The sequence below is a fragment of the Rubripirellula tenax genome (genome assembly GCF_007860125.1).
Lineage (GTDB): Bacteria > Planctomycetota > Planctomycetia > Pirellulales > Pirellulaceae > Rubripirellula > Rubripirellula tenax.
This window is the reverse complement of sequence record NZ_SJPW01000003.1, coordinates 57,672-115,342: the sequence shown is the minus strand read 5'-3', so window position 1 is coordinate 115,342 and position 57,671 is coordinate 57,672. Positions and strand designations below refer to the sequence as shown.

Annotated in this window: 37 protein-coding genes and 1 tRNA gene (2 of these 38 cut by a window edge); 22 read left to right on the top strand and 16 right to left on the bottom strand. The window is 55.4% G+C overall.

From position 1 onward, the window contains the following. A protein-coding gene (locus Poly51_RS11365; protein ID WP_146457537.1) for a protein kinase domain-containing protein crosses the window boundary here: on the bottom strand, positions 1–1,827 show its 5' portion. Its footprint begins 48 nt before the window's first position; 1,827 of the gene's 1,875 nt are visible here — the first part of the coding sequence; its start codon is at positions 1,825–1,827; its stop codon lies beyond the left edge, outside the window. Further along, positions 1,827–2,414, bottom strand: coding sequence for an RNA polymerase sigma factor (locus Poly51_RS11360; protein WP_146457535.1), 588 nt, complete (start codon positions 2,412–2,414; stop codon positions 1,827–1,829). Before Poly51_RS11360 ends, Poly51_RS11365 begins: the two co-directional genes overlap by 1 nt. A 195-nt stretch (positions 2,415–2,609) precedes the next feature. Between Poly51_RS11360 and Poly51_RS11355 the strand changes: the two genes are divergently transcribed. From Poly51_RS11355 to Poly51_RS31765, 18 genes are all read left to right on the top strand, one after another. Then, entirely contained in the window at positions 2,610–3,314 is a 705-nt protein-coding gene (locus Poly51_RS11355; RefSeq protein WP_186775486.1) for a LuxR family transcriptional regulator, read from the top strand. Positions 3,315–3,458: 144 nt separating this feature from the next. Continuing rightward, positions 3,459–3,878, top strand: coding sequence for an efflux RND transporter permease subunit (locus tag Poly51_RS11350; RefSeq protein WP_146458472.1), 420 nt, complete (start codon positions 3,459–3,461; stop codon positions 3,876–3,878). Positions 3,879–4,648: 770 nt separating this feature from the next. Continuing rightward, a complete protein-coding gene (locus tag Poly51_RS11345) occupies positions 4,649–5,167 on the top strand; it encodes a sigma-70 family RNA polymerase sigma factor (protein ID WP_146457531.1) in 519 nt (172 codons plus the stop codon). Beyond that, positions 5,164–6,681 carry a LamG-like jellyroll fold domain-containing protein gene (locus tag Poly51_RS11340; protein ID WP_146457530.1) on the top strand — a complete coding sequence of 506 codons (1,518 nt, stop codon included), beginning with the start codon at positions 5,164–5,166 and terminating at the stop codon, positions 6,679–6,681. The genes Poly51_RS11345 and Poly51_RS11340 overlap by 4 nt, the downstream gene beginning before the upstream one ends. A 14-nt stretch (positions 6,682–6,695) precedes the next feature. Continuing rightward, positions 6,696–8,468 carry a sulfatase family protein gene (locus tag Poly51_RS11335; RefSeq protein ID WP_222435837.1) on the top strand — a complete coding sequence of 591 codons (1,773 nt, stop codon included), beginning with the start codon at positions 6,696–6,698 and terminating at the stop codon, positions 8,466–8,468. 356 nt (positions 8,469–8,824) lie between these two features. Next, positions 8,825–10,294, top strand: coding sequence for a sulfatase-like hydrolase/transferase (locus tag Poly51_RS11330; protein WP_146457526.1), 1,470 nt, complete (start codon positions 8,825–8,827; stop codon positions 10,292–10,294). A 132-nt stretch (positions 10,295–10,426) separates the two neighbouring features. Continuing rightward, positions 10,427–12,001 (top strand): sulfatase, encoded by a 1,575-nt coding sequence (locus tag Poly51_RS11325; protein ID WP_315853670.1) that lies wholly within the window; start codon positions 10,427–10,429, stop codon positions 11,999–12,001. A gap of 730 nt (positions 12,002–12,731) precedes the next feature. Then, positions 12,732–13,292 (top strand): RNA polymerase sigma factor, encoded by a 561-nt coding sequence (locus Poly51_RS11320; protein ID WP_146457520.1) that lies wholly within the window; start codon positions 12,732–12,734, stop codon positions 13,290–13,292. Further along, positions 13,285–14,859 carry a LamG-like jellyroll fold domain-containing protein gene (locus Poly51_RS11315; RefSeq protein ID WP_146457518.1) on the top strand — a complete coding sequence of 525 codons (1,575 nt, stop codon included), beginning with the start codon at positions 13,285–13,287 and terminating at the stop codon, positions 14,857–14,859. Before Poly51_RS11320 ends, Poly51_RS11315 begins: the two co-directional genes overlap by 8 nt. 226 nt (positions 14,860–15,085) lie before the next feature. After that, complete coding sequence (locus Poly51_RS11310) at positions 15,086–16,603, top strand: sulfatase-like hydrolase/transferase (protein WP_246114500.1); 1,518 nt, start codon at positions 15,086–15,088, stop codon at positions 16,601–16,603. A 127-nt stretch (positions 16,604–16,730) separates the two neighbouring features. Beyond that, positions 16,731–18,347 (top strand): arylsulfatase, encoded by a 1,617-nt coding sequence (locus Poly51_RS11305; RefSeq protein ID WP_146457516.1) that lies wholly within the window; start codon positions 16,731–16,733, stop codon positions 18,345–18,347. After that, positions 18,344–19,282 carry a sulfatase-like hydrolase/transferase gene (locus tag Poly51_RS30995; RefSeq protein WP_222435836.1) on the top strand — a complete coding sequence of 313 codons (939 nt, stop codon included), beginning with the start codon at positions 18,344–18,346 and terminating at the stop codon, positions 19,280–19,282. Before Poly51_RS11305 ends, Poly51_RS30995 begins: the two co-directional genes overlap by 4 nt. After that, complete coding sequence (locus Poly51_RS31580; protein WP_261344119.1) at positions 19,180–19,890, top strand: sulfatase-like hydrolase/transferase; 711 nt, start codon at positions 19,180–19,182, stop codon at positions 19,888–19,890. Before Poly51_RS30995 ends, Poly51_RS31580 begins: the two co-directional genes overlap by 103 nt. Positions 19,891–19,989: 99 nt before the next feature. After that, positions 19,990–22,389, top strand: a complete 2,400-nt coding sequence (locus Poly51_RS11295) for a hypothetical protein (protein ID WP_146457514.1) — start codon at positions 19,990–19,992, stop codon at positions 22,387–22,389. A gap of 298 nt (positions 22,390–22,687) precedes the next feature. After that, on the top strand, positions 22,688–24,163 hold the full coding sequence (locus Poly51_RS11290; RefSeq protein ID WP_315853665.1) for an arylsulfatase: 1,476 nt from the start codon (positions 22,688–22,690) through the stop codon (positions 24,161–24,163). Between the two features lie 91 nt (positions 24,164–24,254). After that, positions 24,255–25,493: a hypothetical protein gene (locus Poly51_RS11285; RefSeq protein ID WP_146457512.1), complete on the top strand. Its 1,239-nt coding sequence runs from the start codon at positions 24,255–24,257 to the stop codon at positions 25,491–25,493. A 522-nt stretch (positions 25,494–26,015) separates the two neighbouring features. Next, the gene (locus tag Poly51_RS11280) at positions 26,016–26,462 is read left to right on the top strand and encodes a transposase (protein ID WP_146457510.1); all 447 of its coding nucleotides are present in this window, start codon (positions 26,016–26,018) and stop codon (positions 26,460–26,462) included. Next, positions 26,456–26,854: a transposase gene (locus Poly51_RS31765; RefSeq protein ID WP_390621776.1), complete on the top strand. Its 399-nt coding sequence runs from the start codon at positions 26,456–26,458 to the stop codon at positions 26,852–26,854. Before Poly51_RS11280 ends, Poly51_RS31765 begins: the two co-directional genes overlap by 7 nt. A 617-nt stretch (positions 26,855–27,471) precedes the next feature. Here the strand turns inward: Poly51_RS31765 and Poly51_RS11270 are convergent. The 4 genes from Poly51_RS11270 to Poly51_RS11255 all read right to left on the bottom strand — a co-directional run bounded on the left by Poly51_RS11270 (position 27,472) and on the right by Poly51_RS11255 (position 32,563). Beyond that, positions 27,472–27,544, bottom strand: a tRNA-Ala gene (locus Poly51_RS11270). Positions 27,545–27,651: 107 nt separating this feature from the next. Further along, the gene (locus Poly51_RS11265) at positions 27,652–29,634 is read right to left on the bottom strand and encodes a RecQ family ATP-dependent DNA helicase (protein WP_146457505.1); all 1,983 of its coding nucleotides are present in this window, start codon (positions 29,632–29,634) and stop codon (positions 27,652–27,654) included. A gap of 130 nt (positions 29,635–29,764) precedes the next feature. Then, positions 29,765–30,187 carry an SseB family protein gene (locus tag Poly51_RS11260; protein WP_146457502.1) on the bottom strand — a complete coding sequence of 141 codons (423 nt, stop codon included), beginning with the start codon at positions 30,185–30,187 and terminating at the stop codon, positions 29,765–29,767. A gap of 105 nt (positions 30,188–30,292) precedes the next feature. Then, the gene (locus tag Poly51_RS11255) at positions 30,293–32,563 is read right to left on the bottom strand and encodes a glutamine amidotransferase (protein WP_146457500.1); all 2,271 of its coding nucleotides are present in this window, start codon (positions 32,561–32,563) and stop codon (positions 30,293–30,295) included. Between the two features lie 281 nt (positions 32,564–32,844). Here Poly51_RS11255 and Poly51_RS11250 point away from each other — a divergent pair, with 281 nt between their 5' ends. Next, entirely contained in the window at positions 32,845–34,407 is a 1,563-nt protein-coding gene (locus Poly51_RS11250) for an outer membrane protein assembly factor BamB family protein (RefSeq protein WP_146457497.1), read from the top strand. Positions 34,408–34,478: 71 nt separating this feature from the next. On the opposite strand, the gene Poly51_RS11245 is transcribed toward Poly51_RS11250, so the two are convergent. Together Poly51_RS11245 and Poly51_RS11240 are read right to left on the bottom strand one after the other, a co-directional pair. Continuing rightward, positions 34,479–35,426, bottom strand: coding sequence for a universal stress protein (locus tag Poly51_RS11245; RefSeq protein WP_146457495.1), 948 nt, complete (start codon positions 35,424–35,426; stop codon positions 34,479–34,481). 75 nt (positions 35,427–35,501) lie between these two features. Next, complete coding sequence (locus Poly51_RS11240; protein ID WP_246114427.1) at positions 35,502–36,893, bottom strand: ArsB/NhaD family transporter; 1,392 nt, start codon at positions 36,891–36,893, stop codon at positions 35,502–35,504. 391 nt (positions 36,894–37,284) lie between these two features. On the opposite strand from Poly51_RS11240, the gene Poly51_RS11235 reads away from it, so the two are divergent. Beyond that, positions 37,285–38,208, top strand: a complete 924-nt coding sequence (locus tag Poly51_RS11235; RefSeq protein ID WP_146457493.1) for a PEP-CTERM sorting domain-containing protein — start codon at positions 37,285–37,287, stop codon at positions 38,206–38,208. Between the two features lie 300 nt (positions 38,209–38,508). Here the strand turns inward: Poly51_RS11235 and Poly51_RS11230 are convergent, their stop codons facing one another. The 7 genes from Poly51_RS11230 to Poly51_RS11200 all read right to left on the bottom strand — a co-directional run bounded on the left by Poly51_RS11230 (position 38,509) and on the right by Poly51_RS11200 (position 48,537). Continuing rightward, positions 38,509–38,790 carry a hypothetical protein gene (locus tag Poly51_RS11230; protein ID WP_146457491.1) on the bottom strand — a complete coding sequence of 94 codons (282 nt, stop codon included), beginning with the start codon at positions 38,788–38,790 and terminating at the stop codon, positions 38,509–38,511. Positions 38,791–38,908: 118 nt separating this feature from the next. Beyond that, complete coding sequence (locus Poly51_RS11225; RefSeq protein ID WP_146457488.1) at positions 38,909–39,499, bottom strand: dockerin type I domain-containing protein; 591 nt, start codon at positions 39,497–39,499, stop codon at positions 38,909–38,911. A gap of 44 nt (positions 39,500–39,543) precedes the next feature. Next, positions 39,544–43,734 (bottom strand): CotH kinase family protein, encoded by a 4,191-nt coding sequence (locus Poly51_RS11220; protein ID WP_146457486.1) that lies wholly within the window; start codon positions 43,732–43,734, stop codon positions 39,544–39,546. Positions 43,735–43,740: 6 nt separating this feature from the next. Continuing rightward, positions 43,741–44,790: a lamin tail domain-containing protein gene (locus Poly51_RS11215; protein WP_146457484.1), complete on the bottom strand. Its 1,050-nt coding sequence runs from the start codon at positions 44,788–44,790 to the stop codon at positions 43,741–43,743. Positions 44,791–45,088: 298 nt separating this feature from the next. Beyond that, positions 45,089–46,708, bottom strand: coding sequence for a PIG-L family deacetylase (locus Poly51_RS11210; RefSeq protein ID WP_146457482.1), 1,620 nt, complete (start codon positions 46,706–46,708; stop codon positions 45,089–45,091). A 123-nt stretch (positions 46,709–46,831) separates the two neighbouring features. After that, positions 46,832–47,800 (bottom strand): deoxyhypusine synthase family protein, encoded by a 969-nt coding sequence (locus Poly51_RS11205; RefSeq protein WP_146457480.1) that lies wholly within the window; start codon positions 47,798–47,800, stop codon positions 46,832–46,834. A gap of 371 nt (positions 47,801–48,171) precedes the next feature. After that, a complete protein-coding gene (locus Poly51_RS11200; RefSeq protein WP_222435834.1) occupies positions 48,172–48,537 on the bottom strand; it encodes a hypothetical protein in 366 nt (121 codons plus the stop codon). A gap of 41 nt (positions 48,538–48,578) precedes the next feature. Here Poly51_RS11200 and rpoB point away from each other — a divergent pair, with 41 nt between their 5' ends. After that, positions 48,579–52,304, top strand: coding sequence for a DNA-directed RNA polymerase subunit beta (gene rpoB, locus Poly51_RS11195; protein ID WP_146457476.1), 3,726 nt, complete (start codon positions 48,579–48,581; stop codon positions 52,302–52,304). Positions 52,305–52,474: 170 nt separating this feature from the next. Next, positions 52,475–56,836: a DNA-directed RNA polymerase subunit beta' gene (gene rpoC, locus Poly51_RS11190; protein WP_146457474.1), complete on the top strand. Its 4,362-nt coding sequence runs from the start codon at positions 52,475–52,477 to the stop codon at positions 56,834–56,836. A gap of 198 nt (positions 56,837–57,034) precedes the next feature. On the opposite strand, the gene Poly51_RS11185 is transcribed toward rpoC, so the two are convergent. Further along, positions 57,035–57,671, bottom strand: partial view of a GspE/PulE family protein gene (locus Poly51_RS11185; RefSeq protein ID WP_146457472.1) — the 3' portion only. The gene runs 620 nt beyond the window's last position; only the last 637 of its 1,257 coding nucleotides appear in the window; its start codon lies off the right edge, out of view; its stop codon occupies positions 57,035–57,037.

The window sequence follows — 57,671 nt, the reverse complement described above, 5'->3', positions numbered from 1 at the left end:
TTGTACGGGACTCAGCCTGATGGCGACCGGAAACTCCGCTCCGGACTTGTGCAACCCGATCAGCCCGTCGCGATCTGCCATCTTTTGAACCGAAGGCTGTCGCATGTAGTTCGCTACATGTTGGGGATGCGATTGACGAAATCGCTCGGGCAGCAGTATTTCTATTTTCTGGCCAAGCAGCTCTTCTTCGCGGTAGCCAAACAACTCGATCATCTGCTGGTTGACCATTCGGATCACTCGATCGCCGTCGACCACGAGTGTGGCATCGGGCGCAGAATTCAGCAACGACTCGTAGTCGGCCGATCTTTGCCTTTGATCGTGGATATCGCGACCAATCGCGCAAATCGACTGTTCACCTGCGATTGGTGTGGCCGTCCATGAAAACCAGCGATAAGAACCATCCCGCGCTTGAGTGCGTCGCTCGATACCGGACGCGGTCTCGCCTCGCTCAAGTTTCTCGTAAACCTCGTCATCGGCATTGACATCGTCAGGATGCACCAGCGAGTTCGGCAGCGTGCCGATAAGGGAGTCGGGATCCCAACCGAGCACACTCTCCCAAGCTGCATTCGCCCATATCACTTTTGGCGTTCCATCAAAAATGAGCATGATGTCATCGGACAGCTCAAACAGCTTTTGTCGCGCGGCCGTCGATTGCTGTTGCACCGCATGGGCGTTCAACCACTTCTCGACTGAATCGGCCAATTCTTTCGCGGTGGTCGTTCGTAGCGTTTTGTCTTTGTGCAGCGCGGACGCACATAGCTCGCAAAGCCCCATGGGTAAGCTCGGGAACGACAGGTTCAAGCGTGGAATCGGTTGATGGACAACCGCCCGGATTACTTGCTCCGGCGTTGAACCGTAGAACGGTGGTGCCCCGGATAGAATCTCGTACAGCATCGCGCCGAGGCCCCAAACATCCGTTTGTTCATCAATGGATGCATTCTCACCAAGCGCTTGTTCGGGCGCCATGAAGCAGGGCGTCCCCAATCGAATTCCCGGCCGAGTGGCCAACGGAGAATTCTGCGCGGGCAGTGTTGGTTCGATAGCTTCCGATTCCTCGTCGCGCGCGTCCATTCGCTTCGCTAGGCCCCAATCGATCACGGTGACCTGCCCGTATTCCCCGACGATCACATTTTCACTCTTTATGTCTCGATGCAAAACACTCTTGGTGTGCGCGTAGGCAATCGTTCGGGCAACCATGATCCAGTGGCGCACGAGCTGCGACATCGATGAATCGAATTCTTTGCTTGCGGGTTGCTCGCGGTGTGCTCGCTGAATCAACTCGGCCAAAGACTTCCCCTGCACCAATGTCATCACATAAAAACTATCGGGACCGTCGTCCACCAAGTCCATCACCGTGACCGTTCCCGGATGGTTGATCTGTGCCGTGATTCGCGCTTCGGTGAGGAACCGCCGTTGGATGGAAGGGATTCCTGCTGTTTCTTGCTTTAGCTTTTTCAACGCGACGGTACGACCAAGGAGCAGATCGAGCGCAACCCAGACTTCACCGATTCCGCCCGATGCGAGCAGCAACTCCGGCTGCCAACGTGCCGAGCTGGAAAGTGAGCGTCGCTCTGCAGCCGCTGAGTCGCCCGACTCGTGAGCAAACTGTGTCAGAAAACCAGCCGACACGGTATCGCTTGCAGCCGATGCCGACACTCGAAGAACGTCGACGAATGGATCGATTTCAATTTCCAGGTCGTCGATCAGCAGGGCGCAATCATCACATGTCTGGAGATGCCTCTCGACAAGTTCCTCATCGGCTTCGGCAAGTTCTTGACGAACCCACCGCTGCAACTGTTCCTGAGTGAGATGAGTTTCAACGTTCATCAATCGATCAACTCACCAGCCGTTTGCCGCAACACCTTTAGGATGCGATGCTGGGCAACTCGCACGGCGCCCAGTGACATGCCAAGATCATCGGCAACCGCCTGTGCCGATTCTCCACCGATGGTGATCCGTCGAAACGCGACAACGTGCGTTTCGGGGAAGCTGCCTGCGATGGAATTCAGCATCCTGTTCAGAACAAACTGGTTGTGTTCTTGATCCCAAACGACGCTCATGCGGCTGGTGTCATCGGCAAGCTGTTCAGCGATTGAGGAAAAATTGACGGGGGAGAGCCTTTTTTGTTCGCGCGACTTCTTTTCCCATTTCCGATTCAAGCGGTTGGCCACGATCAGACGCAGCCAGCGGCGGAATGCACCCGTCCGTCCGTTGTGGTCGAATTTGGGTAACTCTGTGACAACTGTCGCCATGACTTCCTGTCGAAGATCGTCGATGTCGGCATGCTGCAGTTCCTCTTTCAGCAGCCAACGTTCGATCAACTGTTCGTAAATGCCGCAGAAATCCCGCCACGCTGGTTCAGAACCAGCGTTTTTCAATTCGTCGAGCAGGCTGAGGCGAGTTTTTTGAGTCATTTGAGCGATATTTTGCGTTTGGGGACAATTGTCCCCCACAGACTCGGTGCTTGCAACTAATCGTGAACCATTTCTGGCGCCGTCGAATCGATTTCAATCAAATTTGTTGAATCGTGTAATTGCCTTGCCTGTTCCTGGGCTTCTTTATTGACGGCATTTGGAATGAGGAAACAAGCAACGCAAACCTGCACTGCAATGAACCATCGACTTGACACCCCTGACGTGAATCTTTTCAGGCCTCCCTATTTTTTTTTCGCCTACGATCGCGCATCGCGTTTGCAATTCGTTAGTCCCTCCATCGAACCGATTCTCGGCTATTCAGCTGCAAACTTAGTCGGGCAACTCTACGGTGATTTTCTTGACCAAGAGCATGAACTGAATAGGGACGTGGCCGAGTGTCACGTCCGAAGGTTCTCTGAAACCGCAGCTCACAGTGTTACTCGCGCGGTAAGGACGCGAGAAGGCAAAATCCGCGTCATCTCGATGCAAACGATCGGAGTGGCGGACGGGTCGGGTGAAGTCTTTTGCTGCCAAGGTTTAGCCGTAGACCAAACCGCGGAATATTCGCGGCAAGCATTGTTGCGAGAGAAGCAGAAACAGTTGGAGGCCGCAAGAAGCAAACTCACGCTGCGAGAAGCTGCTGTGTTGAATCTAGTCATGGAAGGAAAACTGAACAAACAAATGGCGACTGAGCTTTCCGTTTCGCTGCGAACGGTAGAAAGCAGGAGAAGCAGTCTCATTCAGAAACTGAACTGCGAGAACATCGCGGAAATCGTCGCGATGGAGTCAGAACGGAGGATGCTGACGACGATCCTTGATCCAGCTCACCTAGAGATTCCGAGACATCACGCGGTAAACCGCACAAATCCGGCTACATCTGAAATGCAAGACTTCCGATAACTACCCAACATCAAAACAAGGCTTCTTAGGGGCACGAAGCCTTCTTTGGCCGCCGATTCGCATGGGGCAACCTGCACGCAGGATGCGATCGGCGGCCTTTTCCTCAAATTGCCACCGCTAACGGTATTCACCTGCATCGAACAGATGCTCCTGCGCCCCGTCCTCTGGGGACACGTCATCGTTGGCATCGACATGACCATGCCCAGCGCACTGGGATTCGCATCACTCGCGGGAATCGTTGTCAACGATTCGATCTTGCTGGTCCTGTTCCTCAAAGAGCGTCGTCTTCAAGATCAAGATGTCCTCACTGCTGCGGCGTCTGCTAGTCGCGAACGTTTCCGAGCCATCGTGTTAACTTCACTCACAACCGTCGCTGGCTTGCTGCCATTGATCTTCGAGACCAACCTGCAGGCGCAAGTCCTGATTCCAATGGCCGTCAGCATCGCGTTCGGCATCATGACTTCCACGGTCTTGGTGCTGCTAGTCGTGCCCAGTATTTATGCCGTATTGGCTGATCTGCGACTTGTGTCGAACGTCGCCGCAACCGACCCACGGACCGAATAGTTTAGTTCTTGAAGTCGTGAGAATGGATGATGAGAAATTGGTAGAGAATGAACACGCTCATTGAATAAATGACACGCATCAGAAACGAATTGGTTCTTCATCGAATCAACGCGTTAGCGGTTTGATTGCCCGCACTCGCTGCGGTTCGGATGAGAGTTCGCGTTCAGGACTGAGTTGAGGCCCGAACCCACCAGAGATTTCTTGACATCCCAAATACAGAACCCTCGGCCACAAAAGGACTTGTGACCGAGGGTTTGTGGTTCGGATAGGTGACCAAACTTGGTCAAGCTCCCCGAGGCGGTCGCTATCCGAACCGGGGATTCGTTGAGCCAGGAGCCTTTCGTACCAACAGGTTACGTCGATTGCCTTACATCGAAATGTTCAAGTGGAACTCGATTTCAGGCCGAATTCGCGACGAATCCGAGTCAACAAAGCCGAAGCGTGATCGCATGCGGTTAGCTTTGAAGTATCAGGCGTTGTTGGATTCTGGCGTTGTTAAAACACGTGCCGAATTGGCTCGCTTTCTGAGAGTTAGCAGGGCAAGAGTCACTCAGGTCTTGAACCGGCTGAAAACTGAATAAGCAGGATTATGCGGTACTGGAACGGCAAAATCGACAAACTGATGTGTTTCGAGTACGCCTTCGAAAAGCATCAGATGTTGCAAACAGATCACTAAGCTTTTTTCAGGCGTTGAAAACAATCGATCAATTTGCGTAACCGCGACGCAACTTCGGCTATTTACTGTGCATGGAAGTCTACTGGAGGACTTGATGGCCGATTCGGAACTGGAATTTGTACAACTGCTGACGTCCCATCAGGGGCGATTGTTTGCCTACGTGCTATCGCTGGTCGGCGATCCGGAACAGGCTCGTGATGTGATGCAGGAAACGAACGCCGTCCTGTGGCAGAAGTCCGCCGACTTTCAGCTCGGGACGAACTTTTCGGCGTGGATGATCAAGACCGCCTTCTATCAGGTGATGGCTCATCGGAAGAGAATCTCGCGGGATCGTTTGATATTCGATGATCTGCTGACCGCCGACCTTGCACGCGCAGCCGAAGCGAGGAACGAAACGATTGAAGAACGACAGGACTTGCTTCGTGAGTGCCTCACGCAACTCGGCGATCGGCAGCGTGAGTTGATCTGCTCCCGATATCAGGACGGGTTTGAGCTCGCCGCGATCGCCAAGACAATGGACCGCACGACCAACGCCGTCAAACAGGCTCTGTTCCGTGCTCGTGCAGCCATCGTGGATTGTGTGAACCGCAAATTGCAGGAACGCCCCACATGAAGTCTCCACAACCTGCCGATGGCGAACTGCAGGAATTGCTCGCCGATCTCCTCGATGGCGAACTCAGCGAAGACGCTCGTCGGCGACTCAACGAGCGACTGAGTAGTGATCCGCAAGCGCAAGCACTGTATCTCGATTTCTGCGAAACACATGCGGCGCTGTCATGGGAACATGGGCTTGTGATTGCGGATCTCGAGCCGTCGACTCGGGACATCGTTCCGCCGAGGACGGATTCCATTAGCTGGACGCGCGCTTGGACGATCCTTGCAACGCTTGCAGCTACTTTTTTGGTCGCAGCCATTGCGTGGTACTCTGACAGCGATGAGGTTGTCGAGCCAACCGCTGGTGGCGCCGTAGTTGCTCAACTTGTGAGCCGCATCGATGCGGTCCTGACGGCCGACTCGCTGCCATGGGAGACGAATGAAATCCGTGTTGGAGGCTACGAAATCGAAAGAGGCCTCGTTCAACTTGAATTTGCGTCTGGAGTCTCTGTCTTGATCGAGGCACCTGCTCGCTTTGACGCGGTCAGTGCAGAGCGACTTGTTCTTCATGCAGGACGACTCTCCGCCAACGTGCCTCCCGAAGGGGTCGGTTTTACCGTGGAGACGCCCGAGGCAGATGTGGTCGATTTCGGCACCGAGTTCTCGGTTGAAGTCGGCGGCGAAGAGAGCGAAGTGCATGTCTTTAGCGGGCACGTGCAGGTGAAGCCAAAAACGGAAAGCGGAAGCGAGCAGGCCGATGCGATTGATTTGCGAACAGAGCAAGCGATTCGGATTTCTGAGGCGACGAGACAACCAGCCGGAATCGACTTGGCGACGGATCGGTTCATTCGCAGTATCAACGAGCCTCAAAAACAATACCCGATGTTGGTAAAGCAGCTTGGATTCGTGGCGTACTACCGAATGCCGATTCGAGGTGGTGGGTTGGCATGCAGTCCCAAAAAGTATGCCGGAGAAATGCTGATGGGCGAAGGCACTCGGCCTGCCTTTGCACCGGGGATCGTAGGGGCATCGCTGCGCGTCGGAGGACGTTCTGTCGGGCGTGGGGCACATATAGAGAATCCGCCTCGACTGACCAGCGGTCACTTCAGCCTGGTGGCATGGGTCTATGCCGATAGCCGACCACCGGGTGGCACAGTGGCTACGGACGTCTCCGATGGTGACGGTCGATTTGCTTTGTCGCTTGATCGCAACGGACGGTTGACCGGAACGGTCACGACGAATGAAGACAAGCAGGTGAGCGTCAGTGATTTAAGCTCCGTGCCGCTCAACTCGTGGCAATTTGTCGTGCTCACCTTAGATGGAAAACAACTGCGGATGTATCGGAACGGGGATCCGTTGGTATCGACACCTTGTCATTCAATGACGTCCCGCCAGCCGAGTACGCTCTGGATGGGAACTTCGGCGGAACCCCAACGTTTTTGGAATGGTCGAATCGATGAGCTAGCGCTTTTCGATCGAGCACTCGCTGCGGATGAAATCGCCAAACTCTATCAGGCTGCAGGAACAGAATGAGACACCTTCACTCAATGCAAAAAATTATGCCCCAAGTCTTCACAATCGCCTTACTGTCTCTCGTCTTCAATTGGCAGTCTGCGTTGGCCGACGAACGTCCTAACATCATCATGTTTCTGATCGACGATCAGAATCCATCGAGCATCGCCGCGTTTGGGGGCGATACGTACACACCCAATCTCGACCGCATGGCAGAGGAAGGAATGAAGTTCACTCGCGCCTACGTCAGCAGCTCGGTTTGTACTCCATCTCGATACACCTTCCTGACCGGTCGGTTTGCTGGTAACTCGCATAGCAAACTTTACGCGGAAGCGGTCGGCGGCAAAGAGAATCAGGGGCTTCCCAATTTCAATGTCGCACTGGAACGCGACAAAATGAACGTTGGAAATGTTCTCCGTGAAGCCGGATATACCACCGGATTCGTTGGGAAATTTCACCTCACTTCAGATTTGGATTTTCCGGAGTTCTACAAAGGCAAAAACAAATGGATCAACATTCCCAAAGACGCGAGTCCTGGGCCTGAAGCATCGGCTCAGTTCAAACACAACGAACGCTGGATGCGTCGTTACCTCCAAACGCTGGGCTTTTCCTGGGCGAAGAACGTCTACCCGGAAAACGTGCGGAAGCCCTATTCCACGCACAACCCAGAGTGGACGACGGTGGCAGCTCTGGAATTCATCGAAGAGAACAAGGACGGCCCCTTTTATCTTCATCTTTGCAGCACCCTGCTGCACGGGCCGGATAAGTCCTGGCGAAAATCCATGGATCAGCGGCTCATCACCGGAGAGGGGGAAGCCCGAAGTCTTCCAGAGGTCATGACACCTCGCGCAGAGCTTCTCAAAACAATCACTGAAAAAGGTTTCGATCCCGACAGCCATGTGGCTGGTGAAGCGTGGATCGACGATTCGCTCGGGGCGATTCTCCGGAAGCTTAAAGAACTCGGAATCGATGACAACACCCTGGTGATTTTCGCGCCGGATCACGGTCGCGACGGCAAGGCATCCGTCTTTTCACACGGTAGTTGTCAAGTGCCCATGATCATGCGTTGGCCAAAAGGAATTGCCGCAGGGCAGGCGTGTGAAGAACTCGTGCAGAATATCGACCTCGTACCGACTTTCTTCGACCTGGGTAAAGCGGAGAAACCGAAGTCTTACCGGATCGATGGACAGAGCCTCACTCCTCTTTTGAAAAACGGAAAAGCCAAGGATTGGCGGAATCATCTTTATCTCGAAATGGGAGCTGCGCGGGCAACGGTCACGAAAGACTGGTCCTACATTGCCGTTCGCTACACCAAAGAACAGATCGCTGCCATTAAGAGAGCCGCGCCACAAAACCTACCGAGAGCCATGTCCTACATTGGACGTTTGGGAATCGGAGTTAGAGGGGCAGATCGCCCCGGTTTCTTTGACGAAGATCAACTCTACCACCTGAAGAGGGATCCGAAAGAAATGAAAAACCTGGCTTATAACGAAGATCAGGCCACTCGCAGAAAAGAGATGCGATATCTCATGCAACAAGACCTCGAAGTTATTGGTCGCCCTTTTGGAGAGTTCATTCCCGGAGGGAACGCCGCTGAACCCAGCCAGATCGACAAGCAGATCGAAATCGTCAAACAACTCGAAATCAAGGGCAAAACAGTAACGGTGCCACAAGCGTTGAAGGAAGATCTGGGAGTTACCGATGAACCAAGTCCCGACGACAAAGCGAGAAAAAAAGCGAAACGCGAAGCGCGCAAAAAGGCTCGCGAGGAAGCCAAATCAAACGATCAGAAAAACTCGGATAGATAATCCGATGAAATTTCCTTTCACTCTGTTTCTTCTGAGCCTGTCCTGAAGTTGTTCGCATGACGCAAGACTATCGGTTCACGCAGTGGCAATCCTGGTCAGCGCCTTTTCGGTTCTCGCCCGGAATGCCCAGGCTCAGAGTAACACCAAGGGGCCAGTGATTCTAAGTGCTCGCTGCCTCACGATGGCTTGATTGATTCCTATTCCCGCCGCGAGATGCCTGGCGAGAACGACTTCGTAGCAATTGCGACGAACTCTTACAAATGGAACGTTACATCGCGAGTTTCTCCGCTATTTACAACAAGGGGAATGAGCCCCTTTGACACGATCCACACCGGCACATCTCGGATGATAGCAGAATGAAGAAACTATTTTTTCCCATCGTTCTGGCAACGATCGCATTTGTCTCTTCCGATTTCGCGAGGGCGGAAAGACCCAACATTGTCGTCATCCTCACTGACGATCAGGGCTATGCGGACATCAGCCTGAATTCGCTGCATCCGAAGGAAGTGTCGACGCCGCATATGGACGCCCTCGCCAAAGATGGCGTTGTGTTCTCGCAGGGCTACACCAGCGGACATGTTTGCTCACCGACTCGCGCCGGAATCATGATCGGCGGGTATCAGCAACGCGTCGGTGTATACAGCGCCGGTGACGGCGGTCGCGGCTTTGATCCCAGGAAGACGATCTTTCCGGGATTCTTGCCGGATGAGTATGTGACAACGGCGATCGGCAAGTGGCATCTGGGTCTGGACGATGACTATCCAGAACTGAAATGGCATGCGATGAGCCGCGGTTTCGATGAGTGCTACAAGTTCATGGGCCGTGGCGGACACAGCTATTTCAATTTGAGAAGTGACACGGATGGTAAGTTTTCCGGCGCGATCTATCGCAACAAAGAACGAATCAACGACGAAGGATATCTTACGAATCGGCTGAGCGAGGAAGCGGTGGCTTTCATTGACCGCAACAAGACCAACCCGTTCTTTCTGTACCTCGCATACAACGCAGTCCACGCTCCGGCCGAAGCACCGGAGGCCGATATCAAAGCCTATCAAGCCAGGTTTCCCGGCATCAGCAAAGAACGTGCGATCCTGATGGCGATGCTGAAACACCTTGATGATGGCGTGGGCAGGGTGGTGGGAAAACTGAAACAAGAAGGCATCTTCGACAACACACTGCTGTTTTTCTTGACGGACAATGGCGGCTCGAAGGCGATGAGTGCCGATAACTCGCCGCTGCGGGGATTCAAGCAATCGCTCGACGAAGGCGGTATTCGGACACCTTTCATCGTCAGTTGGCCCAAAAAGTTCGACGGTGGGCGAACGGTCGACACGCCCGTGATTTCGTTTGACATCCTGCCCACGGCACTTGATGCCATCGGAAACATCCCACCCGAAAACGACTTCGATGGCAAGAGTTTGTTGCCACTATTGACAGGGGCAACGAAAGCTCATCACGACACGCTGTACTGGAGCAAAGGACCAGACGATGAATGGGCGGTTCGACGCGGCGACTGGAAATTGCATCGGACGAAAGACACGGTGGAGCTGATCGACTTGGGCACGGATGAATCCGAAACGAAAAACCTTGCCGAGAGCGAACGCGAGAAAGTGCAAGAACTTAACGAGGCTTACGACAAGTGGATTGCGACGATGGCGGCACCGATCACCGGCGCATCTCAGGGGAAAGCGAAGCCGTCCGCTGCCAAGTTGGAATCCTCCGGATCGACTGAGCGTGAAATCGAGCGAGCAAAGATTCGCGAGCAACGACGGCAGGCAAGACTGAAGGCGAAGAAGGCAGCGACAGAGAAGAATGAACGCGAATAGCCCCTCTCACTCTCAGGGCGTCTGAGAGCCGCAAGGCGCTAGCCGCGGGTAAAACGCTTGGGAAAACCGGCGGCTAGCGCCTTGCCGCTTACATTCTCAGACGGTTCCGGACAAGCTGCTAGCCGGCTTTCGATGCGCGTATGCGTGTTCCTTGCCGCATGTTATCGCAAATCGAATTGCGAACACTTTTGCGAAAAACATACTCAACCTACAGGAAACCTGATGAACCTTCCGAATCGCATCCTCGTTGGGCTGGCTCTATTTTGCTCATCGCAACTGTCGGTCGCGCTTGGCAAACAGCCGAACGTCTTGTTCATCGTCTGCGATGACCTGAACACGCACGTTTCGACCTCGGGTTACCCGCATATTCAAACACCAGCATTCGATGAACTCGCTGCCGCGGGAATGACATTTCGCCGAGCTTATTGCCAGTACCCGGTCTGCGGACCGTCGCGGGCTTCATTCCTGCACGGACTGTACCCTCAGTCGACCGGCATCCTCGACAACAAGTCCGACATCCGCGAGGTGCGTCCGGGAACGATTTCGATGCCACAGCGATTCAAGGAATCCGGCTACTGGACGGGCGCGGTCGGCAAAGTCTTTCACAACGAGAAGGTCGACCCCGGCGAATTCGCATGGCATCAGATGCTTCGATTCGAAAATGACGAGATGCCAATGGTCACGCGCATTCGGAAAGAGTTTGAGGCAGAGCATGGTTCGATCGAATCAGGTAAGGCTCGAAAATTATGGCGCGAGTTCTATCCCACGATCGCTCCCCAAACTCGGGGTCAGCAACCGGGCTACGGTCCAACAGGCTTGCAGGATGAGCAGCACAAGGATGGCAAGAACGCAAGGCAAATCGGTGCCTGGCTGGAAAACAAGGTTCACGGTGACAAGCCGTTCTTCATGGCCTGCGGTATACAAAAACCACACGTTCCGTTCCTTGCGCCCGACCAGTATTTTGACATGTACCCAAAGGCAGAATTGCAGTTCACGCCCGCGTCACTGGAGTTCTGGAACACCGTCCCAAAAATCGCACAGACGAAACGCCATGAAGGATTCGGTTTTACGTTCGCCGAGGAGAACGATGCCCTGCGACGCGACTATATGCAGGCTTATCACGCCTGCATTTCATTCATCGACGCGCAGATCGGAATTGTTTTCGATGCACTTCAAGAAAGCGGCCACTGGGACGATACGATCGTTGTTCTGACTTCGGATCACGGCTATCTGCTCGGCGAGAAATTCATGTGGGGCAAGGTCATGTTGTTCGAGACCTGCGATCGAGTTCCATTGGTGATTCGTGTTCCCCAGTCAGTGACGAAAGTCGCGACAGATCCTGGATCGCAGACCGAAGGGTTGGTGGAGTTGATTGACTTATTCCCAACTCTTGCCGAACTCTGCGGCGTAGAGCCGCCGCCCGAACTCCAGGGGCAAAGCCTGTCGCAGCTGATTCGAGACCCGGCTGCGAGTGGCAAAGATTTTGCCTACACGGTGGTCACGCGCGGTCCCACACTCGGCAAAGCCATCCGAACGCAGCGGTATCGTTACACGAGGTGGCCGAGGGGAGAAGAATTATACGACCTGTCCGCTGATCCAGGAGAAGAGCGAAATCTAGCTAGCTCAGTTGGACATATTGCCACGCTCAATAGGATGCGAGCAGTTCTGGATCGTACTGAAATCAGAGCCAAGGAGGCGAGCAATTGACGATGACGGTTCCGGTTGGCCCAAAAAAATACAAACTGGCCGATCCCTTTGACGGAAACAGCCCCAAAGTACTGACGAATAGCGATTCGGTTCGGATAGCCGACCAGAAGCTCCCCGAGGCGGTCGCTATCCGAACCGGGGGTTTATCGAGCTAGGTGCCTTTCGTACCAAGAGGTTACGTCGATTGCCTTGCATCGAAATGTTCAAGTGGAACTCCATTTCGGACCAAATTCGGCAAGAAAACGAGTCCGCCAAACCGAAACGCAATCGCATGCGTTTAGCTCATCATTACCAGTCACTACTTGATTCAGGGCAAGTCGAAACTCGTGCCGATTTGGCTCGCTTTCTTAGAGTTAGCAGGGCAAGAGTCACTCAGGTTTTGAACCGGCTGAAAACTGAATAAGCAGGACTATGCGGTACTGGAACGGCAAAATCGACAAACTGATGTGGTTCGAGTACGCCTTCGAAAAGCATCAGAAGTTGCAAACAGGTCACTGATTGAAGAGAACACCGTGAACGGCCAAGACGGCTACGGTACCGAGCATATTCAGATCTTGAAAAGAGCCGAGAACTCGTTGCTTTTTCCACAATAAATGCGTCAGTCGTTCTTCACACGATGCGACTGAGCCTCAAGCCTGTGCGTGATTGAGCCGTCGAGCCCAACGCCGTATTAGTCTTTTCTGAAATTGATTGTGTCATTTGTTGATGCTGGGCACGGTACTCTTATAGCATGAACAATCTTCACCAAACTCGAGCAGCTCAGGACAACGATCTCGAAGTATTCGGGCTACTGGTGGAGGAACACCAAGCAGCGATTCGGGCTTTCTTGGTCTCGCGGATCAATGATCCGTTTGAGGCACACGACTTGGCCCAGAACGTCTTCCTGATCGCGTTTCGCAAGCTGGCGAAGATCGATGCCACCCGTCCCATTCGGCCCTGGCTACTTGGCATCGCGGCAAACGAGATTCGCAATCATCGCCGAAAACGCGGAGACATTCCGGTGGGAAGCCACGCAGAAATCGCTCAGCTCTTGGAGGCGGAAATTGAGTCTGGTAACGCCGACTGGGACGACGGAGCCGTCTTCGAGGCTCTCGATCGGTGCCTCACCAGGTTGGGAGATCGCGCCCGTGAGTTGCTGAGGTTGCGGTACGAAGAGGGAATGGACCTGGTGGAAATTCGATCGGCACTTGGCGGAAAACACTCGACCATCACGATGAAATTGCATCGTCTGCGCGAACAATTGCGGGCTTGCATCGAACGTCAATTGGAAAAGGAGGCAAGCCATGGATAAATCGCGGCGCGATCAGTTTCTCGCCGATTGGCTGGAGGGCAGTTTTGCCGGAGACGGGCCTTCGGAGCCTGAGCTCGCTGAGTTTCTGAATGAATTGAAAAACGATCCCGATTTCCGGAGGGCAGCCTCTCGCGGATTGCTTGTGCGACGCTTTTTGGGCCAGAAGCAGATCCCGTCCGGCGAATTCACTGACGAAGTCCTTGAATCACTTCGCGCCGATTCATCTGAGACTCTTACCAGCGCGGTGATTTCCAACTTGCAAGTGGCGCGACGAAAGCAACGGCGTCTTTTTTGGGGCAGCGTGGGATTGGCTACCACCGCCATGTTGGCTTTCGCCATGCTCTCGGCATTCGATTCCAGCCTTGGCAACCGCAACATCCAACGCCCCGGGATTCGCGTCATCGCGGCCGAAGGTGTGGGAACACTCGATACAGAAGCACTCCAGCAAGGCAAGCCGGTTCAGTTGCGCCGAGGTATTCTAGAACTCGATTTGGATGACAAGGCGCGCGTTGTGATCGAAGCGCCCGCGTCGTTCACAGTCGTTTCGCGGCTTCATGTTCGCCTGGATGAAGGACGTTGCTTTGCCGAAATGAAGAAGGGAACGTCCGGTTTGCGGATCGAAACGCCTTCGCGAGATGTGTTTGATCTTGGGACGAAGTTCGCAGTCGAAGTTTCATCCTCCAAAGACATGGAGGTTCATGTCTTTGACGGCACTGTCGAGGTTTCCGACGGCACGGACATAACACGGCTTACCGAAGGTCAGGGCCTTGTCGTTGGGGAATCCGGAGCCCTTTCTCGTTTGTCCGCGGACTCGTCGCGATTCGTTCCGCGGGTTCCTCGATCAGAGTTGAACACACAGCCGCTGCTTCATTGGTCGTTCGATGAAGGGACCGGGGACACGGTGAACGCTACGGGGCGTGATCCGAATCTTGAGCTTGCGACGGGCACCCTTATGACCACGTCTCGCGACGGAGGCGGACCAACGTGGATTTCTGGTGTTGTTGGGCAAGCGCTTTCTTTCGATGGAGAAAGCGGTTGGGTCAACACGCGTCATCCTGGCATTTCCGGAGATCAAGACCGAACGATTGCCTGTTGGGTCAAACTTCCCGATGAAAGACGATCGGCAGTTTCAACCATGATCGGTTGGGGTATGGGGAAAAGAAATCGGGGCATCGAAAAAGCGTGTTTCCTTGAGTCCGCACAATCTCGCCCCGAGCATCCTGGACACTACGGTCGCCTGCGATTGGTCGCCGGCAATCGGACGATGGGGACAACCAATTTGCGAGACGGAAGATGGCATCACGTTGCTGCGGTTGCAATGGCCGGGCAGGATGGCCCAACGATTTTGCTATACGTTGACGGCCAACTTGAGCACGCAGAACGAGATAGCGAGCCGACATCGCTCGACACGACGACCGATCATCGTCTTTCCGAGCCGATTCAATTCGGGCGACACCTATTTTTAGATCGCAGGTTGCTTCGCGGCGCAATCGATGAAGTCTACATATTCGGAGAAGCGCTCTCCGGTGATGAAATACGCCAGCTGATTCAGCCCCTCGCTGAATAGCCAAATCCGCCAACGAAGACGAAAGAAGAGAGCCAAATTGAAGACTCTAGATTTCCGAAACCCGATAAAGCTTGTCGCTGGTGCCTTCTTTGCATTGGCGTTGTCCACCACTTTGCTTCGGGCTGAAACGCCAACGACCCCGCCGGGATCAAAGGTGGCAATCGAAACCGCATCCGGCGCCGATGGCTTTCAAGAACGGTCGACAGCGCCGGCAACGGGTAGAAAAATCACGGCGAAGCGACCCAACATCTTGTACATCCTTGCCGATGACCAATCGCCCTTTGATCTAAAAATCTACGATCCAGAGTCGACGCTGGACACGCCGGTGCTGGACCGTCTGGCCGCGGAGGGTTTAGTGATCGAAGGGGCCCATCAGATGGGGGCCTGGTGTGGGGGCGTATGCACTCCATCACGCCACATGATCATGTCCGGCCGCACGCTTTGGCATGTTCCGGATAAATCAAAAAACGGTCGGAATCCGATCGCTTCGGATCCAGCTCATGTGCCACCCGACCTTGCCGAGCATACCATGGCGGCGGTTTTCAACGCTGCGGGGTATGACACAATGCGAACCTGCAAGCGGGGGAATAGTTACGCAGCTGCGAATGCGAAGTTTACGGTGGTTCATGACTCCACCAAGCGAAGAGCAAGGGATGAGTCCGGCAGCGGATGGCACGCGAAGCAGGTACTTACCTATCTGGACCAGCGCGCCGCTTCCAAAGTTCAAGATCCATTTCTGATCTATTACGGGTTTTCGCATCCTCACGATACGCGAGACGGGAAGTCCGAGTTGCTGGCTAAATATGGCGCGGTGAATCATCGGGACGAAAACAGTCTCCCGCAGTCCAATCCAAAGCAGCCGAAGCTTCCAGCAAACTACCTCCCCAAACACCCGTTCAACAACACGGATATGGAGGTGCGCGATGAGGTCAACGTCAGCGGAGTCTGGACCAATCGTGATGAGCGCACCATTCGCAATGAACTAGGCCGCGAGTTTGCCTGTAGCGAAAACATTGACATCCAGATCGGTGCCGTCTTAGACAAACTTAAGCAGATGGGCGAACTGGAGAATACCTATATCTTCTACACGTCCGACCACGGAATGGCGATCGGCAGGCATGGACTGCAAGGCAAACAGAACCTTTACGAACACACCTTCCGTGTCCCCTACATCGTGAAAGGTCCCGGCATCGAGGCGGGATCTCGTGTCGTGGGTAATATTTATCACTTCGACATACTCGCGACCCTGTGCGATCTCGCCGGGATCGAAGCGCCGAAGACCAGCGAAGGCATTAGCTTTCGACCGGTTCTTGAGGGCAAGAAGGATAGGGTGCGCGATGTGCTTTATGGGGCGTATTGCGGTGGTGCCAAACCCGGAATGCGCTGTGTCAAAAAGGGCGATTGGAAACTGATCCGCTATGAATCGACCCAAGACGGTGTCAATGAAACTCAACTCTTCAACCTGGCCGAGAACCCTGATGAACTGTTGGCTGAACACCACGATCCAAAGGTGATTGCATTAACCCAGTGCTCGCCGAATCCGAAGCAGACCAATCTGGCAGATGATCCGGCCTACGCTGAAAAGCTCAAGGAGATGGAGCAAATTCTACTCGACCAGATGCGAAATCACTTTGATCCCTATCGCTTCTCCAATCAGCCCGACGACCAGTTGCCGCCCGTGGCAGAGCCGAAAAGTATCGGTCGCAAAAGGAAGCCCAAGAAGCGGTCCAACAGAGGCAACTGAAATGGAACAGCGTCTCTTCGTTACGTCCATCGCCAGCAGCTGTTGAGCTTGCAGGGCATCGCAAGGGCTGTCTTCCAGCGGAAACGAGAGGCCCGATTACGACCGTGTTTCGCATGGAGATCAACCAATGAAAAGTCTTATCTGCCTTGTCCTGTTGTTAAGTTCTTCGGGCGTGCTCTTCGCCCAAGAGCGATCGAGCACAAAACCTAACATCATCTACATCATGACCGATGACCAGGGTTACCCTGTTGTCGGTGCGCATGGTCATCCATGGATACGGACGCCGCACTTGGACAAGATGTATGCTCAGTCGATCCGTTTTGACCGCTTTATGATGGGATCGACTTGTGCCCCGAGTCGGGCCGGTATTATGACCGGTGTGCATTCGATCAAGAACGGAGTCACGCATACGATCTATGAACGTGAGCGATTGAACCTGAAATCCGTCACGATCCCACAGGTATTGAAGCCGGCCGGTTACACGTCGGGCTATTTCGGAAAATGGCACCTGGGCGATGAGACGCCGTATCAGCCAGAGAACCGTGGGTTCGACGAGGTGTTTATTCACGGCGCTGGCGGCATTGGCCAAAAATACCCGGGTTCCTGCGCGGATGTGCCTGGCAACACCTATTTCGACCCGGTGATCAAACACAACGGTACCTTTGTGAAGACTCATGGCTACTGCACGGACGTCTTCTTCAAAGCGACCCTGGGCTGGATTCAGTCGGTCAAGGATTCCGGCAAGCCCTTTTTTGCCTATCTATCGACGAATGCTCCGCACAGCCCGTTCATCGCACCGCCTGAATATCAAAAGCATTTTGAGGATCTAGGTTTCAATAAATCTGCCGCAGGCTTCTATGGAATGGTCGAGCATGTCGACCACTCGATGGGGCAAATGTTTCAACAGCTGGACGCATGGGGCTTGCTGGACAACACGATCATCATCTTTACCTCCGACAACGGCACGACCACCAAGGGGTGCGGGCTGAGCGGTAAAGCGGGGCGCCCGCCGGTAAAACTCGGCACCGATGCTAAGGGCAATCGCATGATGTCCTACAACGCAGGGATGAAGGGTCTCAAGGGAACGGTGGAAGAAGGCGGTGTCCGGGTTCCATTCTTTGTCCGTTGGGATGGCGTGATTAAAGAAGGTCGCACGGTGGACGCGGCCGTTAGCTATCTCGACATTCTTCCGACTCTGGCGGATTTTGCGGGAGCAGAGCTTTCTTCCACTCAGCCATTTGAAGGTAGAAGCCTGAAACCGCTGATGCTGGAAGAAGATCCGGTTTGGGAGGATCGTTTTCTGTTTCAACACGTCACGCGTTGGAATCACGGGGACAGTCCTGACAATTGGAAGTGGAAGAACTACTCCGTGCGCAGCCAGCGTTTCCGGCTTGTCGTCGACGCGTTATACGACATGGAAAAAGATCCCGGGCAGCACAACGATGTGGCCGCAGAACACCCCAAGCTCGTGTCGGAAATGAAGAATGCCTACGAGCAATTCTGGGATGAAGCTCGCCCGTTGATGATTAACGATGGCGTGCCTCTGGCAAAGAAACGCCCATACCAAGTCGATTACAACGCTCAGAAAAAGAGCACCGGCATTCCTGACTGGGACGCCCCCGCCTTTCCGTGGGAAGAGTCTTACACCGGCGAGCCAACCGGAATCGGAAAATCAGAGTCACGAAACAATAGAGAAGAGAACAACAAATCGAAAAGACAGAAAAAGCGAGAACAGGATTCATGAAAACAGCAATGATCAGCAATGTCGCTACCAGTATATCCCTCGCATCAATTGCTCTTGCGATGTTTGCTTCGTTTGCGGTTGGCGCACCGACCAAACCCAATGTCATCTTCGTATTCGCTGATGACTTGGGCTACGGCGAAGTGCAGGCACTCAACCCACAGCGTGGGCTGATTCCTACGCCCCATCTGAATCAGTTGGCGGCGGAAGGCATGGTGTTTACGGACGCACATACCACATCCGCCGTATGCAGCCCGTCTCGATATGGATTACTGACCGGACGATACTGCTGGCGAACTCGATTGCAATTCGGCGTCGCTACAGGCGGCAAGCCGTGTCTGATCGCTCCGGATCGGATGACGTTGGGGCATCTTTTTCAAGATCAGGGATATCACACCGCGATCTTCGGGAAGTGGCACTTGGATTATCAATATGACACCTCGACCGCGCCCAAAGGAGCAACCGCTAGAAAGAAGTCAAAGACACTCTACCTTTCGGGTATCCCGATCGGTACGCGCGTCGTCGATGGTCCGTTGACGCGTGGATTTGATCACTTCTTCGGTTATCACCACGGTCGTTCGATGAGCAGCTTCGTTGAAGATGAAACGATCACGAGAGAAATTAAGATCATCGATGTGCTACCCGAACTCACGCAATCCGTGACAGATTACATTGACGCAAAGGCAGCGGATGCCAGAGCCGGGAAACCATTCTTTGTCTACTTTCCCATGAGTTCACCGCACGCCCCCGTGGTTCCGTCCAAGGAGTGGCAGGGGAAGAGCGGCCTGGGCGATCATGGAGATTTCGTGATGCAACCGACGCCTCGGTTGGTGCCATCATCCAGGCCCTGGAACGCAATGGACTTTCTCAAGACACGATCCTTGTCTTCAGTTCGGACAACGGAACCTCAGGGCCTGCGGCGAATATTGAGGACCTGAAAAGCAAGGGCCATTACTCAAGTGCTCACTTCCGCGGCGAGAAAACCGCGATCTGGGATGGCGGTCACCGAGTGCCGTTTATTCTGCGGTGGCCCGCTCAGGTGCAGCCAAAATCGCAGTTCACTCAGTTGATTTCGGTCTCCGATGTGATCGCGACGTTTGCTGAGTTGTTCGGAGTGGAACTCGATGACGACACGGCGGAGGACAGCATCAGTTTTCTTTCAGGCCTCAACGGCAAAGAGGTGCCGAACCCGCGTCAAGCGATCGTGCATCATTCGTCCAGTGGCCGGTTCGCGGTTCGCCAAGGCGACTGGAAACTCTTGCTCGCTCCGGGATCTGGCGGAGCAACCGCCCCGACCGATCCTCAGGCAACCAGCCAGGGACTGCCGGAAATGCAGCTGTACAACATGAAGGACGATGCCAGTGAGACGACGAATCTTGCCACGAAGTATCCGGAAAAAGTCGAAGCACTCGTCGCGTTGCTGAGGAAGTATGTCACCGAGGGCCGCAGCACAGCTGGCACGGCTCAGAAAAATGATACGGACATCGACATCATGAAAACGCATAGGAACCAAAAGAAGGCTCGCGGAAACAGGAATCGGCCATAACGATACCTGAACGCGAAAGAACAAAGCCAAATAGAAACTTTAGCCGTGTCTGGGTTTGCTCATGGAACCTGATCAGACACTCAATCCAGGGAAATGAATATGAAAATAACGAAACACACGATCTCAACTTCATCTCCGCTGTTGCTGTTGTTGGCTATGGCAGTGTCCGCACTGGGAGCCGAAGTCATCCCTTTGCGTCCGAATGATGTGACGACGATGGTCACCGGGCGGGCCACTCGCAATCTAGGAAGCTCAGGCAAGGCGACAAGGTTTACTCTGTCGTCAGACACTGTCACTTGGACCGTAAGTGCACCGCAGGCGGACGACTATGCCGTCAGTGTGATCTATATGGATCCACCGAAGCAGATGGTTGAAGTTCGTTGCGGGTCGTCGACTGTCACGGCTCCTGCTCTGGTTCGGACGTGGCCGGAGAAGCCGTTGTTTATGCGGCAGGAACTGCCCGGCGTGCTGCACCTGAAAAAGGGAGAGAATCAAATCCAGTTCCGACTGCCCGAGCTTGAGCCAGACAAGCCGGCTAAGGAATTTGTCCTCTGGTCCATCGAACTGGGCACGCCCGCCGCCCGCAAAGCGCAACTGGAGCGGGCGAAAGAGATTCGCGGTGACGCGTCGTGGATGATCGCAGGGAAATACGGACTGTTCGTGCATTGGTCATCGGCGGGCTATGCCTTGAACGGAAATCAACCGCGCAGCAAGTGGCACGAAAAAGCGGTCGATCTGTTCGACGTGAAGGTGTTTGCCGATGCCGTGGAGCGCACGGGGGCGGCGTGGGTGGTCTTCACCGCCATCCACGCTGGGACGGATTGGGCGGGACCCAACGAGGCTTTGGAGAAGATTCGACCGGGTAGCACCACGAAACGCGATCTCATCGGCGAAATCATTACGGAGCTCGATCAGCGTGGCATTCGCACCCTGCTCTATATGAACGCCGAATTTGCCAGGAAACCAGATCCGGCTAAATCCGGGAACATCGCGGTCGGTGTCACGACTCAATATGGCGACGACGTCGAAGCCGTTCTGCGCGATGCCAGTCTGCGCTACGGGAAGAAGCTCGCTGGTGTTGGTTACATTGATGGCGGCATGAAAAAAATCTACCCGCAAGATCCGCCGTGGGAACGTTGGGTGCGAGCCATCAAGGCTGGCAACCCAGATGCGGTTGCGGGATTCAGTTCCAACCGTGGCCCGATCGTCAGCCCGTTTAGCGAACTCGCCGTGACCGACGGAGGCCGCCAACTCTCGCAACCCGAACCGACGGCCATTGGCCCCGGTCGGCAGTTGGGCGATGTGACACCCACGTGGTGGTGTGCAATGGACAGTTGGATTGTCAAAGGGCCAATGAACGGGAAAATTGGCGATGGCCCCAAGTTCCCTGCAGAGCAATATGTGGATTATTTCAAGCAGATGGCGGCGGCGAAAATTCCGGTGACGATCAACCTGGCCATCACCGCCGACGTGACTGCGGACCATCCGATCTTTCATCCTGACTGCATGGCGATCATGGAAGACGTCCGCAAAGCCATTCGAGGAAAATCTGCCGATTCCAATACCCCTACCATTCAATCGTTTGTCGTTGAGGAGAGAATGCAAGGCGAAGCGGGCGTTGGGCAAGTAGTTCTTGAAGTCGATGTTCCCCAAGATACAAATTACCAAGTTCAATTCAAAATTGTTGAGGGCAAGGGGACTATCACATCTCATGGTAATTGGGCGGTCTTTACAGATGCTGGCCCTGGGCAATACGTCTTTGAAGCGATCGTAACTGATGCGCAAGGCGCGATTGCAACCGCCTCTGCTTCCTATGAGATTGTGGATGTCGATGCATCAAAGATGTATTTCGATAAGGCCACTTGGATAAAGGCTACCGGTAAAAAGACGTATAGTTTTGTAACGAGAGATCCATCGTTACCTGATGTCCTCATAATCGGAGATTCGATTTCAGTTGGCTACACTAGGGCCGTCCGAACATATCTCGATGGCATCGCAAATGTATATAGAATTCCAGAAAACGGGGGTGATACCCAGAAGGCATTAAACAGAATGCATAAGTGGCTGGCCGGGCATCCATGGGATGTCATTTCTTTTAATAGCGGTTTGCACGATCTTAAATACACTCTCGATGGAAAAATAAATAACAATGGTACGCAGGTAAGGTCTGTAACAGAATACAAAACGAATTTAGAGAAGGAGATTGAACTCTTGGTGCGATCAGGCGCCACTCTACTATGGACCAATACAACCATCGTGCCCGAAGGTGCAAAAGGGAGAATCGCGGGTGATGAAATAGTCTATAATGACGGCGCTCTAGAGGTGCTTGAAGACTATCCATCGATTGCGGTAAATGATCTCTATACAACATCAAGGAACAACCCCGAAGGTCAACAACCGGCCAATGTGCATTTCACACCGGAGGGGTATGAAATTCTGGGTCGTAAAACTGCTTCAAGTATTGAATCTCTGCTCAAAGCGAGTGATACAGGTCGTTAAAATTATCAAAGGAAAACAATGAACGGAATCAGACCACGTGTTCGAAAAAAGCGGCAATTTAAATGTCCGGCCGGGAACTCTGTGGGCTGGCTAGAAGTCTCCGTAGCGACGAGCACGATTGCACGAGACCGAATCTTGCCAGCGGATCCTGAGCTTGCAGTCACTCTGGGTCGTCAACCACGTAGAGCTTGATCTTGAAGCTGGCCAAGAGAGCTGAGCGAATGAGTTAAAGACAGACGGCAGCTCAGCAACGAGTACAAATACCTTAGCACATGCGACAATCACCAGGGATTCAACAATGATGTCATCGATTGTATTGAGCGTGCGGATCCTCCTTATGTTGCTCGGCTTAGCTGGCCTCGCGGAAGCACAGACCATCAAGGGCAGTCGCCCGAATATCGTGTTGGTCATGACCGACGATCAGGGGATGGGCGATCTTTCTTGTATGGGAAACATAGTCGTCAAGACTCCGCACATCGATCACTTCTATGCAAAGGCAACGCGTTTCACCGACTTTCAAGTCAGCCCGACATGCGCCCCAACCCGAGCCGCACTGATGAGCGGACGTGCTCCGTTTAAGAACGGTGTCACGCATACGATTATGCAACGGGAGCGGATGGCACTAAGTACTTATACGATGCCGCAGGCTTTGCAGAGTGCCGGTTACGAAACGGGGATCTTCGGCAAGTGGCACCTTGGTGACGAGGACGCGTATCTGCCCGGTAGGCGAGGCTTCGACGAAATCCTAATTCATGGCTCCGGAGGAATTGGACAGGTTGCGCTCGGCGATTTCCCGCCCAACAAAGAGAATGTGTACTTCGACAATGTGCTGCTGCACAACGACACGATTGTGCAGACCAGGGGCTTTTGCACTGATCTGTTTTTTCAATCCGCTTTGTCCTGGATCAAGGACCAACATGAATCGGGCAATCCCTACTTCGCTTACATCGCGTTGAACGCTCCGCACGCGCCGCTGGTTGCTCCAGAGAAATATACCGAGCGGTTTTTAGATCTTGGCTGGGACGAAGGAACGGCAGCCCGATACGGTATGATCGAAAACATCGACGACAATTTCGGTCGCTTGATGGAAAGCCTTGGCCAGTGGGACGCACTCAACAACACACTTGTCATTTTCATGACCGACAACGGGGCAACTCGTTTGAACGGCAAGTTGAACGGCAAGCGGGTCAAGCATTTCAACGCGAACCTGAAGGGCGGCAAGAATTCGCCCTACGAAGGTGGTTCGCACGTGCCAGCATTCTGGTATTGGAAAGGCGTGTTGGGTGAAGGGGGCGATGTCGACGCGCTGACCGCCCACATCGATTTGTACCCGACGTTTTGCGATCTGACTGGCGCAAAGTTGCCTGACGATGCACAGATGCTTGACGGGCGGTCGCTTGTCCCTTTGCTGAAAGATCCCAAGACAGCATGGGCCGATCGCGAGTTGTTCTTCCATTGTGGTCGTTGGCCGACGGGTGATCAGATTGAGTTCAAATTCCAAAAGTGTGCGGTGCGGACCGATCGGTGGCGCTTCGTTAATAATTCAGAGTTGTACGACATCGCCGCCGATCCAGGCGAGAGGACGAATGTCGTTGATTCGAATCCTGAAGTCGTTGGCAAATTGCGCAAGTCATACGACGCTTGGTGGGTGTCATTGACTCCGCTGTTGGTCAATGAAAACTTGCCCAAGGTCAAACCGGATGATCAGCCAATGGCGATCCGCTATCACAAGCAACTCGAAGAAAAGGGAATCCCTGAATGGTCACCTAAATGATTCTGAACGCCGTGCAGATCTTGAAAGGGCCGATGAACTTGGCAAGTACTGTGAACACGAGAGTACATTCGGAGTCAATGTTATGAGAACGATGCTAATTCATCTGTTTACAATTTCCATTTTCGCAACGCCATCTGTCTTTGCGGATTGTCCGAGCGAGGTCAGTCCGACTGCGGGGCAAAAGATCATCCTGACCGGCAAGGTGATGGATACTGACGGCAATTGGCTCAATGACGTGAATGTTTCGATGAGGCCGATCGATGTTCAAACCAGCACGGACCCCAATGGTGATTACGCAATCGAATTCTTGTGGGATGAGCAACTCAAACCGAACAAACGCGGCATAATCGCCGCACTAAAATTCGAGAAAGAAGGGCATCTTGATAAGACCATTCGAGTCAGGTCGATGGAGTTTTTCTCCAGTGCAAAACCACTCTTGGTCAAGCTTGAACCAAAACCCATCGAAAAGAATATCGCAGGATTCACCACGCCGATGAACACGTTCAACGCAGTGGGCAAAAAATCGAGCGGTGATGCCGAATTTCACGTCTATATTCCCGCGTCTGTGGACAAGGTGAGGGCTGCGTTTTATCTCTCTCGTCATGGTATCGGAAACATCACGCACCCCATTTTGCAGAAATTTGCGCAAGAGGAGAAGGTCGCTCTCGTCAGCATGTATGGGGATCCAGTGCAACGGGGCCTCAAGGATGTGAGCCTCACCGATACGCACTTGAAAAAGCTCGCGAAGCTGTCGGGACACCCTGAACTCGTGGATGCCCCGATACTCACATTTGGGCATTCCAATGGCACCGGATTTGCCGCTTGTTGGCCCGCACAGCGACCCGAACAATCGATTGGATGGATTTCCTTTCACCCTGGATTTACGGCGTACCTACAGTTGCCGAACACCGAAAAAGTCCCTTCCATGGTAATGCTGGGTACGGTCGATAAATATTTCCTCAACGGCCGTCAGGACGAGACCGTTAAAGAGATGCGTCAATTGCGTAACGCCGCGATGAGTACGATGATGGAGGCTGGTGTCGGGCATGGTCCAGTCGATGCAGATATCGTCTGGGAACTCGTCGTTGAGTTTTGCAAAGCAGCCATGCGAGTGCGACTTGGCAACGACGGAGAACTCAAGCCAATCAAGATCGAAGAGGGTTGGCTAGGCGCCACTTACAATATTGAAACTGGCGGACGACAACACTTGGAGATCGCTCCATACGCCGAATTCAAGGGCGATAGATCAACCGCGAATTGGCTGATGGACGAGGAGTTTGCGAAAGTGTGGCAGGCGTATGCTCGAACGGATCATCTTCAAAAGAGGTGAGCTCGCGGGGGGCAGAAAAAGGTCCATCTGGGTTTAGCACGGGTAGAGATCGAGTCCACCGCAGTAGAAGTAGATCGCGGTTTTGAAGATAATAGGCGAAGACACGAAGATCGATGAGCAGCACATGCTCGACCGGCTACGTCCCGCGGCGACATTTCTGCGACGGCCACGCGTCATCCGAGACGCAACCTGTCGATGCACTGATAGTCGTCTCTTTTGCAGCAGGTAATGCAATCCAGAGATTTTCGGTGGAGTTAAGACGCGATCCTCCTCATAGGTCTATCGGAATGCAATTCAGCTAGCCTCAGAGAATGCGCGACGTTTGGATTGCTGCCGCCTCAGGTCGTCATCGAAGGTCTTTCTACTTTTTCAATAACCACAACGCCCCTTGGTTTCCGCTTGTGGCTGAATTCGTCGAAGCACTCAGCAAAAAGTCATGGTGGCAACTCGCTAGAGGTAGTTTCAAAACCTGTTTGATTGGCATGTGATTTGTATTTGAGTGAGTGAGAAAGGAACACTCACATGCCCAAACTCCTGTCCCCAAAGGCGTCACGACGGCGACCAAACACCACAGGATCCAGGACGGCTCCGGTCCCTTTTATCACGAATTCCCAGTGGGAATTGATTCGTCATCTGTTTCCAAAACAGAAGATCACGCATGTTGGAGGTCGTCCGCAGGTTGATCATCGCGCCTGTCTGGAAGGTATCATCTGGGTGTTGAAAAATGGTGCACGATGGAAAGATTTACCAGAACGATATATGTCTTCTGCAACATGCTGGCGACGACGCAAGAAGTGGACTGAAGACGGAACCTTCCTCAAGGCATGGCAAATTCTGATTCGCAGGATGGATCGGCGAAAACTGCTGCACTGGTCGCAGGCGATGGGCGACGGTACGTTTTCGCCTGCAAAAAAAGGGGCCTTGAAGTTGGCAAAACCAAGCGTGGCAAGGGCACAAAAATCATGGTGATGTCTGATGCCAATGGAATTCCGACTGCTGCGCTCACGATTGAAGCGAACGTCTCAGAAGTTCATTGCATCGAAACTCTGGTGGATCTTCAGGTCGCCGGCCAACGTTCAAAACGATTGATCTACGACAAAGCTGCGGACGCCGACTGGTTGCGAGACAGCCTGCAAACTCGCAACGTCGACCTGATTACTCCGCACCGTCGCGGTCGCAAACGACTGGCCAGACAAGATGGTCGAAAGCTCCGCCGTTATCGGTCACGCTGGAAAATTGAACGCACGATCAGTTGGCTACAAAACAGCAGACGCCTCCTCGTCAGGCATGAACGATACGCACATCTGTTCGAAGGATTTCTACATCTCGCATGCTTGCTTATCCTGCTAAACAGGTTTTGAAACTACCTCTAGAAAGAAAAGGGAGGGCGGGGATTGGACGCCCTTTCTGATCGCGGACGGGATTGTAAAGGGCCTTCCAAGAGCCTTTCAAATGCCACGACAGAATCGGCATTACCTTGGGCAAAGCTATCCGAACGCAGCGGTATCGCTACACGAGGTGGCCGACGGGAGAAGAGTTATACGACCTGTCCGCTGATCCAGGAGAAGAGCGAAATCTCGCTAGCTCAGTTGGGCATATTGCGACGCTCAAAAGGATGCGAGCAGCTCTAGATCGTACTGAAATCAGAGCCAAGGAGGCGAGCAATTAATGACGACGGTTCCGGTTGCCCCCAGAAAAATACAAACTTGCCGATCCCTTTGACGAAACCGGCCCAAAAGCACTGATGATCAGCGATTCGGTTCGGATAACCGACCAATAGCTCCCCGAGGCGGACTCGAACCAAGCTGATACACGAGGCGAGGATAGTGGACAGTGAAACCCCGCAAGTCGTTGTTTGAAAACGACTTGCAAATTCATGCCCAAAATTGCACGAACTGATTGAACCCAGCGATTCACACCGAAAAGCCCACGAAAAAAGCCGCCGATCGCATTTGATCAGCGGCTTTTGTTTAGGAAGTGGAGGATAACGGACTTGAACCGATGACCTCTACAATGCCATTGTAGCGCTCTCCCAACTGAGCTAATCCCCCGGATTGGTCCGCCTTTGGGGGGCGGCCGGCTGAAGGGACGTGGGCCAAACTGCGTTGGTCCGCGATTCCTTCGAGATGCAGAAAGTAGCACGTTGATTTCGAGTGCGTCAAGTGGCGGTGGGGACGTTTTCGTCGTCAATTCCACCGACTTGGCTCAGAACCGTGGCGAAGGGGATTTGATCGCAGACCCCATAATTGGCGTGACGCGTCAATTTCGACCTCACGAAACCCGGCGACGATAGTCCGCACAAAAACCGGGCTCGGTCTCGTGACGTTGTGAAACGATCGGGGTATTGTTGAACCAAGTCATCCAGAATGCGTTTGACCGACGTTCCCAGCGGGCGAACGGCAAGTTTCGGGATCTTATGCGGGCCGTCGCCCAGGCACGCCGAGCAACGGCCACAGGGCTGGTCCAGCGTCTCGCCAAAGTGGGTCGACAATTGGTCGGCCATGCAGGACGACGCGGTCGCCAAATCGAATACGCCGTCCAGGCGGCCGACTTCCCCGGTTTCTCGCCGGGCCAGGCGATCGAATAAATCGTCGGCCAGGGTCTTCGCATCATCGGTTCGCCGAATCCAGCGATATCCGTGGACCAAGTCCGACACTTGGATCTCCAGCCATCCCTGTTCGCTCATGTACTCGATCGCCTTGACCACTCGCGTGCGATCGGCGTTAAGCTTCTTGGCCGCCAAAACGGTGTTGAGTAAGAACCATGTTCGGCCCTTCGTCAGCGATGACAAAACGCCGGCTGCGAACTCTCGTGGTTCGCCTTTGAAGTGGGCAAGGATCTGTTTCGATGTTACCAACGGCTTGATCTTGTACGTGTCGTAACGCGGCGACGTCGCTTTGAAATATCCGTCGAGTTCCAAGTAGGTCAGCAGTGTCCGCACCACGGAGATCCGAATGTCGGTCTCGAATGACAGCTTGTAATGCGAAATATGGAAGTGATCGGCTTGGCCGGCCAATAAATCGACCAGTCGACCGACGTTGTGACGCGACGGCGTGTCGCCGTAGGTGAAGTTTTCGAGCACCACTCGATCCTCGGGCAACAGCAGCACTTCGCAAATCGAGTCATCGCCGTCACGGCCGGCGCGACCAATCTCTTGAGCGTAGGATTCCAGCGACTTTGGCGGGTTGAAATGATAGACGTAGCGAATATTTGACTTATCGATACCCATCCCAAAAGCGATCGTGGCAACGACAATCCCGTCCGGTGAATTGATAAAGTCTTGTTGAATCCGCGTTCGATCCTCCGTTTCCATTCCGGCGTGGTATGCCGTCGCGGGTTGACCATCAGCAGTCAATTGCTCGGCGATTTCTTCGGCGGTTCGCTGTAGTGTGACGTAAACCAGCGTGGGCCCCTTGTCTCGCTCGGCAATCCGTTTTTTCAGCGTCGTGTAGTGGGTTGACGAATCGACAATGGTGCTTCGCAATTGAAGATTGGGGCGATAGAACTTCGTACGAATCGCGTCCTCGGGATCGATTCCGAATGCGTCGCGAATATCGGCGAGGACTTCGGGCGTAGCGGTTGCCGTCAACGCGAGGACTCGCTTGGCCGACAATTCTTTTGCCAGTTCGGCCAACTTCAAATAGTCGGGGCGAAAACTATGTCCCCATTGGCTGATGCAGTGCGCCTCGTCGATAGCAAACAACGAAACGTCAAGGGTGCCGATCGAGGCAAGAAATCGCTCGTTGAAAAATCGCTCCGGTGCAACGTATAGCATCTTGATCGAACCGTCGCGGATTCCTTGCATGGCCGATCGAAATTCGTCGGTGGACAGCGTCGAATCCAGCCGCGCCGCGTTGATCCCGCGAGTAGCCAGGGCGTCGCATTGGTCCTTCATCAGTGCGATCAGTGGCGAGACCACCACCGTCGTGCCGGGCAGCATCAGGCTGGGGAGTTGGTAACACAGGCTCTTGCCGCCGCCGGTGGGGAATACCGCGGCAACATTTTTGCCGCTGAGCAACCGTTCGATGACGGCCAATTGGCCATCGCGGAACTGATCCATCCCGAATCGATCGGCTAAGACTTGTTTGGGGTCCCCGGTCACGGAATTCTGTTCCCGATCCGCCACTGCTTTCACCGCCATGGTCACACTCCCTTTGTGCTAACACTGGAAACCGGTTTGGGGACGAGCCCCGAACCGGCAGAAAGTGTACGCATGATCAGGCGAGTGTCAAGAAAAAAGATTCTGATCGCGATCTTCGCGACGTATAAGGTTACTCGTCGTCTCCGTCATCGTTGGCCGAGTCATCGCCGAGCACTTCGATAACCAGGGCGGGGTCGACCACGCAGGCGTCGTCGAACTCGGGATCGACCAGCATTCCGAATCCTTCGGGTAGGTACTCGAGCAGTGCGTCGCCTTCGACGACGATGCCTTCGACTTCTTCGCCTTCGCCGAACAGGTCGGCTTGTTGGTTGACGAATTCACCGGCGATTTTTTCGGACGTGAAGACGACTAACGCCTCGAAACCATCGATTTCGGCCGTCAGGGCACCGTAGGACCCCTCTTCGCCGTCATCGTTTCCTTCGTCTTCTTCTTCGACGCTGATCAGCACGAATTCGCCGGCCAGGATCAGTTTTCGAATCGCTTCGGCATCGCGGGATTCGGTGAGCGCGGGGTAAGGAGATTTGCCAGACATATAAAACGGAGAGGGTTCAGGGTTCAGGCGGCCAGGGTTGAGTCACACGATTTGCCGAGTATACCCCTAGGATCGGTTCGCCCGTAGCGGTGCATTGCCGGGAGTCTAAGCTAGCCCCCAACGCCGTCGCAGCCACCATTCGGTTGACAGCGCCGTGGCAAACACCAAGAACAGCGGCCACCCGGTCATCGGACCGTCGCCCAGGCGCAGTTTTTCGACGACGGGAGTCTCTGCGGCCTTGCGTCGATCCAGAATGACCTTCACTAGGTCGTTCATCCGGTCGGCGCCGAACGCCGCGCCGCCATGATCGCTGGTCAGATCGGCTAACTGACGCAGGAAAACCGGATCCGCCATCGGGCCGGCCAACTCGCGACTCTGGTCCACAACCTGGAATGCAACCTCGGCTGGCAGCAGCTTCGAAGGATCCGCGGCCCGGACTCGCAGCCGGTAAATCCCAGCGGCCAAGGTCGGCAAGTTGCCTCGGATCGCCGACTCGTCGCGCGATGTGGCTCCTTCACCGGCGATTTGGTTGGACACTTTCAAAGGCGTCACCGTTTCGCGGCCTTGTTCATCGCGACCAACGATCTCGGCGGCCAATGAAGCGCCCTCGACATCGACGACGGCTTGAAACGCGGGTGACGATTCCGATGCGAAACGTCGCGAGTCGAGTCGAATTTGGATGCGGTCCTCCGCCGATTCTTCTCGCGAAAGCAACCACAGCATCAATTGTCGCCAGAACCGACGGTGCGATTCGTCGTAGCCGCTACGCCACCATCGCCACGTCGAATCAAACGCAATCGCGGCCGTTCGTCCCTTGCCGTACTGACCGACGATCAGCAACGGTTCCTCGCGAGGCGTTTGCAGTAGCACTTCGATACCGGGCGCGACTTTGGGCCCGTTCCAGCGACTGGCTCCCAATAGTGCCGGCAGGTCGCGCCACGTTTGGGCAGGATCGCGGCCGCCCAAATCGGTGATCGGATGATTGCGAGCCAACTGTACCACCACCGGTGCATCGAGTTGATTTTCGCTGGACCATACGCTTTCGATAGACCGGCGCCGCGCAGGGTCCATGCGTACGGGCATCACGTCGGCCAATTTAGACGATGCGTATCCGCCGACATCGTAAGTCTGGAAACCGCCCAGCGTGACCAGGCCCGCACCGGCGCCGACGGTTTCGGCGAGTTGTTGCAGTTGCCGTTCACCCAATGCGTCGGCGTCCAAGTCGCCGATCAGGTAGATATCGAACTTGCCCGGCGTGAACCAGTCCTGCAAGTCGACCGGCCACGACGATACGGTGTCCGTCGGGATCCAGCGAAACGTCATGTCGAGATCCGGAAAACGTCGAAGCGAACGCCGGATCAGCGATTGTTCTTGATCTAGATTACTGAACAAATACAGAATTCGGCCGCCGCCTTCGCGGACATCGACGAATGCGATCTGTGAATTGTTGCTCACGACCAATTCACCATCTTGGACGTCTGCCGAAACTTCTAGCTGATACGTTCCCGGCGGCGGCGACGTGACTGGGATCACGACGGCGGCGGTATCGATCGCTTTCTTGACGGCAATCTGTCGCGTGGCAGCGACAGTGCGTTGGCCCTGTTCGTCGATCCAGGTCAAGCGAACGGGAACGTCCGTGCCGGTCATCGCTCGTGATTGAACTTGGAACGTGATGTCAACTTGGTTGCCCGCGAACAGTTGATAACTTTCGGACAATGAATCGACGGCCACGTCACGCGATTGAGTCTCGGTTCGTGGCGGCCCGATTGGAACTGTCCAAAACGGAATGCCCAGAGAGTCCAGTGTTTCGACGACACGTGCGGCGCCGCCACCGGTGACTGGGCCCGTTTGAGCTCCGTCACCCATCAGCACGATGCCGGCAATCGGTTGGCCAGATGCCGCGCCGATCGCGGCTGTTGTGGCGGCTTGCAAATCGGTCAGCTCGCCGTCGGGGACGACATCGGCCAGCGTTTCGGTGGTCGCCATCGGACGTGTCGTTTCATCGTAGGCCAGCAGTTTGATGTCCAACGAGTGATCGCGTCCGACCAGCCCGCTTGCCAACGACTGCCAGGCGCCGACCTGTGTACTCCAGCGGTCACCGCCGTCACCATCGGGCAACGTCATGCTGCGTGACGTATCGACGGCGACGATCAACGCGGCATCGAGCGGGCGATTGTCGGTGCGGACGACGGTGGGGCGAACCAAAGCCAAAATCAAGACTGCCGCTGCCAGCATCCTCAAGCCCATCAGCCATCGCCGCTGGATCGGCACGGCCGTCGGCGGCGTCACCATGACGATCACCGCTACGGTCACCCCGATCGCGGCGATCGCCAAAACCAGCGATCCGTAAATCGGCTCGATCGCAAGGGACGTCATGAAGGGTGGTTTCCGTATTCGCGAGTTTGCCGGCCAACCGTATGGCGGTCGTTGATGTTGGCGATGTCCGTCTCGCAGCGACCGTCCCACATGGGACTGTGTTTACGATACCGGATCGGTTGTCCCGGTGGATAGGAGTTTCGATCGTCTTTCATGCGATCATATGGGGGCACCGTTCGAAGGAAACCGTTTTCGGATAAACTTTGTCCGAGCGTGTCCCATGAATTTTGGTGCCGACAAAGATCCGAGTTCTTCAACTTCTGTTCCAAAAGAGATCCGTCATGAAACCAAGACTATTGGCGACGTTCGCCTTGGCCGCGTTTACAACAACTGCCTACGCTGACGATTGGCCGTCGTTTCGCGGCGCCGACGGGTCCGGTGTCAGCCAAGACACCGAATCGCTGCCGACGCAGTGGTCCCCCAGTGCCAACATCGGCTGGAAAGTCGAATTGCCCGGCTCGGGCGTTTCCAGCCCGATCGTCGTCGGCAATCGAGTCTTTGTGACTTGCTATTCCGGCTACGGCCTCGAGCGTGAATCGCCTGGCGACATCAACGATTTGGTTCGCCACTTGGTTTGCTTTGACATCGCGACTGGTGCCAAGTTGTGGCAGAAAGACGTTGCCGCCACGTTGCCGGAAGATCCCTACTCGGGCATCGGCGTCACGGCGCACGGGTATGCGTCGCACACTCCCGTTTCGGACGGTGAACGGGTCTTTGCGTTCTTCGGAAAAGGTGGCGTGCACGCCTTCGATCTCGACGGCAATGCGTTGTGGAATGTCAACGTCGGCAGCGAGTCCGATCCGTGGAAATGGGGTTCGTCGTCCAGTCCCGTCGTACACGGTGACTTGGTGATTGTGACCGCTTCGGCGGAAAGCCAGTCCGTTGTCGGGCTGGATAAAGCGACCGGTCGCGAGCGATGGCGGCAAGAAGCGTCGGGGCTGGACGGAATGTGGGCGACGCCGACTCTGGTGCCAGTCGACGACTCGCGAACGGACTTGGTGATGGGCGTGGCCAAAGAACTCTGGGGCCTCGATCCCAGCGACGGCAAGCTGCGTTGGTACAGCGAAGCGACCGGCGCGGAACAGTCGCAATCCAGTTTGGTTGTCATCGACGGTGTGGCGTATTCATTCACCGGACGCGGTGGCGGCAGTGTCGCCGTCAAAGTCGGTGGCTCGGGCGACACCAGTGACGCCGCGGTGTTGTGGAGCGGCCAAGAAACGACTCGGTTTGCTTCGCCGGTCGGGTACAAGTCGCGAGTCTATTTGGTTGCCAACGGAGTCGTCACCACCGTGGACGCGAAATCGGGCGACAAGATCGGCCAAGCACGCCTGGAAGGCGTCGCTAGCACCGGTGGCGGATTCGGATCACTGGACTATCCGTCGCCCGTGATCGCGAACGAAAAAATGTACTACCTCAACGGGGCGGGCCAGATGTTCGTGTTCGAACTGGGCGACGAACCCAAGCAATTGAGCGTTAACTTGGTGACGACCGAGAAAGAAACGTTCGGCGGTACACCGGCGATCAGCGACGGCCGTATCCTTCTGCGCAGCAACAAGCATCTGTACTGCGTGATGGACGAAAACGAAACGGTCGATCCGGCCGACAACGTCATTGCGAAATCGGATGCACCCAGTGAGGGCGGCGGCCGAGGCGGATTCGGTGGTGGACGTCCTGGCGGAGACCGTGGTGGATTCGGTGGACGACCAGGCGGTGAAGGTGGCGGTTTCGGCGGACGACCGGGGGGAGACCGTGGTGGTCCCGGTGGAGGACGCGGCGGTTTCGGCCGCAACCAAGAAGATGATTCTCGTCCCAAACGCCCGCAACGTCCTGAAGTGGCCGGCTAAACGAACGGGGACGGAAAGCCAAGGCTGATTTTCGTTCGGGCGAAAATGGCTCCGTCGCATCCGGTTGTTGTTTAGCTGGGCACGTGCCCCGGCACGACCAACACCGGATGCGGGCTGCGCCGGATACGGTCTTGGACGAAGCCTTGTGAAAAGCGGTCGTCGACTTCGTCCGCCATCACCAACAGCATTTGCGATGACTCGTCGAGCGCGTTGGGCGGTGCAACTTCGCCGGCCTGCGGAAGCAGGCTGTACGTCATTCCGTTTGCCGCGGCCGTTTTCGCCATCGCGCCGTGGAGCGATTGATGCGTCTTGGTCATCGCATCGGAAAACTGTTCTAGGTCCATCGATAGCCCCGGTTGCATTGCTTCGACGATGGCGCGGACGTTTTCGTACTGTTCTTTTTCGATCACCAGATTCAGCGTCACCGTCGCGCCGTCACCTGCCAGACCGAACGCCCATCCCGCCGCACGTGTTTCGAAGTCGCATTCGCCGCTTAGAACCAAACGGACTTGATCGACGCATTGCCTTAGTCTTTGGTCGTCGCGGCGAATGATCAGCATCGGCACCGGGCATCGTGTCAGCATCACGTCGATTACCGTTCCGGCGCTGTCTGAACCGATTTTTTCGAACGATCGGCCGAACGGGCATGGCAACACGACCAAGTCGACTTCGTGCGCGTCGACTGCCGCCAAAATTTCATCGTACGAGTCGCCCTCGCCCCGCTTGATCGGCCGTGCGCCGATCACTTGGGCGGCGGCTTCGATCGCATGATCGGATGCGTTGCCTTCGATTCGTTCTTTCGCATCCAACACGATCGTTTCGACATTGAAAGTCTCGCGAAGATACGACGCCGCATCGATCGACGTCACGTCTTGTGGTGAACCGTCCAGCACCAACAACACTCGCGCCGGTTTGATCGGCGCGATCGCCGGCGCAGTACCAACTTTGGATTTTTCGAACATCCGCATCGACGCGTTGACATCACGGTCGATTTCGTTCGAATCAGATTCGTTTGTCATGGTGGAGATCGTTTTTCTATCGTCAGGGCAGGTGGAAGTGTCGCACGTGTTTCCGCATTGGGCATCCGCTTCGGGTCACGGGTGCGACAAGCTTGGGATCATGTTGTTTTGGTAAGCCAGCGTCACATAGAGGATCGCTCCAATGACTTGCAGCAACATGATCGTTCCGCCCAGCTTCAAGAACGTGCCCCAGCCGATGTGTTGATTTGCTTCTCGCTTGAGCGCGTAGATGGCGATCACACACGATATGGAACCGATCGGCGTTCCGTTGCCGCCCAAATTGCAACAAAGGATCAACGTCCACCATAGTGGTTCGGCCGGCACGTCGGGGCTGGTCGAGATGTCTTGGACGATGGGGATCAACGTCGCCGCAACAGGAATATTGTCGACGATCGAACTGGCGACGGCCGAAAAAACGCCCAGCAACGGAATCAACAATTCCATTCGATTTCCGGACAGATCGACGACCTGTTCGGCGACGAATGCAAGAGCACCGGTTTGTTTGACGCAGCCGATGATGATAAACAGCCCCATGAAAAACATGATCACCGTCCAGTTCACTTTCCCGATGGCATCCTCGACGCCTTTTCCGGCAAACATCAACGCCGCGGTGGCACCGACCATGGCGATGAAATCCATTCCAACGCCCAGTTGCTGTGCGAACACGAAGCCGACCACGGTGGCCATCAGGATCGAACCGCTGCGATAGAGCACCTTACGGTCTTCGACCATCGCCCAAGGATCGAATGTTTCGATCTGCAAACGTAGTTCTTCTTTTTCCTCGGCGGTTTGTTTCCACGGTAAGTCGTTGCGAAACAAGATTCGCAGCACCGCGATCGCGATCAATAAGCTGATCACGGCGTAGGGCAACGACACTTGCAAGAACTGCATGTAGGGGATCTCGGCCGCCGTTCCGACCATGATGTTGGGCAGTCCGCTTGCGAACGTCGCGATCGCGCCGCTGTTGGCACAGATTGCAACACTCAACATCAACGGCGCCGGCTTGTAACCGAGCGAGCGGCAGATCACCAGGACCAGAGAGCTAAGGATCAACATGGCTGGCACGATCGTCAGCACCGCCACGAACAAAAAGGTGACGATGCAAAGCGTTAAAAACAGCGTCGCCGCTCGACCGCCCGTCAACCGGACGATCCACATGCTGATGAAGTGGAACAACCCGCTCTTGCCGACCACATCCACCAAAATCCCGGTGCCGATGATGACACCAAAAATGTTCAGGTCTTCTTTCAGGAAGTCATAGACTTTCGGGAACTCGAACAGCCCGAGTAGCAGGCTGAGCGCAATCAAGACAATCGCGCCGCACAGCGCCGCGACAGTCTTGTGGTATCGTTCGACCGCGACGCCCACATAGGTCGCCATCATCACCGCGGCAAACAGCAACATGACGCCCGCCGATTGCGGCTCGATTGGCGTTTGTTCGATAGCGGAGGCAAGTAGATGCATCATGCAATGGTGGGTCGTTGGAAACGGACGGCGACGGCGCCTCTAGCCTAGCGCTTCACCGCTGCCCCTTCAATGCCCGAAATCGGATGGAAGGACGAGGGGATCGCATGTCCATTGCTCTGGTCGAATCGTTGAACAAGCTATGAAGTCACCGCAATTTTTGAGGCGGTTCCCGGCACATCATCACCGGGCTACGAGGTCACGAGTGCTCTCTCAATCGATTTCGGGTTCATTTTTGTCTGCAATGATCCGTTTCGCGTCTTACTGCCCCTAAGCATGGCGGTGTCGCATAAGATCATACCCGTTCGGGACGGATTGTTCCGTCTCTTGACTATCGAAACGACACATTTTCTTACTGGGGTGCGCTATGTGGGTTCGTACGTTTGTTGTCTTCATGTCAAGCATTATCGGCATGGCGCACGTGCATGGCGGCGTCATATTCAGCACCAGCTACACGGCGGCCGAAGGTTATTCGAATGCACCGCTAAGCAACAACGTGAACTGGGTTGGTGGTGGGCAAGTCGCAGTGCGCCCCAATACAACCGGATTCACAACCAAGGGAGGCGTTGTATCCGCGGACCCCACGTATCACGTGACGGGCGCATTGGATGGTTCGCCTGGCCGCTCGTTCGGCGTCGGTGATCGGATCTCGATTCAAACTCAATTGCAGTTCACGTTGCCCGGCGCCGCCTTTGCCCAAGAAGTGGCAAGGTTTGGATTCTCAGATTCAGCCGGTGGGGGCCTTCAATCCGGGTTTGGCGTCGTTTGGGATCGAGGGATAACCCAACCTGACAATGAAAGTGGGTTTGTGCGATTTTTTCCGGACTTCAATGACTACGTTTTGGTTGACGACGTTAGGCCGGTCAATCAAGCCAACTCGTTTTCGATTGAAGGACGCTACGTTGGCTTGGACGTGTTCGATACGCGGGGCAACGGGGCTGATCTGCGATCCAACCCTTTTGAGATCGACTATACGGCCGAGAAAACCGGGTCAAATGAATGGAGCGTCATTGACCTGACGATCAGAGATTTACAATCCAGGGCGACGTTTTTCTACGACCGCAACGTTCAACCCACGCAGACATTTTCGTTCGCCGGCAGCAACGCCTTTTTCGGCCAACGCATGGGTGTCCAAGGACGCGACGGTGCCGCTCTGAATCCGACAAGCGAATTTGTCACGTTCAGTCACACGAGTGCAGCGGTACCGGAACCCGGTACGATTTGGATCGTCGCGATCGGAATGATTGCCTACTTCATTCCGCGACGGTTGCGGCAGACTTACGGCGTCGAGTGCGGCAAAGGAATGCGAATCCTGTAACGGCGACGAAAGCAACCGCTGACGGTTCCGGTACCGCAGCGACCGAAAGATTGAACGTCGTGTTCACCTGGTCGATGCGGACGGGCAATCCGGTCTGAAGGTCGATCTGGTCCGTGTTGAAACCGGGAGTGCTGGGGGCCAGCGAGATGGCGTAGTCGCCGATCGCAAGCGAGGATGCGTCGATCGTCAACTCGAACCATCGCTGAGGCGATGCGCCGAGGGTCTGGACACTGGTCAGTTCTTGGTTGACAAAAACTTCGATGGAGTCGCCCTATGGAAAAGCCGAGACGGTCGAGTTGCTCAGGTTGGTGTCGGCAAAGAAACCGCGGTCATGGGGCGCCGTCGTGCCGATATCGCTTTCGCTGATGTTCGTTGCCGCCGGAAACGGAAACCAATGTCGATGCCCCGCACCCTGTCGTCAGCGTCGCTGCTGACGAAAAAGTTCAGCTTCTGGTTCGCGGCTTGCCGAATGGTCGCGTCGATGCTTCCGGTCGGATCGAAGGCGATGACGACGTCGGCGTCCGACCTAGCGGGCATAGCAAACAAAAGCAGCAGCGCTGTCAAGCAAAAGTGTTGGTTCATGATGTTCTTCATAACGTTAGAAGGTAATCGAAATCGTCGTCGCTATCGATTCAGTCCGCTGATTTCGGCTTTCAAATTGGCAAAGAACGCGTCAACGGCCTCCAGCGATTGGACCGATTCACGTTGGAAATCTCGAAAGCGGGCGGTTACGTCGCGTCGGGTTTCCATCGCTAGTCGCAAATCCACCCGACGCAGGGCAATCAGTTGCATTCGCAGTTGTCGGTAGCCGGTAGCCGGTAGATACCGCTTGTCTGTACTCGCGCCGCGTCGGCGCGGTGTTTTCGGTTTCGACGACTTCGGTTTCGACGGGCGAAACGGGGATCGTGCTGGCGATGACTTGCTCGACCGGATTCTGTTGGACCGGATTCGTCGCCGTGAGTGCATCACCTTGCTGGGGCGGCGCCAGCGGTTGTGGCGCGGTCATCATCAACAGTCCCTGGATGACTTGGTTTCCTCGCACGATCAAAGTGTCCGTCGATGTCACCCGGCCATCACGGTTCAGGTCGTGCGGATTTTCGATGCCGGCTGATCCAGGGGCAGTCAACTGATTTCCGCGAATCACCAACGTGTCGGTCGAGGTCACTCGCAGGCGACTGCCCAGCGCGCCGCCGGTGACTTCGCCGACTTGATTGCCCAGATAGAAGACATCATCAGTCGTCAACCCGGCATTGCCCGACGCAAGCACCGTGACTTGTAGCCACTGGTTCATGATCGCACGGTTCGCCCACGTGATGACCACTCGATTCGACCCGTTCATCCCGCCACCAACGATGACGTCGATGGGAAGCGGGCCGGCGCATCGGTCCACTCGGTCAGGTCTTCGGAGTTGCCGACTTTGAATGCGAAGTCGCCGGCGGTCAATGTTGTCGCCGTCGAATTTTCGATATCGATGACGACGCGGTTCAGACCGTTGACATAGTTGGTGAAGTTAGCGGACGTCGCGGGTTGCCCCGGCGGCAAGCCGATGATGTTGTCCGCCGGCGTTGATGATCCGTACCCCGCGGTCGCGTTTGCGTAGGCGACGCTGCGTTTGATGACTTGTGGGACGGTCACGACCAACGATGCCGTCGCAATCGTCGACTCGTTGGGAGTGCCGTTGTACGTCACACGCACGGCGATTGTGCGCGTTCCCGAACCGGTAAAGGTTTGCGAAGGGGTCGGACCGGTCGCGTCGACGTCGAACGTTGCGCCGTCGAAATCAAAGTCCCACTCGAACGTCAGCGTTTGATCGGTGTCATAGTCGCTGCCCGATCCGGCCAGTGTGATCGTGCCCCCCGATGCAACGACGTAAGGCCCACCGGCCGATGCCAGCGGTTTGTCGTTTTCGTCGATACCCGGTGTGCCACCGACCACGTAGCTGGGGCGCCAGTTGGTTCCCAAGTCGTAGTCGCCCGACGCGCTGAGCACGGTCAACGAAGGCCCGTCACCGTCGGTCGAATCGTGCCAATCACCGTCCTTGTCATCGTAGGTGAACGATTGGATGGTCGAGTCATCCGCCGCCAGGATTGTTAGTGTTTCGCCGCCATTACTGAGGCTGCCGCTGTACTGGCCGGCGACGGGCAGCGTCGTACCATAGAAAGATTCAAAGAGGTTCTGATCGACAACCAGTAAAACCACTTCGCCGGGGCCGAGTTGGCTGATCGACCCGTCGTCGAAATCAAACGTGATCCCTGCGGTGAAACGGACACCGGCAAGCGAAATCGGTACCGCGCTGATGTTCTTCAGTTCGATGAATTCTCGATCGCCCTCGTCGGCCGGGTTGAAATGGACCTCGGTGACTCGCAAGTTCGACGCGGAAGCTGCCGCAACCGGAATGAAAAACGATGCCTGTTCCGCGGCCGACCACGTCCCGTCGGCTTCGAGCGTTCTCGCGATCAAGTTGATCGGGCCACTGACGGTGATGGGTGCAGACGTCGGTTTGCTGACCAACAATTCGACGTCGAAAGTCGTGTCGCTACTGTTAGCGGAAACTTGATGCAATTCCGCAGCGATCAAATTGGCGCCATCCCGAAGCAGCGCGGGATTGATCGGGAAATCGTACCAAGTGCTCTCGTCCGTGCCACCGATCGCGGTGTTGGCAGGCGTCGTCGATGTCAATGTCCCGGTCGGCAGGTTATCGCGAACGACCTCGACTCCGTTGACGTAAATCGCCACGCCGTCATCGCGACGAACGCGGATGGTTGCGGCGGTGGCTGGTCCCCCACTGAGATCCACATCGAATGAACGACGGAAGTAAGTGGTGATGAACTTGTTGTTTGAATCAGGACCCAACGAAATCGGGGTCGCGGTTGGCGAGTTGCCATAACCAAACTCCGTATTGCCCGTGCCCCAAAGCGAGTCGTTGAAACCGCCGTCGTCGGATGTCCATTCGCCGGTGGGCTCAGTTCCGTCATCGAGAAACCGCCAAGCCTGACCCGATGCGACGACGGTTTCTTGGACAAGCTGCGGATCGTAGACTTGCGCGGCCGGATGGATGCCGCCGCCGAACGATCGCGGGTCGGTGCCGTCGGTCATGTAATAAACCAAGTCGCCCGTTGATTGGAAGCCGACCGAACTGGCCGGCGGCACTTCACCACCATGTTGTAGCTCGCCATTGGCCAGGAACTGAGGCGCAGCGACGGACGGGAACAGTGGCGCCGGGACAACGACGCTGTAGTCACCCGCGCTGTCTTTGAGCACCAGCGTCGTGTTCCGGAACTGGTCCAACACAATCGGCTCGCGAGCCGGCAAGTAGGTGTTTCGCAGGTTCGCGATTGCGTTTAGGAAGTCAGCCTGAGTTCGAGGCGAGTTGGTCCCTCTTTTCGCATCGCCCCAGCGAGCCGATTCGGCAATCACCGCAGTTGTAATTTTCGCCGCCTCATCATCCAGTCTCGTCGTCATCGACGAAACGCTTAGCGGCCCGTCATTGAAGAATGCCGACTGGATCGTGTCGGCGAATCGAATCCGATATTCGTCGTTGGCCATCAATTGCTGATGCAGCCATTGAGGATTGAACCAGTCGACGCCGACCTCGAAATTGGCGTCGTTGTAGGGGCCGTTGCGGTTCTCATTGACGTTTCGCATCGTGTGCTCGGCGTCATGCTGGAAAAACCTAAATCCGTCGCGTCCCGTGCGGTCGCGAACCGCAAAATAGTTATTGGGACGATTGTTACCCAAGAAGTTCGATATTGGCGCGTCCAGATTGCCGCCTCGAAGCGTTTCCATCATGTAAACGATTAGGTTGTCGACATCCAACAAGACCGGAAAGTCGGGGTTGTCCGTGCCATTGGGGTTTTTGCCCTGCGCTTGAAGGTATGCAGCGTCTTCGACGAATGCGGGCGTAACTCCGTCCGTGGCGCGGGCGTTTGCTTGCTCCCATAGTTGGGTGTAAGCATCGAAGTTTCCGTCCGTTGCGATGTTTCGGTAATCGCCTCGTTCGGGTTTTAATACGTCATAGTCATTGACGTTACCGCCAAAGTAAGCAGCTGCGTAGTTGGCGTCGGCCCGCTCTTGAGTCTGGTAGATGCCCCAGTACTGGCCGTCGAGATAAAGGTGAACCCAAGTACTGCGCGTGTAGGGTTGCCCCAAGTCACGTTGGGCGTAGCGGGCCAAGACTTCAGCAACGAAATTATTGGTCGCATTGCCACCCGAGCTCCACGAATAGTTTTGGGGGGTCCGCAAGTCGAGCTTGTCGAACTCTGTCACGCCGGCATCACCATGGACCGGGTAATTCAGTGTCGAGTCACCGTACGAACCTCGAAAGAACAGTTTCAGAGCGTGCTTGGGATTGAAATCGCCGCGGCTGAATCCGCCACGAATCCGCAGGCCGGCGTTGACTTGGAACCCCGGTGTTCCATCCGGGTTGATCCATTCGGCAGATGCCGGCCGTTCCCAATCGCGACCGTCCTGCAAGGCGTTAGAATAGAAGCCGAATTCTTCGTCAAACAGATTCGCCAACTCGGTCGTCAACGAAATGGTGGGCAGCGATAGCAAAGCGTCCTTCACGGCCTGTTCGCCTTCCAACGCAATCACGTCGGGATCGATGCCGTAGTCGACGACGTTGGTGCCCCAAGTCGTCGGCCATCCGGTCGGAGCAACGCCATCGGTAGACTGTGTCAGGACATCGTCAAGGTACAAGTATGTTCGCGTGATGCTGGGCAAAGACACATAGTCAGTCAGAAATGCTGCGGCTCTCAGATTCGTCGTCGCACTGACCGTAATGGGACCCGAGTAGTCTGTGCCGTTGCTGGCGGTCGGTGTGCTTCCGTCGGTGGTGTAACGAATCGTTGCACCGGAGGTCGGTGAGGTCAAAGTGATTGTTTGCGGTGTGGTGTAAAATCCTGCTGGTACGTCTGCGATGACCCGTTCGACAACACCCGAAACCGCATCCCGATTGATTTCGCCGGGCGTTGGGGTGGCAAAGTACGTCGGCGACATGGTTGCCAGCTTGCTGGCAACCAATTCTGGTGCAATCAAAAAGCTGCTGTTCGACGCTGAGGCATTGAGTCCCTGGATCGCAAGCACGTTGCTGCCATTGACCAGCGATTCGATGGCGGCCGCGTCCAACAGAATCGGTTCCGCAGCGACGGCGTCGGAAAAGCTGCGAGATGCTGTCGCCGCCGAATCGAACAAGAGTGAATTCGGCGCATTCCGCCGAGCGACTTCGACACCGTTGATCCAGGCAACGAATCCGTCGTCGTACTGTATGTTCAGCAGCAACGTTTCGACTTCCGCGACATCCGTCACGTTGAAGGAAATTCGCGTGTACGCCGATGCGTTGATCCCCGACATTGCTGCGGAAACGTCGGTCGCAACGAACGGGTTCTGGCCGGCCACATAGGGTTGTAACGCCGTCAAGCCGCCCGACGCAGTGTCGCCGACTAGTGCGAAATTGGTGTTGAACGATGAATGGGTTCCTGACGCCGCAAAGAACTCTGCTGACGCACCGCCGGCACCCTCAAACATGACCAGCTATGCTTCATAGCGACCGGCCGCCGGTATGTTGAACGTACGGATTGTGTCGTTGGCGGCCCGCGTCCCTTGGAATGATGAGGAAAAGGTCTGGCCATTCCCCGCCAACGACAATCCAAATCCGTCGTCGCTGTTGACGCCGAACGACCATGCGCCAGCACTGGGGATGACGATCGACGCGGTGGCTTCGATCACGAAATGGTTGATGTCGTCACCAATCGCCTGATTCGGAAACGGGCCGTCACCGCCAAATCGACCGTTCGCGCCGGTGCCCAAGAAGTTGATCGTGTTGGAATTTGCGTTCAGATCCAAGGACTGATAAGCCGGTGTGGCGAGCACCGATTCGGCAAGGGTCAGGTTCGAGATGGTACCGTCGAATGTTCCGGATGATTTCGCTTTCACATAACGAACATTGAAACCCGGTTGCTCGATGCCATAGCCGATTCCGGTGGGACCCGGTGTCCAAGACGCGTCGTTGAACGTCGTCGTTTTCCAGCTATCGCCTAGCGAGCCGTTGGCCGGAACGAACGTTCGCGAACCATCGCCGACTTCGATCAAGTCATCAACGTTGAAGCCGACACCAAACGAGACGTTGGTCGTTTGTGTGGGGTACTGCGGCGCAAACTCGCTAACGATCGTTCCGTCGGGCTGGACCAATGCAAGGTAGTCACCGCCGGATCCGAGTTTGAAGTTGGTGTGTAACTGTTGTCCCGAGACCGCGCGGTCTTTGTCCGACGCGAATACCACCAAAAAGTCATTCGCTGGAATGGTGACCGATGGGAACGTCCACTCGCTCAAGTCCAGCGGGTCATCCGTCAATCGCCATCCGGATAGATCGACCGTTGCCGACGTCGGGTTGTGGATTTCGATCCAATCGCTCGTGTCGCCGTCGATGTCCTCAAGTCCGCCCGAGTTCGACGCCAGAAACTCGCTGATGATCGGCGTAGCCGCCATGGCGACGCGCGGCTCCAGTCGTTCGGCGACCAATTTTCGAGCGAGGCGTCGACGTCGGGACGCACTTTTTTTGTTGGTCTGCAAAGATCGCGACAAGGTGCTCGCTCGTATTTTGAGAAGTGATAAGAAAAGACAACAACGTTGTATGAAGAAAAGGGGGCAATCGCCTCACCGACAGGCCGATTGTCCGTTACATACATCGCAGGGACTCGAGTCTCGAGCGTTTCCGGGCCAGCAGTCTAGCGACTCGCGGTTGAAGTGCCGAATGTTGCCTGCATCAAAGAGGGGTTGGGCGGGTGCTTGGTCGGGGGTGTTTCTCGCGCCGGTGATGCGTCGTTTTCAGCTTCCATTTGTCGTGTCCACAAAGGAGCAAAGGCCGAATGAAGTTGCACGATCACTGGACGTCGGGCAGTCGGCGGTCAGGACCCGGAGTCTGGCGCATGAACGCTTCGGCAGTGATCGCCGACGTTTGCTTGCCGCGAAACTTTTCCATCAAGCCATGATCGCCGGGGTAGTCTCGCTCGATGTGTTGGCTCTGGTGGACGAAGCAGGCTTGGTGTTTTGTCTTCAGCGTATCGCTGATGTCCACAAAATCGGTCGGCAAAAAAGTTTGCGTTTGCGAACCGGTCATCACTTCGTAGTAATACAGCGCCGCATTTGATCCGCCGCGAAGCCAGGCATCATAAACCAGCATCGTGCAATGGCGATGGTCGCGATGTGTGTCGATCGGCCAATGCGTGAAGATGACGTCGGGCGCCAGGGCCGACACGACGTCGCGCATTCTTTCATACGCTTCGCCGTTGATTGTCGACTCGCCGTCGATCTGGCCAAAGAAGATCGGCTTCGCCCCCAGCAACACCGCGGCACGCGTCGCTTCTTGGCGACGAATTTCGGAAGCCTTGTCGTGCGAAACGCCGTCGATGCCCGCTTCGCCCGTCGTCAAATACAGCATGCTGACGTCGTGACCTTGGGCGACGTATTTCGCAATCGTTCCACCGCATCCCGTTTCTGGGTCGTCGGGGTGTCCTCCGGCGACCAGCACCTTCCATCGCTTGGCGGGATTCGTCGATTCGCTAGCCACCGAAGGTTGCGACAGTTCGCGAAGCGAATCGGCCATCATTTCACCCACCAAGAGCGAACCGGCGGAATCGTAGTGAGCATTGTTCGCAATTGTGGCGGACGACGTGTCAACGTATTGGCAATGGCCGATCTGGTTCGCGACCGTCTTTTGTGCTGCGACGATCGCCTCCATCGCCTCGGGATTTTCGGGGCCGAACTTCGTGTTGACAGCCAAGCGAACGGCAAGGTCGGGCTGGTCGACGGTGGTGCGAATCGCCTGGATCGTGGCGGTCAATCGAGCGACATAATTCGCAGCCCTGTCCGGCGCCGAATCCGATTCCCCTTGAATCCAAAGCATCGCCCGTGGCCGCAGCGTCAAGCCAAGTTTCTCGGCTTCCTGCTTCGCTCGCCCGAACTGTTCGATCAAAGCGCCCAAGCAATTGCCAGGCTGTTCGGCTTGCGCCGGGCTCCAATCATTTTCGACCGATGTGCCGCTGAAGGCGACTTTCAAAACCGCGATAGCGGGAAAGCGATGGGGGCGATCGCCGTGATCGGACATCAACTGTCGGGCCAAGCCGATTTCGGGACCAAAGCCACCGGCGGTAAACATAAAGTTGCCGTATTGGCGTGTCTTGTGGTTCTTGGGCGTGATGGGATCGCCCAAATGCTGGGGCATCAGCGTCAACCATGCGTCACCGCTGGAAGAGTCGTGGTCGTCGGCAGGAGGGTCCCCGCACTTCCACCAGAACAGCACATCGGAATCGTTGACGTCCGACTCCAGCGTCGCGGGATCGGAATCCGCCCCGACGGCATTGCTCTGGCCTGCGACAATGTAGAGATCGACGATGCGATTTTCGTCTGCGAGCGAGTCTGTCGAAGCAATCGACATCCCCAAGGCGAAAAGAGCCGGCATCAAAAAGCGGCCGAGAAGCGGGCGGATTGTCATGGCGTTCATCAAGCGGCATCCGCAAGAAATGGAAACCACCTTCGTGACCGAAGGTACGGGATCGAGGCCGAGGGCATCGAGTGTTTACTTGTCGTGAAAGAAAAAAAATTGGGGTTCATTTCCTTTCCGTGGCTACCAACCCAAGATGTGTGCAAAGACCAGTGGCGCGCAAATGGTTGCATCGGATTCAATGATGAACTTCGGTGCGTCAGCATCCAGTTTACACCAAGTGATCTTTTCGTTGGGTACCGCACCACTGTAGCCGCCGAAACTGGTGATGGCGTCGCTGATTTGGCAAAAGTAGCTCCACAGCGGAACGTCGCGTTCGAGGTCTTGCCGCAGCATCGGAACGACGCAAATCGGGAAGTCGCCCGCGATGCCGCCACCGATTTGAAAGAATCCGATCGGGCCGACTTTCGATTCCTCTTCGTACCACTGGGCCAAGCGTTGCATTTGGTAGGTGCCCGTCGCGATCGCCGTGTGGTTGAGAACGGTTCCGTCGATGACGCGGGCGGCGTAAATGTTGCCCAGCGTCGAGTCTTCAAAGCCCGGCGTGAAGACTGGGATGTCCATGTCTTTCGCCGCAGCCAGCCACGAGTGCTCTCGTGGGATTTGGTAGTGCTGGACCAAATCCTTGTCGTCCAGCAGTTCGAACATGAAGTCGACCGGCATCCGGCCTTTATTCGACTTGGCGGCGTCTTGCCACATCGGGGTCAATCGGCCTTCGATGTGTCGCATCACGGTTTCGGGGATGCAGGTATCGGTGACTCGATTGAATCCTTCGTCGCGAAGGGCCACTTCATCGTCGGTGGATAGGGCTCGCCAGTTATCGACGATGCGGTATTCGTCGTGGGCGACCAGGTTGAAGATGTCTTCTTCTAGGTTCGCGGCGGTGCAGGTGATCGCGTGGATTTTGCCCGCGCGGATCATTGGTGCTAGTGAAAGTCCCAATTCGGCCGTGCTCATCGCCCCAGCCAGGGTAACCATCATGCGTCCATTCTTAGCCGGCGAAACGAAGTCGCCATAGGATCGGGCCGCCGCCACCAGTTCACGGGCGTTGAAGTGAAGGAAGTGTTTTTCCAGGAGTTCGGTGACGTTCATCGGTGAGGTCGCGAGGAGGGTTGGGCAAGCGTGTGGAATCCAGTATCCCAGTCGTCATAGCTTCCGATTGGCGGGGCAAACAAGCAACCCGCCTGCGCCCACGGGCATCGAACCGCGGGGTGCGGCAGCTTGCAGGCTGTCGGAGCCCGATTCGTGACGCCGTCGGTAATTTGCCCGAGAGGCGATTTTTTCCGGAAAAGATCCGAAACCCGATTTTGTCTTCGCGACAGGATTTTTGGAGTTTTTTTGCGGCTCGGTGTCCTGGGCGTCCGTTAAGTGCCCTTAAGGTTGCTCGGGGTGTCGTTCCATGAAAAAGTTTTTTGCTTCTATTTCAAGGCCCGGAAACCGCTCAGGAAAAAACTCATTTATTTTCAAAACGTTGTTTCTTTCGAGGAATTCACGTCTTTGATGCTGCACAGCACAATTCGGGCCAAAATCTGCGAGTTGCCCTTTTCGTAAATCCGCGATTGTGATATTTTCCCAGAGTGTCCATAGGCCCAATGTTGCGTTCTCGCCCGTTTTCCACTGTCCTTCGCGGTTACCCGGTTGTCTTCCCCGGAACGCAGCGAGTGGATGGTTCGCGCGGCAGCGTCCCTTTCGTTGGCGATTTCATCACTCAATCCGACTTGCTTGAGTGCTTCGTTCTTACCACCGCTGACCCGACCTCTTACTGAACGCACGTCATTCGGACCATTGCGGCGCCCGTAAAACGCGAGCGCCGCTGTACAAATCAGCACGCACACCCAAATCTTGGCTTTCTAAGGAGCTTTTCTACACGATGGCAACCACCAGTCACCGTCGACTAGAGCCGACAACTGTCCGTCACTTCGGTACCGGCCTCGGAGGAAACTTCGAGCTTCCCGATCTGACCGAGCTTCAAACAGCTTCCTACGCTGAGTTCCTTCAGGAAAACACGGATTCGCGAAAGCGGAAGCTTCATGGTCTGGAATCCGTGCTGCACGAGATTTTTCCGATCGCAAGTTACGACGGCAACACCACGCTTGAGTATCTGTACTACGAACTGGGGAAACCTCGCTATACCAGCCAAGAATGTCGTCAGCTGCGTTTGACCTACGGTCGCCCGCTGCGAATTTGGTTGCGGTTGAATCGTGAAGAGCCGCTGGAAGAAGAAGTGTACTTGGGCGATCTGCCGATCATGTTGGGCGGCGGCGAGTTCATCATCAACGGTGCCGAGCGAGTTGTTGTTAGTCAGTTGCACCGCAGTCCCGGTGTCGACTTTGTGTTGGAACAAGACACGACCAGTGACCGCAAGTTGCCGTCGTGCCGCGTGATTCCCGAGCGGGGATCGTGGATCGAAGTTAACGTCACCAAGAAGGACTCGTTGACGGTCCGCATTGACCAAAGCGGTAAGTTCTCGGCGACGACATTGCTTCGCGCGATGGATCCGAAGTACTCGACCGATGCGGATATTCTGAACGCGTTCTACGAAACCGGCACCATCAAGATCACCGGCAGCACCAAGCCAGAGGCGGTCGAGGGCAAGATCGCCGTCGATGACGTTGTCTATCCCTCGGAAAGCGAGCGAGCGGGCGAGATCATCGTCGAAGCCGGTCACAAGATCACCAAGGAAGTCGCCGAGATCATCTGCACCGCCGGTGTGAAGAGCATCGATGCGATGGATGCACCGAAGATTCCTTTGATCTTCAATTCATTGATCGACGACAACACGGCCAGTCACGAAGAAGCGTTGCTGCGGATCTATCAACGACTGCGTCCGGGCAACCCGCCGCAGCTTGAAAAGGCTCGCACGTTGTTCACGGAGAAATTCTATGACGACAACCGTTATCGTTTGGGCAAGGTCGGCCGTTTCCGTTTGAATCGTAAGCTCGGTTTGAACGTTCCCGAAACGGAAATGTGCTTGCGTCCGGATGACATGATTTCGGCGATCCGCTACCTGATCGACTTGTTCGATTCGGAAAGTGCGGCCGAGATCGATGACATCGACCACTTGGGCAACCGTCGTCTGCGAACGATCGATGAATTAGCCAGCGAAGAACTTCGCAAAGGTTTCTTGAAGCTTCGTCGTACCGTCCAAGAGCGGATGAGCATCAAGGATGCGACGGACATGTCGCCTCGCAGCTTGATCAATCCGAAGTCCGTGTCGGCAGCGATCGACTACTTCTTTGGTCGTGGCGAACTTTCCCAGGTCGTTGACCAGACGAACCCGCTTTCGCAGTTGACTCACGAACGACGTTTGTCAGCACTAGGTCCGGGCGGACTGAACCGAAAACGGGCGGGCTTCGAAGTTCGCGACGTTCACATTTCGCACTACGGCCGGATCTGTCCGATTGAAACGCCGGAAGGCACGAACATCGGTTTGATTTCGTCGTTGGCTATTTTCGCCGGCGTCGATGATTATGGTTTCTTGATCACTCCGTACCGGATCATCAAGGAAGGGAAAGTCACCGACGAAACGGTTTGGTTGCGTGCGGACGAGGAAAGTGAATCCTACGTCGCTCCGGCCGATACCGAGATCAATAACGGTGCACTCGTTGCCGGTCCGAACATGATCGCCCGTTTCCGCAGTGACTTCCAAATCGTCCAGCCCGAACAGGTCCACTACATGGACGTCGCGCCGGCACAGATGGTGGGCGTGTCCGCGGGGCTGATTCCGTTCCTCGAGCACGATGATGCAAACCGCGCGCTCATGGGTTCGAACATGCAGCGGCAGGCGGTGCCGTTGTTGGTTGCCGAACCGCCGATCGTTGGCACCGGGATGGAACGCGAAGTCGCCCGAAACAGCGCGATGGTCGTGCGTGCTCGTCGTGCGGGCAAGGTCACCTACGTCGATTCGACTCGCATCGAAATCGGAAGCGACCACTATGACTTGAAGAAGTACCAAGGGCTGAACGAACGGACGTGTCAAAACCAACGTCCGATCGTGTCGCTGGGTGATAAGGTCGAAAAGAGCCAAATCATCGCCGACGGTGCTGCGACTCAGAACGGTGAATTGGCATTGGGCCGAAACGTTTTGGTCGGGTTCATGTCGTTCGACGGTTACAACTACGAAGACGCGATCATCATCAGCGAAGAATTGGTGCGAAACGACACCTACACGTCGATTCACATCGAAGACTTCGACGTCGAAATTCGCGAAACCAAATTGGGTCGTGAAGAGTTCACTCGCGACATTCCCAACGTTTCGGAAAAGGCACTTCGCAACTTGGACGACACCGGTATCGTGAACGTCGGTACCTACGTGAAGCCGGGCGACATCCTGGTTGGAAAGGTTTCGCCGAAGAGCAAGACCGAGTTGACGCCGGAAGAAAAATTGTTGCATGCGATTTTCGGTCGTGCCGGTGAAGACGTGAAGAACGATTCGTTGGAAGTGCCATCGGGTATCGAAGGCATCGTGATCGACACGCACAAGTTCAGCCGTCGGATGAGTTTGTCCGAAGACGAGCGAAAGGTGTTCGAGAAAGAACTGAAGGAAGCCGAAGGTGTGGGCAACGCAGAGATTGCCAGCACATTCGAGGGCCTCGTTCGCGAACTCGAAGAAGCGGCCGGCACGAAGTTGAAAGACTCCACCGGCACTCCGCTTGCCGACGGTCAAGATCCTAAGTTCATCGCCGAACGGGCGACGTCCTTCCGCATCGATCACATCCTGGATCAAGTCAAGGATGATGCGAAGAAGAAGGAAGTCGACAAGGTCTTTGCACAGCAGTGGGTCAATGTCGAACAGGCCATCGACGCTCGTGACCGTTCGCTCAACAGCATGAAACGTGGCGATGAACTTCGCAGCGGCGTGTTGCAGATGGTCAAGATTTATGTCGCGACCAAACGGACGATCAGCGTCGGTGACAAGATGGCCGGTCGCCACGGAAATAAGGGGGTGATCGCCAAGATCCTTCCGATCGAAGACATGCCGTTCTTGCCCGATGGAACGCCGATCCAAATCATGTTGAACCCGCTTGGCGTTCCGTCGCGGATGAACGTGGGACAGATTTTGGAAACGCACCTTGGATGGGCCGGCGCGAAACTTGGTTTCCAAGCCATCACGCCTGTGTTCGATGGTGCGACGGAATCCGACATCAACAAGTGTTTGGCCGAAGCCGGTTTGCCTGCTCACGGAAAGATCCGTTTGACCGATGGTCGGACGGGTGAACCGATGGAGCAAGAAACGACGGTGGGCTACATCTACATGTTGAAACTGCACCACTTGGTCGACGACAAGGTTCACGCACGATCGACCGGACCTTACTCGTTGATCACCCAGCAACCCCTGGGCGGCAAGGCCCGCTTTGGCGGTCAACGTTTCGGCGAGATGGAAGTTTGGGCACTGGAAGCATACGGTGCCGCTTACATCCTGCAGGAACTGCTTACCGTCAAGAGCGACGACGTCGAAGGGCGTACGAAGATTTATGAATCGATGGTCAAGGGCGAGAACACGCTCGAAGCAGGCACGCCGGCATCGTTCGACGTGTTGACCAACGAAATTCGTGGTCTGGCGCTCAACATGCAGCTTGAGAAACGAGCGATCTGAGAGAGGGATTAGGTATTGGGTTTTAGGCGTTAGGAGACTGACGCCGGAAACCTGGACCTCTCTCGATAAGCATCGCCGGCGAACAACGTTGGCGATGAAATTTGTGACGACTTTTTGATTCGTCGCTGCGACCTAACACCTAAAACCTAATAGCTAAGGCCTTCCTTCCTATGTCGACCGGCGAAACCAGCAACTACGATCGCATTAACGACTACGCTTCGGTTCGGATTTCACTCGCACGCCCCCAGGACATCAAGGGTTGGTCGTTCGGCGAAGTGAAGAAGCCCGAAACGATCAACTATCGTACCTATCGCCCCGAGAAAGACGGGCTGTTCTGCGAGCGAATTTTCGGGCCTGAAAAGGACTGGGAGTGCGCCTGCGGTAAGTACCGCGGCATGAAGTACAAGGGCATGATTTGCGACCGCTGCGGTGTGAAAGTCACGCATAGCCGCGTTCGTCGTAAACGAATGGGCCACATCGAATTGGCCGCACCGGTCGTTCACATTTGGTTCTTCAAAGCGATGCCGTCGCGTTTGGGTAACCTGCTGGACATGAAGACCAGTTCGCTTGAAAAGGTCATCTACTTCCAAGACTACGTCGTCATCGATCCCGGATCGACGGAGTTGGAAGCTCGCCAATTGTTGACCGAAGAAGAGTATCGCGCCGCCCGTCAACAGTACGGCGAAGGCACCTTCGAGGCCGACATGGGCGCCGAAGCAGTTCGCAAGCTGCTCAACCAACTCGACTTGGTCACCTTGTCGGACAAGTTGCGTGTCGATTTGGTCGAGACCGGATCGAAGCAAAAGAAGAAAGACCTGATCAATCGTTTGAAGATCGTTGAATCGATCCGCGATAGCGATAACCGTCCCGAGTGGATGGTGTTGGACGTGATCCCCGTGATTCCGCCCGACTTGCGTCCATTGGTGTTGTTGGACAGCGGCAACTTTGCGACGTCGGACTTGAACGACTTGTATCGACGGATCATCAACCGCAACAACCGCTTGCGCAAGCTTGTCGACTTGAACGCACCGGAAGTCATCATTCGCAACGAAAAGCGAATGCTGCAACAGTCCGTTGATGCGCTGTTCGACAACAACCGCTGCAAGCGACCCGTGTTGGGTTCATCGAACCGACCGCTGAAGTCGTTGACCGACATGATCAAGGGCAAGCAAGGTCGTTTCCGCGAAAACTTGCTGGGCAAGCGAGTCGATTACTCGGCACGTAGCGTCATCGTGGTCGGTCCGCGGCTGAAGCTGCACCAGTGTGGTTTGCCGAAGAAGATCGCGCTCGAACTGTATCAACCGTTCATCATCCGTCGTTTGAAAGAGCTCGGCCACGCCGACACGATCAAGTCGGCCAAGAAGATGCTGGAGCGGAAAGACGAAGAGGTTTGGGACATCCTGGAACAGGTCATCACAAACCACCCCGTGCTTCTGAACCGTGCACCGACGCTTCACCGGATGGGGATCCAAGCGTTCGAGCCAGTGTTGGTCGAAGGCAACGCGATTCACTTGCACCCCTTGGTTTGCAAAGGCTTCAACGCCGACTTTGACGGTGACCAGATGGCCGTCCACTTGCCGCTTTCGATTGAAGCGCAAGTCGAAGCCCACACGTTGATGATGTCGACGAACAACGTCTTCGCACCGTCGAACGGCAAGCCGATCATGTCGCCGTCCCAGGACATCGTCATGGGTTGTTACTACATGACCGCCGAAATGCCCGATCAAAAGGGCGAAGGCATGATCTTCTCGGGCTACGACGAAGTCGATTTGGCATTCGCCCAAGGCGTCATCGCGCTGCACGCGAGGATCAAGATGCGGTTGCCCAAGTTCCAACGCTTGAAAACCGATAACGGCGATGGCAAGTACGGCGCGATCATCGACACGACGCCCGGTCGTGTCCGGTTCAATGAAATGCTTCCCGACGGGATGGATTTCTATAACCACCCGATGAAGAGCGGTGACTTGGCGTTGGCGATTAGCGACTGTTATCAACGTCTGGGTCGTCGCGCGACGATTCACTTGCTTGATGACATGATGCAGACCGGTTTCCGCGAATCGACGCGGTCGGGTTTGTCGTTCGCGACCGACGACTTGGTCACGCCGGACTCCAAAACGGAATTCATCAAGAAGGCCGAAAAGGAAGTCATGAAGCTGAAGAAGTCGTACGAACGCGGTTTGATGACCGGTGCGGAACGATACAACCACGTGCTGGACGAATGGACAGCGGCACGCGAGTTGATCACCAAGGACATGATGCAGGCGATGAAGAACGACGTCCGCGATGGCGGCTGGTACATCAACCCGGTGTATTTGATGTCGCACTCAGGTGCACGGGGTGGTATCGAGCAAATTCGGCAGTTGGCCGGTATGCGTGGATTGATGGCAAAGCCGACCGGTGAAATCATCGAAACGCCGATCAAGGCGAACTTCCGCGAAGGTTTGTCGGTACTGGAATACTTCTCGTCGACGCACGGTGCTCGTAAGGGCTTGGCCGATACGGCGCTTAAGACGGCCGACTCGGGTTACTTGACCCGTAAACTGGCCGACGTCGCGCAAAACGTCGTCATCACGATGAACGATTGCGGTACGACGCAAGGTATCACCAAGGGTGTTGTCTATCGCGGCGAGAAGGTCGAAGTCAGCTTGCTCGATTCGATCAACGGTCGCGTCAGTCGCCAATCGATCGTCAATCCGGTAACCGACGAAGTGATCGTTCGCGAAAACGAAATGATCACCCCCGAAATCGCCCGCAACATCGAAGGAATGGGACTGGAAAAGATCCAAGTCCGGACACCGATGACATGCGACGCGCCGTTGGGTGTTTGTCGTTGTTGCTACGGCATGGATATGTCGACTGGATCGTTGGTCGAAGAAGGCATGGCCGTCGGTATCATCGCCGCTCAATCGATTGGTGAACCCGGAACTCAGTTGACGATGCGAACGTTCCACATCGGTGGATCGGTTAGCAAGCAGTCGGTTGAATCGGACATCAAGAGCAAACGGTCTGGTGAAGTTCGTTTGACGCGGATGCGTGCGGTGGCCAACACCGAAGGCATCCCGATCGTGCTGAATCGAAACGGTGAAATCACGTTGGTCGACGAGCGTGGTCGCGAAATCGAATCGTATCCGGTTCCCACCGGTGCGGCGCTTCGCGTCAAAGAAGGCGAGACCGTTAAAGAAGGCACCGTCCTTTGCGAATGGAACCCCTACTCGATTCCGATCTTGTCGGAAGTCAACGGTAAGATCCGTTTCGAAGACATCGTCGAAGGCGAAACGATGCGGGTCGAGCGCGAAGCCAGCGGCAACGTGCGGATGATGATTGTCGACCATAAGGGTGACCTTCACCCGCAGTTGGTGATCGAATCGGTGGACTCCGACTTGGAAGCAGCCACCGGCAAGGCTCTCGACGTCATCTACTTGCCCGAACGTGCCATGATCGTGGCTCGCGAAGGCGACAAGATCGTTCCCGGTACGGTGCTGGCTGAAATGCCGCGTGAAGCCGGCGGTGTGTCGGATATCACGGGCGGTCTGCCTCGAGTTACCGAGATTTTCGAAGCTCGCAAGCCGAAAGATCCTGCTGTGATCGCGGAAGTCGATGGTGAAGTTGAAATTCTTGCCGAGCGTAAACGTGGTAAGCGAACCATTGTTGTTCGCAGCGAATCGGGTATCGAGCGTGAACACTTGGTTCCTCACGGCAAACACTTCCAAGTTCACAGCGGTGACTTCGTCAAAGCGGGTCAAGCACTCGTCGAGGGTCCGTTGGTTCCGCACGACATCTTGCGTGTCTCGGGTGAAGAAGCCGTTCAGCAATACTTGCTGCACGAAATTCAACAGGTCTATCAGTCGCAGAAAGTTGAAATCAACGATAAGCACTGCGAGATCATTATCGCCCGAATGCTTCGCAAGGTGAAAATTGAGTCAGCGGGTGATACGAACTTGTTGCCCGGCAGCGTGATGGACCGGTTCCATTTCCGTCACGCCAACGATGCGTTGGCCAATTGCATGAAGGTGACCAAGCCGGGTGCAAGCGATTTCCACGAAGGACAAATCATTCCCAAAGAAGTGTTCGAACAAACGAACGCGGAAATCGAAGCGATGGGTGGCGATCCTGCCAAGGGCAAGCGTCCCAAGAGTGCGACCGCCAGTACTCAGTTGCTGGGGATCACCAAGGCAGCCGTTCAGTCGAATAGCTTTATCTCGGCGGCTTCGTTCCAGGAAACCACCAAGGTGTTGACCGAAGCGGCATTGGCCGGCAAGGTCGACAAGTTGGTCGGGTTGAAGGAGAACGTTATCCTGGGTCACTTGATTCCCGCCGGAACGGGTTTCCGAATTTTCCAAGAATCGGAAGTCAATTACCGACGCGAAGCACTCGAGGAACTGGCGAATGCTCCGGTGCAAAGCCTGGAAGAGAGCTTCCCGCTGCTCAACGCAGACGAAGGCTCAGCTCCGTCACCAGCAGCGACGCCCGATGAACCGGTTGATATGCCGAAAAACCAAACCCTGGATCAAATGATGGGCGGCCAAGAGTAATTCTTAGCTAGTCGGATTCACCTTCAGTAAACAAAAAACCTCGCGTTCCATATCGGGACGCGAGGTTTTTCTTTGTCCAGCGTTAGAGCGTCGGTTGGGTTAGTCCGCGCGAGCGGCAAGCCAACTTCAATCGGCTTGCCGATTTCTCACTTTTCGTCGATCCGTTCTTAAGGTGTAGATCAATCGTCGTCGTGGTCGCTACTCTGCGTTCTTCGCCAATGCGGCCAAGGTTGCCAACAGCGGATCGGCGACGGCTTGGTTCGCTTCGTCGGCGGTGGTCAGTCCCCTGAGCACTCTCGCGGCCGTGACTTCGGCAAGACACAGCATGCCTTCATCGATTGCGATCGTTTCCAGTTGAGCTGCCGACGCGCCGTTGCCAATCGCTTCGCAGAGCCGATGGTCCATTCGCATGACTTCGGGGACGCACGTGAGTGCATCGAAGCCATCGCCGAAGCACTCTTCGCATCCCGCAGCTCCATACAAGCGCGGTTCCTGTCCACAGAGCACGCTTCGAATTCGTGGACCGATATCCATTTCGACGTCAAGCAGCGGTTTTCGGCACTTCGGGCATAGTTTGCGAAGCAGTCGTTGATTGATCACGCCGATGAGGGCACCTGCCAAGAACTTCGGCATCGTATCGTACTGCAACATCGCATCGACCGCTTCGGCACAGCTCTTTGCGTGAATGGTGGCGAGTACCAGTTGGCCGCTTGCGCCGGCACGGACCGCAGTGGAAGCGGTTCGTGAATCGCGGATCTCGCCAATCATGATCACATCAGGGCTATGACGAAGGACCGCCGAGAGCAGGTCGGCAAAGTCGAGACCGGCGCGAAGA

Bases quoted from the DNA above. Each gene is read 5' to 3' on its own strand.
- Poly51_RS11315 (WP_146457518.1), top strand. From the start codon at position 13,285: ATGGATAAATCGCGGCGCGATCAGTTTCTCGCCGATTGGCTGGAGGGC.
- rpoC (WP_146457474.1), top strand. From the start codon at position 52,475: ATGTCGACCGGCGAAACCAGCAACTACGATCGCATTAACGACTACGCT.
- Poly51_RS11260 (WP_146457502.1), bottom strand. From the start codon at position 30,187: ATGTCTGGCAAATCTCCTTACCCCGCGCTCACCGAATCCCGCGATGCC.
- Poly51_RS11285 (WP_146457512.1), top strand. From the start codon at position 24,255: ATGCTAATTCATCTGTTTACAATTTCCATTTTCGCAACGCCATCTGTC.
- Poly51_RS11330 (WP_146457526.1), top strand. From the start codon at position 8,825: ATGAAGAAACTATTTTTTCCCATCGTTCTGGCAACGATCGCATTTGTC.
- Poly51_RS11225 (WP_146457488.1), bottom strand. From the start codon at position 39,499: ATGAACCAGTGGCTACAAGTCACGGTGCTTGCGTCGGGCAATGCCGGG.
- Poly51_RS11325 (WP_315853670.1), top strand. From the start codon at position 10,427: ATGCGCGTATGCGTGTTCCTTGCCGCATGTTATCGCAAATCGAATTGC.
- Poly51_RS11340 (WP_146457530.1), top strand. From the start codon at position 5,164: ATGAAGTCTCCACAACCTGCCGATGGCGAACTGCAGGAATTGCTCGCC.
- Poly51_RS11265 (WP_146457505.1), bottom strand. From the start codon at position 29,634: ATGGCGGTGAAAGCAGTGGCGGATCGGGAACAGAATTCCGTGACCGGG.
- Poly51_RS11245 (WP_146457495.1), bottom strand. From the start codon at position 35,426: ATGACAAACGAATCTGATTCGAACGAAATCGACCGTGATGTCAACGCG.
- Poly51_RS11280 (WP_146457510.1), top strand. From the start codon at position 26,016: ATGCCCAAACTCCTGTCCCCAAAGGCGTCACGACGGCGACCAAACACC.
- Poly51_RS11220 (WP_146457486.1), bottom strand. From the start codon at position 43,734: ATGTTTGAGGGTGCCGGCGGTGCGTCAGCAGAGTTCTTTGCGGCGTCA.
- Poly51_RS11305 (WP_146457516.1), top strand. From the start codon at position 16,731: ATGAAAAGTCTTATCTGCCTTGTCCTGTTGTTAAGTTCTTCGGGCGTG.
- rpoB (WP_146457476.1), top strand. From the start codon at position 48,579: ATGGCAACCACCAGTCACCGTCGACTAGAGCCGACAACTGTCCGTCAC.
- Poly51_RS11210 (WP_146457482.1), bottom strand. From the start codon at position 46,708: ATGAACGCCATGACAATCCGCCCGCTTCTCGGCCGCTTTTTGATGCCG.
- Poly51_RS11320 (WP_146457520.1), top strand. From the start codon at position 12,732: ATGAACAATCTTCACCAAACTCGAGCAGCTCAGGACAACGATCTCGAA.
- Poly51_RS30995 (WP_222435836.1), top strand. From the start codon at position 18,344: ATGAAAACAGCAATGATCAGCAATGTCGCTACCAGTATATCCCTCGCA.
- Poly51_RS11290 (WP_315853665.1), top strand. From the start codon at position 22,688: ATGATGTCATCGATTGTATTGAGCGTGCGGATCCTCCTTATGTTGCTC.
- Poly51_RS11250 (WP_146457497.1), top strand. From the start codon at position 32,845: ATGAAACCAAGACTATTGGCGACGTTCGCCTTGGCCGCGTTTACAACA.
- Poly51_RS11360 (WP_146457535.1), bottom strand. From the start codon at position 2,414: ATGACTCAAAAAACTCGCCTCAGCCTGCTCGACGAATTGAAAAACGCT.
- Poly51_RS11350 (WP_146458472.1), top strand. From the start codon at position 3,459: ATGCTCCTGCGCCCCGTCCTCTGGGGACACGTCATCGTTGGCATCGAC.
- Poly51_RS31765 (WP_390621776.1), top strand. From the start codon at position 26,456: ATGGTGATGTCTGATGCCAATGGAATTCCGACTGCTGCGCTCACGATT.
- Poly51_RS11335 (WP_222435837.1), top strand. From the start codon at position 6,696: ATGCAAAAAATTATGCCCCAAGTCTTCACAATCGCCTTACTGTCTCTC.
- Poly51_RS11295 (WP_146457514.1), top strand. From the start codon at position 19,990: ATGAAAATAACGAAACACACGATCTCAACTTCATCTCCGCTGTTGCTG.
- Poly51_RS11355 (WP_186775486.1), top strand. From the start codon at position 2,610: ATGAACCATCGACTTGACACCCCTGACGTGAATCTTTTCAGGCCTCCC.
- Poly51_RS11205 (WP_146457480.1), bottom strand. From the start codon at position 47,800: ATGAACGTCACCGAACTCCTGGAAAAACACTTCCTTCACTTCAACGCC.
- Poly51_RS11235 (WP_146457493.1), top strand. From the start codon at position 37,285: ATGTCAAGCATTATCGGCATGGCGCACGTGCATGGCGGCGTCATATTC.
- Poly51_RS11230 (WP_146457491.1), bottom strand. From the start codon at position 38,790: ATGAACCAACACTTTTGCTTGACAGCGCTGCTGCTTTTGTTTGCTATG.
- Poly51_RS11255 (WP_146457500.1), bottom strand. From the start codon at position 32,563: ATGACGTCCCTTGCGATCGAGCCGATTTACGGATCGCTGGTTTTGGCG.
- Poly51_RS11345 (WP_146457531.1), top strand. From the start codon at position 4,649: ATGGCCGATTCGGAACTGGAATTTGTACAACTGCTGACGTCCCATCAG.
- Poly51_RS11240 (WP_246114427.1), bottom strand. From the start codon at position 36,893: ATGATGCATCTACTTGCCTCCGCTATCGAACAAACGCCAATCGAGCCG.